This window comes from Mesorhizobium sp. M0870, assembly GCF_040319775.1.
In the GTDB taxonomy this organism is placed as follows: Bacteria; Pseudomonadota; Alphaproteobacteria; order Rhizobiales; family Rhizobiaceae; genus Mesorhizobium.
Map to the genome: position 1 here is coordinate 1 of NZ_JAMYOI010000035.1, position 57,256 is coordinate 57,256.

Consider the following 57,256-nt stretch of genomic DNA (forward strand, 5'->3'; position numbering starts at 1 on the left):
CTCCCATGAAGAACCTGGCCCATAGCGCATCCTTTGATTCGGACGAAAAGTATGCACCATCAAAGCCTGGGATCAAACATCTAGTCCAGTGTTCCCGGCACCAGCGGGCAGGGACTGTCAGTCCTTCTTGTAGAGCAGCCAGCTCTTGCCGGCCCGGGGGCCTGCCATCGTCGAGTGCCTGGTGACGCGGTTGCGGCCGCTGACCTTCGAGCGATAGAGCGCCCGGTCGGCCTTGGTGTAGAGATCTTCGGGTCCTTCGGCTTCGGACGCCATGCAGATACCCATCGAGACGGTAACGGTGCCGTAATTCGTACCGGTCTGGCTGCTGGTGAACGGCGTCTGCGCGATCAGGGCACGAATACGCTCCGCGACGTCATAGGTGGCGTTCTCGCTGGCGCCCTCGATGATCAGCGCGAACTCCTCGCCGCCGGTGCGGGCGACGAACATGTCGCCGCGAATGCTGGTCTGGAAAATATCGGCGATGCTCTGGATGATCTTGTCGCCGACCGGGTGGCCATAGCGGTCGTTGATATCCTTGAAGCGGTCGATGTCGACAAGAACCAGGGCGTTGAACAGGATACCCCTGTTGCTGTTGTAGATCCTGGTGATCTCCTTGTCGAAGGCGCGCCGATTCCAGATATGGGTCAACGGATCGGTGTCGGCCAGCCGCTTATACTCCTCAAGCTTCGACTTGACGCTCTCGAGTTCGGCCGTCTTGTCGCTGAGCGTCGAGGCCACCTGCCGGCCGTGATCGATCGTCGAATTGGTGGCAACCGCCATGGCGTTGGCGATCTTCTGCAGGAGATCCTGAGAGAGAAGGCTGCGGCCGCTGAGGCCGCTCGATGTCTCATCGAGGATCCTGCCGTATTTCTCGATGTGGCTGCGCTCGCTCCGCAGCAACGAAGCAACCTCCTCGAGCTCCCTGGCGATGACGTCTCTGGCATGCTCGACGATGCCCGGACCATGGTTGTGGGCAAAGAAAGTGCGCCCGATCTGGTCCAGTTCATCTTGTGTCGGCCGGCTGCTCAGCGAAACGACGGCGAGGCTGAGTTCGCGATTGGTGCCGCTCAGCGCCTCGTAGAAAATCTCGTAGTTGCGCGGCAGGCTGAGCACGCCCAGCTGGCGCATTGTGGCAACGACACTGGCCGCGATGTCGGTGCTTCGTTCGGTCGGAAGAGCTGCCGGCTGCATTTTTGATTCTTCCCCTCGGATTCCGCTGTAGAATTCGCGGGTTCCCTTTGTCGCCGACCTGGGGAATGCGACCGACTCCAGAACAACTTGCAAAGGGATGCGTCCCCACCCACGACCTTCGCTTGCCATGACCATAAATGCGCCAGCGCTAAAGTTTCCTTAATTTGCCGAGATTCCACAGTTTTTCTCTACCTGCGGCTGTAAAAGCTTAAATTTGCGCACCCAATAATCGAAAACGACGCCAGTTTGGTGGCTTTGAATCCGAAATTCGCGCATCGCGCTCTTGAAAATGAAACCGAATTTCGGGTTCACCACGCCAGTACATGTCGCATTTGCTTGCGTGTGGTCGTCGCAAAGCTGGAATCCTGACGACGATGCTGAGGCAGAGTTTTCCTCGAGGAGGTCGAAATGAGCGACAATCACACGGGATCGTGTCTGTGCGGAGCGGTTCGCTTCAAAACGCACGGAGCGCTGCGTGGCGTCGTCTATTGTCATTGCTCGCAATGCCGCAAGCAGAGCGGACATTTCTATGCCGCGACCAATGTTGCCAACGCCGACATTGTGATCGAGGGCACGGAAAGTATCACCTGGTACGAAGCCTCTACCTTCGCCAGGCGTGGGTTCTGCAAGGCATGCGGATCGGTGCTGTTCTGGAAGCCGCGAGACCAGGACTACGTTTCAGTCATGGCGGGATCGTTCGACAAGCCGACAGGTCTTGAGGGGGAATGCCATATCTTCGTCGGTGACAAGGGTGACTACTATTCGATCGACGACGGGCTGCCGCAGTTTGAAAAGTCGACACCGTCCATACCGGTTGCTGAATGAATCTTGGACAAGTCACCTTATTCCATTGATCTGGCCAGCCATTGCATTATCCCGTGCCGGTGATTCGCAAAGGGGTTTGGCATGCAGCGGCTGATCGATGCTTATTTCAATTCGGTGCGGGCGTTTCGCAAGCTGGCCACCAGCGAGAAGGCTTTCCAGCAGGAGCTGATGCTGCTGGCGCTTGCCTTGCCGCTCGGCTGGTTCGTTTCGATCTCGTGGCGCGGTTATGCTTTGCTGATCGGCGCCGTGCTGCTCTTGATCATGGTCGAAGTGCTGAACACCGGCATCGAGGCGGCATGCGACGCTTTCAGCCGCGAGTTCAATGTCGATATCCAGTTGGCCAAGGATTGCGGTTCGCTGGCGGTGCTGATTTCGGTGCTCATCGTCGCCGGCGTCTGGGGTATCGCCATTATCGAGCGGATGACGGGACTACCGATCTAGCCTTTCGATGCCTACATGCCAGTCACCAAAGGAGACTGTCATGTCCGAAGCCACGAGCTTTCTGCTTCTTGAGCGTGCTGGCCTGCCAGACGATCTGCGCTGGCTCGTCGAAAAATACCCGCGTGAAAACTGGCAGGACCATGCCAACATCCATGGCATCGCCAATATGTGGCTGCAGCGGCACGACATGTTCCGCGAACTTGGCGGCATGCTGGCCAACGGTATTGGGGACTACCGTGAGGGACGGCTGACGGCGCCTGATTTCGCGCGCTGGTTCGCGCCGCGCCTCGATCATTTTCTTGGGCATCTCGACGGTCACCACAATGTCGAGGATTATCAATATTTTCCGGTCCTCGCCAAGGCCGAGCCCCGTTTGAAGCGCGGCTTCGAGATTCTCGATGCCGACCATCACACCATTCATGAAGGGCTGGAGCGCAATGCCGAGGCGGCCAACGCGTTCATCAAGACGCTTCAGGAGAGCGAAGACAGACAGCGCTTCGCCGCCGACGCCTATGCCGACGAAAACAGCCGGCTGATCGCCATGCTGACAAGGCATCTTGCCGACGAGGAAGACCTGATCATCCCGCTTATCCTCGATCGGGGGGATCAGGCGCTCGGCGTGGATTGACGATCAGCCCTCCCTGGCGCGTTCCTTCCTGGCGATGTGACGGGCGACGAGCCATGCCAGAACGGCCACGGTCAGGCCGATGCCAAGCCCGATCAGCAACCGTTCGTGATGCATCAACGCCTGGCCGATGACGTGCTCGGCTCCCAGTCCAAAGACATAACCGATCGTGCCGAACAGTACCGCCCAGACCGCCGATGAAAGCGCGTTGAGGATGACGAAGCGCGGCGCGGCAATGTTGGAAAGCCCGGCTGCAATGCCGCCGACGAGGCGCATGCCGTAGATATAGCGGTTGGACAGCACGAAAATGTCGGGATGGGTGTTGAGCAGCCGAAAGGCGCGGCGGAAGCCGGGCCGTTTGCGCAATCTGACGACATAGGGATGGTCGGCGAAGCTTCGTCCGAGGATGAAGAAGAAAGTATCGCCGACGAAGGCGCCGAGCGCGGCCGCAAGAACCGCGTGCCACAGGACGAAGACCTGCTGGTGGGCGAAGAAGCCGCCAAGGATGGCGGCACTTTCGCCCTCCGCGACGCAACCGATAAAGACCGCGAGCAGCCCGTATTGTTCGATGAAATGATGGATTGCGTCGGTCATGAAGCCGACTGCTGCGAAGACAGCCTTTCGTCGATCCGCTTGACCATTTCGGTCAGCTGCACGATCTCGTCGCGCATACCGAGAATCTGGCCGTGGCGCAGTTCATCCAGCTTTTCATGCAGCGCCATGATCTCGATCTCGGCTTTCAGGTTGACCTCGTAATCGTGGGCGGCGTCGATGCGGTCGCGTTCGGTCTGGCGGTTCTGCGCCATCATGATCACCGGCGCCTGCAAGGCGGCGACCATCGACAGAACGAGATTGAGGAAGATGAACGGGTAGGGATCGAAGGCGTCACGCGACAGCAGCCAGACATTGCCTGATGTCCACAGGATCAGAAAGGCGATGAAGGTCAGGATGAAGGACCATGACCCACCGATGCGGGCGATCGTGTCGGCGAGCCGGTCGCCGAAGGTCTGGTGGAAGGCGACGGCCTTGTTGGTGTCGCGCGAGATGGTGGTCCGTTCGAGCGTCGATTGCAGCACCCGGCTTTCGAGCTGGCTGAGGCCGTCCGGCCGCCGCTTGAGCCAGCGGTTCGCCAGGTCGTCGATCGTCTTGTTCATGGCCATCTCCAGGGTCTTTGGCTTGCCGTAAGAGGTAGAGGCTGCCGGCTCACACGGGAAGTGTTAGATTGATTCCAGTTGCCGAGGGACCAATGGCCGATTTCAAGAAAATTCGCGCACGCGCCGCAAAACGCAAGGGCGGCGAAGAGGAACTTACGTCGCTGCTGGGTCCGGCGCCTGACAATGCCGCCGTGGCTGACATCGCCGATGACCGCATTCTCTCTGTTATGGCCGAACGCGTCTTCGCCGCTGGTTTCGTCTGGCGCGTCATCGAGCAGAAATGGCCGGGCTTCGAGGAGGCGTTTCTGCGCTTCGAGCCGAAGCGGCTGTTGTTCCAGCCCGATGATTTCTGGCACGATCTGACGGCGGACCAGCGCATCGTGCGCAACCCGCAGAAGATCAGATCCGTGCGCGACAACGCTGCCTTCGTCGAGCGCGTGTCGAAGGAATATGGCGGTTTCGGCCAATTCCTCGCCAACTGGCCGGCTGACGACCAGGTCGGGCTGATGGCCTGGCTCGGCAAGCATGGCAGCCGGCTGGGCGGCAATACGGGCCAGTATTTCCTGCGCTGGCTGGGTTGGGATGCGTTCGTCATCTCGGGCGATATGGCCGCGGCGTTGCGCGACGCCGGCCTAGACATCGCCGAAAGCCCGACTTCGAAGAAGGACCTGGACAAGATCCAGAGGCAAATCAACCAATGGGCAGCGGAGACGCATCTGCCGCGCCGGCATATTTCACGCATCCTGGCGATGTCGATCGGCGAGAACCATTCGCCGCAAGCGCTGCGCGAATATATGGGCGACGACTGATACCTGGTCGTATCGCCACGATTGAAGTACGTTGATCGGTCCGTACACGGTTGACGTATGTCATCGGTCCGAATTGGTCCAAACGAACGCCATTGCCCGGGCAATTTTGCCGCGCTAAGTCAGCAGGCATGACCAAGAAGCTCGACATCCTGCGCATCGCCGTCGCCCAGCTCAATCCGACTGTCGGCGACATATCAGGCAATCTCGCCAAGGCCCGCGAGGCGAGGGCGGATGCCGCACGTCAAGGCGCCGATCTCGTGCTCTATACCGAGCTTTTCCTCGCCGGCTATCCGCCGGAGGATCTGGTGCTGAAGCCGGCCTTTTTGAAAGCCTGCGAAAAGGCGGCACAGGATTTTGCCGCCGACACCGCGGATGGAGGTCCCGGCGTCATCATCGGCACGCCGTTGAAGCGCAAGAGCGGCACGCACAATTCGATCGTCTTCGCCGATGGCGGCAAGATCATCGCGGAACGTTACAAGCTCGATCTGCCTAACTACGGCGAGTTCGACGAGAAGCGCGTCTTCCAGGCCGGACCCGAGATCCAGGGGCCGGTCAATTTCCGCGGCGTGCGCATCGGAGTTCCGATCTGCGAGGACATCTGGGGCGATGTCGATATCTGCGAGTCGCTGGCCGAAAGCGGGGCGGAAATCCTGCTGGTGCCGAACGGCTCGCCCTACTACCGCGCCAAGATCGATGTCCGCCACCAGGTCGTCATCCGCCAGGTCATCGAATGCGGGCTGCCGATGATCTATGCCAACCAGCTTGGCGGCCAGGACGAGCTGATCTTCGACGGCGCCTCGTTTGCCATTGGCGCCGACAAGACGCTTGCCTTCCAGATGAGCCAGTTCGAGGAAGCGGTCGACGTCACTACATGGAAACGCCAGGGCGATCACTGGGTCTGTTCCGAAGGGCCGATGTCGAAAATCCCGGACCGGGAGGAGGCCGACTATCGCGCCTGTATGCTAGGCCTGCGGGACTACGTCAACAAGAACGGCTTCAAGAATGTGGTGCTTGGTCTGTCCGGCGGCATCGATTCGGCGATCTGCGCGGCGCTCGCCGTCGATGCGCTCGGCGAGGAACGCCTGCGCGCGGTGATGATGCCCTACCGCTACACCTCGAAGGACTCGCTGAAAGATGCCGAGGATTGCGCGCGGGCGCTCGGCTGCCGCTACGACATCGTGCCGATCTTCGAGCCGGTCGAAGGGTTTCTGCACGCGCTGACGCAGATGTTCGAAGGCACCAAGGAAGGCATCACCGAAGAGAATCTGCAGAGCCGCGCGCGCGGCACCATCCTGATGGCGATCTCCAACAAGTTCGGCTCGATGGTCGTCACCACCGGCAACAAGAGCGAGATGTCGGTCGGCTACGCTACGCTCTATGGCGACATGAATGGCGGCTTCAATCCGATCAAGGATCTCTACAAGATGCAGGTCTACGCGCTGTCGCGCTGGCGCAACAGCCACGTGCCGCCGGGCGCGCTTGGCCCCTCGGGCGAGGTGATCCCGAAAAACATCATCGACAAGGCGCCATCGGCGGAATTGCGCGAGAACCAGACCGACCAGGATTCGCTGCCGCCCTATCCGGTGCTGGACGATATTCTCGAATGCCTGGTTGAGAACGAGATGGGTGTCGACGATATCGTCGCGCGCGGCCATGACCGGGCGACAGCGACGCGCATCGAGCACCTGCTCTACATCGCAGAATACAAGCGACGGCAGGCGGCGCCGGGCGTGAAGATCACCAAAAAGAATTTTGGCCGCGACCGCCGCTATCCCATCACCAATCGTTTCAGGGATCGCAGCTAAGTACCGAAAGCGCGCGGCGGTGCGGCCGGAGACAGCCATGCCCGATTGTGAAATCAGCTTCGACATGTCACGGATCGGTTTCCGTGCGACATCGGACCTGTTGATGGCAAGCTATTGGGGCGCCGGACGCACTGACGAAGTCCATCGCCGCGCCTTTGCCAATTCACTGTGCGTCGGTGCCTATGTCGATGGCAAGCAAGTCGGCTTCGGCCGCGCGATCACCGACCGCACGGTATTCGCCTATCTCGCCGATATCATCGTCTGGCCGGAGAACCGCGGGCAGGGCATAGGCAGCCGGCTCGTCCAGGCCCTGATCGACCATCCGGAGGTCAGGACCGTTTTCCATTGGAGCCTGTCGACCAGCGATGCCCATGGCATGTATGAAAAGCTCGGGTTCAAGCCATCAACCGATGGCCGCTACATGCGCTTCGATCGCGTTTCTGAATGAGGCGCGGCTTGCCCGCCATTGTTGCAAAATAATCGCAGTGGTTGGACCAGATACGCTTTTGGCGTCAGCCCGTCTTGGCGATGCATCGGAGCGTCTCTATAAGGACCCCTCCGCAATTGTCTTGCGGGAGGTCCGAATGGCAGTATTTCACATGGTAATGCGAGGCCGCGAAGCCTAGGTCTCATCCGGCGCTCAGCGAAGGTTTGCCCTTCGTGCTGATGCCGGATCGAGCACAGGCTTATGCCGATGCCGGTCGCCGCCCGATTATGGGCGAGACGCCAAATATGCCACTCCGCTTTCCGGGCACTCATTGGCCCCTTGCGCGGCTTCTTCAATTTTCGACCTACCGGGATCGGGCTCGTTTGTGCCCGAATGACATCATGGCTCGTTTTAAGATCGATTTGCGCGCGAGCGCCTTTCGCAGCGTTCTTGGCTTCACGCTTACCCATTGGCGGCGCCAGCCGTGGCGGCTTTCGCTCATCATGGGCAGCTTCCTGCTGTCGACACTGGCCGATGTGCTGACGCCGCTCTATTCCGGCCGGCTGGTCGACGCCGTCGCCAGCAGCGCCGGCGCCGACGCGATTGCCTGGAATGCCGCGCTGATGGCGTTCTCGATGCTGATGGCGTTGGCGCTGGCCGGCGTCGTGTTGCGCAACCTTGCGTTCATGGGGATCGTCGAGTTGACGTTGAAGATGATGGCCGACATCGCCGCCGATGCTTTCCATCGCGTCCAGCGCTTTTCCACCGACTGGCATGCCAACAGCTTTGCCGGCTCGACCGTGCGCAAGGTGACGCGCGGCATGTGGGCGCTCGACCTGCTCAACGACACCATCCTCATCGCGCTGCTGCCGTCGGTCGTCATGCTGGTCGGCTCGACGTTGCTGCTCGGCTGGTTCTGGCCGTTGATGGGTGCGGTCGTTGCTGCCGGTTCGGTGTTGTTCATCACGGTGACGGCGCTGCTGTCGCTTGGCTATGTCGCGCCGGCGGCAAGGCTCGCCAACACCTGGGATACCCGCCTCGGCGGCTCGCTGGCCGACGCGGTCAGCTGCAACGCCGTGGTCAAGGGCTTTGGCGCCGAGGAGCGCGAAGAACGCCGACTGGCCAAGGTCGTCGCCAAATGGCGTGCGCGCACACGGCGCACCTGGGTGCGCGGTACCATCAACGGCACCACGCAAGGGGTGCTGCTGCTGGTCATGCGCGCCGCGGTGATCGGCCTGGCGCTGATGCTGTGGTCGTGGGGGCAGGCGAGCGCCGGCGATGTTGCCTTCGTGCTGACCTCGCTCTTCGTGCTGCAGGGCTATCTCAGGGATATCGGCACGCATATCCGCAATCTGCAGCGCTCCATCAACGATATGGAAGAGCTGGTCGATTTCCAGTCCGAACCGCTCGGCATCGAGGACCGGCCCGGTGCCAAGCCGATCCGGATCACCGAAGGACGGATCAGCTTTGACAACGTCACCTTTCACTATGGCCATCACCGATCGGCGCTTTACCGCGACTTTTCGGTCGACATCGCGCCGGGTGAGCGCGTCGGGCTGGTCGGCCATTCCGGGTCGGGCAAGACGACCTTCGTCAAGCTTATCCAGCGGCTCTATGATGTGAATGCGGGGGAAATCCTGGTCGACGGCCAGGACATCTCGCAGGTGGCGCAAGCCTCGTTGCGCGGGCAGATCGCCATCGTCCAGCAGGAGCCGATCCTGTTCCACCGGTCGCTGGCCGAAAACATCGCCTATGCCAGGCCGAGTGCGACGCAGGAGGAGATCGAGCATGCCGCGAAGCTGGCGAGTGCGCATGACTTCATCACCAACCTGCCGAAGGGCTATGGCACGCTGGTCGGCGAACGCGGCGTGAAACTGTCGGGCGGCGAGCGCCAGCGCGTGGCGATCGCGCGCGCCTTCCTTGCCGATGCGCGTATCCTGATCCTCGACGAGGCGACATCGAGCCTCGATTCGGAGTCGGAGGTGCTGATCCAGCAGGCGATGGAGCGGCTGATGGTCGGCCGCACGACGCTGGTCATCGCGCACCGGCTTTCGACGGTGAGGGCGCTGGACCGCCTGCTGGTCTTCGATCGCGGCAACATCGTCGAGGAAGGCTCGCATGACGAACTGATCCGGCTGAAAGGCGGCATCTACCGTCGCCTGTTCGAACGCCAGGCGCTCGAGCTGACCAAGGGACTTGTGAGCTGACCTGAGGCGGCCTCCAGCTTCGGCCGGAGGCCGCCTCTGTCCGGCACGGTCAGCGGACTGGAGCAGGGCATGCGATCGCAGGGCCGCGGCCAACCCGCCGATCAGCGCCGTGATTCTGGCCGACTTGATTTGCCTGTGAAGTCCTGTCCGGATAGTAAGTCTTGAGACCTCTGTTCATCATACCGACCGAGATACGTTGTTTCTACCATTGGTTGATATATATCCGATGGAGGGCAACCTACGGACGTTCTTCACGATGCATCTTTCTGCAAATGCCGAGGAGAAGTTGGCTGCGCCGTCAGTGCTGGAATCTCAGCATGGCTTGGTTCGGCCGCTCGCCGCCGAAGATCTCGAGCGCGTCGCCGCACTCTTCCTGACGAAGTTTCGCCGGCGCCGCCGTCACCTCGTCGATCGCGCGATCGCGGAGACGGCCGCGTATATGAGAGAGATTTATCTCGACCCTGTCGGCCACTCCGGGGAAAGCAACGCTCTTGTCCAGATCAACCGGCACGGTCGTCTGGGTGGGTTCCTCGGCGTTCTGAAAGCCCGCTACGAGCTCAATGGAGCGGCATTGAATGCGGCGATCATCGGGCCGCTCATGGCCGACCCCGGCACCGATGACGGCTCGGCCGGTCCCCAATTGCTGCGTGCCTTGCATCAAGGCGAATTCGATCTGCAGCTGACCGATTCGGCCAACCGGACATCCTTGGCCTTCGCGCGCCCGATGAAGTATCAACTCCTTCCGGTGCATTGTCTGGGATGGACATATGTTTTCCGGCCGGCGGCGATGGCCGCCGCCGCACTGCACCGTAAATGGCCTGGCCTGCCTCGCCTTGTACTCGATCCATGCGCGAGAGCATTCGATGCTCTTGCGAAGAAAAGGTTCGAGCCACCGGTCCTCCATTCATCGTCGCATCGCACCCATCGTGAGCCGATCGATGCCGTTCAATTTGCCGAGAAGCTGCCGACCCTCCTGTCTGGTTACGCTCTTCGGCCGAGTTGGAAGGATGGGGAGCTGCCACGACTGCTTGCGCTGGCGGCCGAGAAGCGGGCCGACGGCCCCCTTCATTTCGGTGGGACCTACGACGAAACGGGCAAAATGCTCGGTTGTTATGCCTTTTATGGTCAAGCCGGCGACATGGCGAACCTGTTGCAGATCCAGGCATCCGGATCGCACTGGGGCGCGACGCTGGATGCGCTTGTCGCCGCCGCATGGGAGATGGGCTGCGTGGGTATCACCGGACAGACGCAGACCAGATTCATACCTCAACTCTTTGGCTACAAGAATGTCTTCTTCCGCTATGCCGGGGGAACGATGGTCCGCTCGCGGATCGCCGAGGTCACGGAAGCGGTCCGCTCCGGCGACATCTTTATCGGTGGATTGGTGGGCGACCGCTGGACCCGCCTCAGTTCCGATGATTTCGGCCGCTGATCGCCTTCAACCGACAGGATTGCGAACTCGGGTAACGGGTTCCTTCGCCGGCGCGTAGGCTGACGGAGCATTAAACGAAAAAACCGCCTGTGCGGCGGGTCACTGGCGCAAATCAGAACCATACCCAAATATGTACCATAGCTGAGGGCACCGAGTCAAGAAAAAATTCCTATCGTGAAAAGCTGCCGGCACAAAATGGGCACCGCCGGCCTGGGCGCCGTCGGAGGCGTCCACCGTCCGGTCTTTTCATTCCAGCCGCCATGTTCTATGTCTGCCGGCCAGCGCGGGGGCGCGTCTTGTCAACCACAAAAGCATCCGGTACGCCCCGTTCATGACAGTTACCGTTCGTTTCGCCCCGTCGCCGACCGGCCGCATTCACATCGGCAATGCGCGCACGGCTCTGTTCAACTGGCTGTTCGCCATGAACAACAAGGGCCGATTCATCCAGCGCTTCGACGACACCGACATTGCGCGCTCGAAGCAGGAGTTTTCCGACGCCATCCTCTACGACCTGCATTGGTTGGGCATTTTTCCCGACGCCACCGAGTACCAGTCGCGGCGCTTCGAAATCTATGACGCCGCGGTCGAGAGGTTGAAGGCGGCAGGCGTTCTCTATGCCTGCTATGAAACGCCGGAGGAACTCGATCTCAGGCGCAAGGTGCGCCGCACGCGCGGCCTGCCGCCGGTCTATGGCCGCGAGGCGTTGACCCTGACGCACGAGCAGATCGCCGAATACCAGGCCGATGGCCGCCAGCCGCACTGGCGGTTTCTCCTCCCCAATTTCTCAGGCGATCCACAACAGCCGGAACGCACCGAAATCCACTGGAACGACCTGGTGCGCGGCGAGGAAACCGTCGATCTGGCCTCGCTTTCCGATCCGGTCCTGATACGCGAGGACGGCACCTATCTCTACACGCTGCCTTCTGTCGTCGACGACATCGAGATGGGCGTCAGCCATATCATCCGGGGCGACGACCACGTCACCAACACCGGCGTGCAGATCGCCCTGTTCCAGGCGCTGGCTGCCGAGCCGCCACTGTTCGGCCACCATAATCTCCTGACCACCGCATCGGGCGAGGGCTTGTCGAAGCGCACCGGCGCACTCTCCATCGAGAGCCTGCGCGAGGACGGCATCGAGCCGATGGCCGTCACATCATTGGCCGTCCTGGTAGGCACTTCGGAGAATGTCGCGGCGGTGCCGACGATGGGCGAACTCGCCGAACGCTTCGATCCGGCGGCGACATCGAAATCCGCCGCCAAGTTCGATCCGGACGAGCTGTTCGTGCTCAACCGGTCGCTGCTGCACCACATGCCGTTCGCCGAGGCACAAGACCGTCTGATCGTGCTCGGCGTCTCCGGCGATCAGGCCGAACCGTTCTGGCTGGCGGTGCGCGGCAATCTCGACAGGCTGGCCGATGCGGTCAACTGGTGGCGTATCCTGCGTGAAGGACCGCAGGAGAAGCCGGAATTTTCCGATGACGACCGCGATTTCCTTCGACAGGCCTTCGATCTGCTGCCGGAGGAACCTTGGACCGCGACGATCTGGAAGGACTGGACGGGCAACATCAGGGAAGCGACCGGCCGCAAGGGCAAGGCGTTGTTCATGCCGCTCAGAACAGCCCTTACCGGACTGCCTTCGGGGCCGGAGCTTGCAGATCTATTGCCGCTGATGGGTCGGGAAGGAACGTTGGCCCGACGACCCTGACCTTCCGCTGTTCCGGCGGCAAGGCTGATATCGGCGACGTCACCGGCTTGGCGGAAACCCGCTTGATCGTCTCGCGGTCGAGCCCGCCTTCCTGATTGGCCAGCGTTTCGGGATCGGCACCTGGATCCGGTTTGGAGATCGGCACCGGAATGAACGGTGCGGAGTCCGTCTCGGGTTGCAACTGTTCCGGATTCGGCGGATTGCCGGCGATGATCTGAAAACCCTGCGCGGCGGCGTTGCAGCCGCAAGCCGGCGGCCGCGATATATCGGGCTGCTTGTAGAGATAGGCGGTCGGCAATTCGCTGTAGGGCCGGCCGGTGACAGATGACGTCATTGAGGCCGAATCGTCGCCCATGCCGCGCGAGTAGAAAACCTGCATTTCGGTGCCGGGGCAGCTCGATTCGCAATTCTTCTGGTCACGTTCGAAATCGCCAGCCGAGGCTGAGTTCGACATCGGGAAGAAGTAGCCGTCGCAGGTGCGCACACAGGAGGTGTGGAACTCACCGCCGACGCTCGGAAAATCGGGTATGCCGGGCTGGTTGAGCACCCGGCGGACATTGCGCTCCTCGCCTGGATCGCCGGGCGGGCTAGGCTCATCAAGCATATCGAGTTGCTGGCTGTTGCCGCCAAAAAGCTGATTGAACAGGTTTGCGCTGCCGCCGTCGCGGTTGGCTTCCTGCAAAGGCGTCCGCCGAGGCGCTACGATGTCGTCGCGGCAGCCCTTGGCGTCAAGCGCCGCCAGGATGCGTCCGCGGTCGCGGCGAGAGCCGCCGCCAGCCAGCCGCTCGCGCTTGTTCTGCAAGGCGTCGAGATTGGCATTCATGCGGTCGATCGTGGCGTTTAGCCCGGCGCATTGATTGAGGTTGCGGCCAAACAGCGAAAAACCGCACCCGGCCCGGCTCGCCTGGCTGCGAGCCTTCGAAATCTGCTCATGTTGCCTTGCAATTGCGGAATCGTATTTCCGGACTAGCGCCGGACCGCCGCCGCGCGAGGACGCGGCTAGATCGGCTTCCAGCTGGCGGCAGACCCGCGAAGCAGCCTGTGGCTCGGCCACCCCCCAGGTTGCGGACAACAGGAGGCCAAGCAGCACGGCAGCATGCGCCTGCTTCCACCCTCCGCTTGCCATCCGCCCAAACTCCGCCTGCCAAATCCCGACTGTTAGCCCCGCAAGGCTACCGTGTTCGCGGTTAACTGCAGTTTACCGCGAAATCCGTGTTCAGCCCAGATTGACGACCGCCTGTGCCTTGTGGGCGGCTTCGACCACGGCAAGCGCCGTCATGTTGACAACGCCGCGCGAGGTGACCGACGGCGTCAATATGTGCGCCGGCATGTCGGTGCCGAGCAGGATCGGCCCGACGTGTAGCGCATCCGTCATGGTTCTGAGCGCCGTCAGCGTGATGTTGGCCGAATCGAGGTTGGGGAACACCAGCAAATTGGCTTCGCCCTTCAGCCTCGAATGGGGATACACGCGCTGGCGCAGGTGCTCCGACAGAGCAGTGTCCGCATGCATCTCGCCATCGCATTCAAGGTCAGGCGCGATGCGCGCCAGGATCGCCGCTGCTTGCCGCATCTTCAGGGCACTGGGCGAATCGCGCGAGCCGAAATCGGAATGCGACAAGAGCGCTGCCTTAGGCTCGATGCCGAAGCGCTGGATTTCTTCCGCCGCCAGCACGGTCATTTCGGCGATTTCTTCCGCCGTCGGGTCGACGGAGACGTGGGTGTCGGTCAGGAAGATGATGCCGCGCTGCGAGATCAGCATGGAAAGCGTCGACAGGTCGTGGTCCTTGATGCCGGCGCGGGGGCCGATGATCAAGGTGACGTTGCGCAGGTGCCGCTCGAAGCGTCCTTCTAGTCCACAGACCATGGCGTCGGCATCGCCGCGTTTCAGCGCAAGTGCTGCGATCACCGTGTTGTCGGTGCGGACCATGGTGCGCGCGGCTTCCGTCGTGACGCCACGCCGGCCGGCGAGTTCGATCAAAAGGTCGACATAATGGCGATAGCGCGGATCGTCTTCCGGGTTGATCAGGCCGAAATCGACACCGGGCTTGATGCGCAAGCCGTAGCGCTTCAGGCGCACCTCGATGACGTGCGGGCGGCCGATCAGGATCGGCTCGGCGATGCCTTCTTCGAGCACCACCTGGGCGGCGCGCAACACGCGCTCATCCTCGCCGTCGGCATAGATGACGCGCTTGGCGGTCGACGCCTTGGCGGAGGAGAACACCGGCTTCATCACCAGGCCGGAGCGGAAGACGAAGCGGTTCAGCTTGTCGATATAGGCGGCGAAGTCGGTGATCGGCCTTGTCGCGACGCCGGTGTCGCAGGCTGCCTTGGCGACCGCGGGCGCTATGCGCAGGATCAGGCGCGGATCGAACGGCGAAGGAATCAGGAATTCAGGGCCGAAGATCGGCGTCTCGCCGGAATAGGCGCGGGCAGCGACGTCCGAAGGTTCCTCGCGGGCAAGGGCTGCGATGGCGCGGACCGCCGCCATCTTCATCTCCTCGTTGATAGCGCTGGCACCACAGTCGAGCGCGCCGCGAAAAATGTAAGGAAAACAAAGTACGTTGTTGACCTGATTGGGAAAATCGGAACGGCCTGTGCAGATCATCGCATCGGGGCGGGCGGCGCGTGCCGCCTCCGGCATGATCTCCGGATTGGGGTTGGCCAGCGCCAGGATCAGCGGCTTCGGTGCCATGTGCTGGAGCAGTTCCGGCTTCAGCACGCCTGCCGCCGACAAGCCGAGGAAGACATCGGCGCCCGATATGACGTCGGCCAGCGTGCGCGCCTCGGTGTCCTTCACATAAGGGTCTTTCCAGCGGTCCATCTCGTCGGTCCGCCCTTTGTAGGCAACGCCGAAACGGTCGGTGACCCAGATGTTTTCGACCTTGGCGCCGAGCGAGACCAGCAGGTTGAGACAAGCAAGGGCGGCAGCCCCGGCGCCGGAGGTGACGATCTTGATTTCAGATATGGTTTTTCCGGCGAATTCCAGCCCGTTGAGCACGGCGGCGGCGACGATGATGGCGGTGCCGTGCTGGTCGTCGTGAAACACCGGTATCTTCATGCGCGCCTTCAGCTGTTCCTCGACCTCGAAGCATTCCGGTGCCTTGATGTCCTCGAGGTTGATGCCGCCGAAGGTCGGCTCCAGCGCCGAGATCGTCTCGACCATGCGCTCAATACCGGGCGCGTCGATCTCTATGTCGAAGACATCGATGCCGGCGAACTTCTTGAACAGGACGGCCTTGCCTTCCATGACCGGTTTGGAGGCCAGCGGGCCGATATTGCCGAGGCCGAGAACGGCCGATCCGTTGGTGACGACGCCGACCAGATTGGCGCGCGCGGTATAATCGGCGGCGGTCGCCGGGTCGTCGCGGATTTCCAGGCAAGGGGCGGCGACGCCAGGCGAATAGGCGAGCGCGAGGTCGCGCTGATTGCCGAGCGGCTTGGTCGCCTGTATCTCGAGTTTTCCCGGCCTTGGGTGCTTGTGGAAGTAGAGGGCGGCTTCGTCGAGGTCCGAACGTGCCGTCTTTTTGCTCTCGCCTTCCATGCGGCCGCTCCCTCGAATTCTGGCTGGAGATTCCCTTTTAGCATGCAGCCGTGGTTTTTCGCGACGCTAATTGACGCGCCGAGAGCTTTACCCGGCGGCACGTCGAAAGCCACAATTAATCAGATGCTTATCTTGATTTTCTGACAGACGATTCCTGCAGTTTCACGGACAAGTTGATCAGAATGCGCTGACGTAGAGACCACCATCGACCGGTATGTTCTGCCCGGTCAGATAGCCGGCATGGACCGAGCACAGGAAGGCGCAGATCTGGCCGAATTCCTCCGGCGTACCGAGCCGCTTGGCCGGAACGTCGGCGCTGATGCGGGTCTTGCGCGCGGCTGCGGCCTCAGGGCTTTCGACACTGCCGGCTTCATGCGGGCCGCGCAGCCGGTCGGTGTCGAGCTTGCCCGGCAAAAGACTGTTGATGGTCACGTTGCGGTCGATCACCGTTCTGGCCACGCCGGCAAGAAACGAGGTCAGGCCGGCGCGCGCGCCGGACGAGAGATCAAGGCCGGGAATGGGCACATAGACCGACAGCGAGGTGATGTTGACGATGCGGCCGAAGCCGCGCGCCGCCATGCCGTCGAGGACAGCCTGGACCAGCTCGATCGGCGTCACCATGTTCTGGGTAACGCCTTCGAGGATCTTTTCGCGATCAAGCGTACGGAAATCGCGAAGCGGCGGGCCGCCATTGTTGTTGACGAGGATGTCCGGCTCGGGGCAAGCTGCGAGCAGCGCCTTCTGCACCTCCGGCTTCGAAACGTCGCCAACGACTTCCGTCACCGTGACGCCATAGCGCTCGCGCAACTCAGCGGCGGTTTTCGCCACCAGTTCGGCGTTGCGCCCGTTGACCACGACATCGCAGCCGGCCTCGGCCAGCGCCATGGCGCAACCGAGCCCAAGTCCCTTGCTCGAAGCGCAGACGATGGCCTTCTTTCCGCGGATACCAAGATCCATGACGATTTCTCCTGTGATTTGGCCGGCAAGCTAGTCCTTCGGCTGGACCAATCGCAACCGTCATACGGTTGTTGCATGAATCGGGGCATAGGCTCGCGAAAGCAACGGTGAAATCGCGATGTCCGGCCAAGAGCCCCGCACTTTCCGCAGCATGTTCATTTCCGACGTCCATCTGGGCTCGAAGGCGGCCAAGGCCGAGTTCCTGATCGATTTCCTTCGATATCACGATGCCGATATCATCTATCTGGTGGGCGACATCGTCGACGGCTGGCGGCTGCGACGGAGCTGGCATTGGCCGCAAAGCCACAATGACGTCGTGCAGAAACTGCTGCGCAAGGCGCGCAAGGGCGCCAACATCACCTACATCGCCGGCAACCATGACGAGTTCGCCCGCCAGTTCCAGGGCGTGCATTTCGGCGGCATCGTCGTCGCCGACAGCGCCATCCACGAGACCGCCGACGGCAAGCGCCTGCTCGTCATCCATGGCGACCAGTTCGACACCGTCGTCCACAATGCGCGCTGGCTCGCCTATCTCGGCGACCATGCCTATGACGCGGCCATGCTGGTCAATCGCGTGGTGACGCGGCTGCGGCAACTGCTCGGCCTGCCGTATTGGTCGTTTTCGTCCTGGGCCAAGCACAACGTCAAGAAGGCGGTGAACTTCATCGGCTCGTTCCAGACCATGCTTGCGGACGAGGCGCGCCGCTCGCATGTCGACGGCGTCATCTGCGGCCACATCCATCATGCCGTCATCGAGAATTTTGGCGATGTCCAGTACATCAACACCGGCGACTGGGTGGAAAGTTGTACGGCCGTGGTCGAGCATTTTGACGGCCGCATGGAAATCCTGACCTGGGCGCAGGTGCTGCCCGAAGCGCCGGACGATCCCTTTATCCCGTTGCTCATCGAAGATCGGGTAGGGCAGGCGGCATAGTCCGAAGTCTTTTCGGGCTTCGGAATCAATCAATTAGTCCAAACGGTTTCGCCCGGTTTTCGTCCATGTTAAGGGATCGACACGCGTTGCCGTCCGGTCGAATACAGCGCGATTGGATCGATTCATGGCCCTGCCGCAGCTCTCGCCCGAACAACTCGTCAAGCCGCGCCATTTCGAACTGCGCATGAGCCTGATCTTCGCGACGCTGTACGTGCCGCTCGGAACGCATTTGCCTTATTTTCCACTGTGGCTGCAGGCCAAGGGTTTTCACGCCGAGCAGATCGCCGTCATTCTGGCGGCGCCGATGTTCCTGCGCGTGGTGACGACGCCGTTACTGACCGCGCTGGCCGACCGTGCCAGGGACCGCGCCGATGTCTATGTCGCGCTGATGGCTGCATCACTGCTCTTGTCGGCAGGTTATTTCCTGCCGCCGACCTATGCGATGGTGCTGGCGGTCTCATTGGCGCTGACCATTGTCTGGACGCCGCATTCGCCGATCGCCGATTCGCTGGCGCTTTCGGGGGTCCGCCGCTTCGGTTCGAACTACACAAGCATGCGCAAATGGGGCTCGATCTCCTATCTCTGCGCCAATGTCGCCGGCGGCTTCATTCTGTCGGCAGCCGGCTCGCAGGCCGTTCCGGTTGTCATTCTGGCGGCGTTTGCCGCGGCCCTTGCCGCCGGCCTGCTGGCGCCGCGTCTAGGCCGTCCGCGGCGCGCCTCACCGCTGTCGGCCGCCGACATCCAGCATTCGGCGCCGAAGCTTCTCAACCCGTATTTCCTGTATTTTTCCGTCGGCGTCGGCGTCATCACCGCCAGCCACGCATTCCTCTACGGTTTCGTCTCCATCTATTGGAAATCGATCGGCATCAGTGATTCGGTTGTCGGTCTCTTATGGGCTTGGGGTGTGGTGTCGGAAGTCTGCATGTTCATGATGTTCACCCGCTTTTTTGACCGGTTCTCCGTCGTGTCGATCATGGTGATGGCGGGGATCGGCTCCATCGTGCGCTGGATCGCCTTTCCGCTGGTCTGGCCGCTCGGCCTCGGCATTCCCGGTTTCTTCGGTGTCCAGTCGCTGCACTCGGTCTCGGTGGCGCTTGGGCTGATCGGCCTGCAGAAGATGATCGGCGAAACCGTCTCCGAGGAGCGGACAGGTGCCGCGCAAGGCATTGCCTATTTCTCCAACGGCTTCTTCATGGCGGTGGTGACGCTGGCGTCCGGCCCGCTCTACGACCGTCTCGGCGTGGACGGCTTCTTTGCCATGATCCCGATCGCCTTGATCGGGCTGGTGCTCATCGGGCTTGCTGCGCGCTCAGCCCCACAGCGCCACATCGGGCGGTGACACCAGCGATCCCTGGTAGATAAGGCCCGGTACCCGGTCGCGGGCAAGCAGCAGCGGACCGTCGAGGTCGACGAAATCGGCATGCTGGGCAAGCAGCACCGCTGGCGCCATCGCCAGTGACGTGCCGACCATGCAGCCGACCATCACGCCGAAACCGAGTTCGCGGGCGCGATCGCGCAGCACCAGTGCCGCAGTCAGGCCTCCCGACTTGTCGAGCTTGATGTTGACGGCATCGTAGAGACCGACAAGCGCTTCGAGATTCTCAGCCTCATGCACGCTTTCATCGGCGCAGATCGGCACGGGATGGGCGATATGGCGCAGGATCTCGTCACGACCGGCCGGCAGCGGCTGTTCGATCAGCGCGATGCCTTGTTCGGCGGCAAAGGCGAGGTTCGCAACGATGTTGTCGTCGCTCCAGCCCTCATTGGCGTCGAGGATGATGCGGCTGTCTGGCGCTGCCTGCCTGACCGCGCGGATGCGGGCAATGTCGTTGTCGCCGCCGATCTTGACCTTGAGTAGCGGCCGCGCGGCATTGGCGCGGGCCTGCGCCGCCATCGCCTCCGGCTCGCCCAGCGACAGCGTGTAGGCGGTTTCGAGCGCCTGCAAGGGAAGAGCACCTATCGCGACTGCTACCGAGGTTCCGCTGAGCTTTGCCTCCAGATCCCACAGGGCGCAGTCTATGGCGTTGCGGGCGGCTCCGGCCGGCATCGCATCGAGCAAGGCGGTCCGGCCGATGCCACCGGCGATCCGGCCACGCATGGCCTCGATGGCGTCGCGCACGCCCTCCATGGTCTCGCCATAGCGCTTGTAGGGGACACATTCGCCGCGGCCGAAGTGGCCGCCGTCGCCGATCGTGCAGGAAATCACCTCGGCTTCGGTCTTGGAACCGCGCGAAATGGTGAAGGTTCCGGCGATGGGAAAACGCTCGGCCTCGACCGAAATGACACGCGCCATATTTTTCTGCTCCTGCTATGCGACAACCGTTGTCGGCAAATCGACAGGTCAGACCCGTCAGGCTAAACAGGACGCCATGTTGACCATCGGCAAGCGCGACGCAAGCGGCACGACCGCAGGGGAGGCTGACCACGAACCGCGCGTGGCGATCGGCGAGGAGGATGGCGTTCTTGGCTGCGCTTTCTCCGGAATCTGGACCACAAGGACCGTCGCGCTCATCGACGCCGACATGCGCAAGATCGAAAAGCGAAGCGGCTTCAAAACCTTGGCGCTCGATGTTTCCAAGATCGAGAAGATGGACACCGCCGGCGCCTGGCTGATCGACCGGCTGGTCAGCGCCTTCGAGAAGAAGGGCGTCGAGATCCAGATGCAAGGCCAGAGCGAGATCGCTTCGATCCTGCTCGAAGCTGTCGGCGAGGCCGTGCGGCGCGAACCCGAATCCGGCCCGGCGCGACCGCCCAACATCGTCATTCGCGCGCTGGAGGCGGTTGGCCGCCGGGTCTACGAGATGCGCGACGATTTTCTCGCCTCGATGAACATCCTCGGCGCCACCATCCGTGGCGCGCAGATGAAGCTCGGCCGTGGCCATGCCGTCAACCCGGCGGCGATTTTCAACCAGATCGACCGCATGGGCGTCGGCGCCATTCCGGTGGTGGTGCTGATGTCGGCGATCGTCGGCGCCATCGTTGCCCAGCAAGGCGCCTATCAGCTCAGCTATTTCGGCGCCGATATCTTCGTCGTCGATCTGGTCGGCGTGCTGATCCTGCGCGAGCTTGGCGTGCTGATGACGGCGATCATGATCGCCGGCCGCTCCGGCAGTGCGATCACCGCCGAGATCGGCTCGATGAAGATGCGCGAGGAGGTCGACGCGCTGAAGGTCATCGGGCTCAACCCGATCGGCGTCCTGGTCTTTCCGCGGCTCGTGGCGCTGGTCATCGCCTTGCCGTGCCTGACCATCATCGCCAATTTCGCCGCACTCGGCGGCGGCATACTGGCTGCCTGGCTCTATTCCGACATCCCGCCCGCCGCCTTCATCGACCGGCTGCGCGTCGCCATCGATCTCAGCACCATCTTTGCCGGCCTGATCAAGGCGCCGTTCATGGCCATGATCATCGGCACGATTGCCTCGGTCGAAGGCATGAAGGTCGGCGGCAGCGCCGAATCGCTCGGCCAGCATGTTACCGCTTCGGTTGTGAAGTCGATCTTCGTCGTCATCATCCTCGACGGACTTTTCGCCATGTTCTACGCAGCGATCGAGTTCTGAGATGAAGCTGCGAAACAGGAAAAGGGCAGGCGCATTGGCTGAGGACGCGGGTGAGGGCGACATCGTGCTATCCGCGCATGACATCAGCGTGTCCTTCGCCGACAAGCTTATCCTCGACAGACTGTCGCTCGACATAAGGCGCGGCGAAATCCTTGGATTTGTCGGCGCCTCGGGTGCTGGTAAATCCGTTCTGCTGCGCACCATTCTCGGCCTGACGCGCAAGCAGTCGGGTACGATCAAGCTGTTCGGCGTCGATATCGAGAAAGCTGATGATGCCGAGCGTCTGCGCATCGACATGCGGCTTGGCGTGCTGTTCCAGCACGGCGCGCTGTTCTCGGCGCTGACAGTGCTGGAAAACGTCCAGGTGCCGATGCGCGAATATCTCGACCTGCCGCGAAAGCTGATGGACGAACTGGCGATGCTCAAGATCGAGCTGGTCGGGCTGCCGCCCGATGCAGCGCAGAAATTCCCGTCCGAACTGTCCGGCGGCATGATCAAGCGCGCCGCGCTGGCCCGGGCGCTCGCGCTCGATCCCGACATCGTCTTCCTCGACGAGCCGACATCGGGCCTCGATCCGATCAGCGCGGCGGAGTTCGACGAGCTGGTGGTCAAGCTGCGCGATACGATGGATCTGACCGTCTACATGGTGACGCACGATCTCGACACGCTGTTCACCGCTTGCGACCGGGTGGCCGTGCTCGGCAAGAAAAAAGTGCTGGTCGAAGGCACCATCGGCGACATGCTGAAGAGCGAGGAACCGTGGGTAAAGTCCTATTTCCGCGGAAAACGCGCCCGGCAACTTGATCTTGCGGCGCGCGCATAGCCATAAGTGGGACAATGGAAACCAGAGCCAACTACGTCATTGTCGGCATCTTCACGCTGGCCGCGATCCTGGCGGCGTTTGCCTTCGTCTACTGGACGGCGGCCATCGGCGACAAGGGCGAGACGACGTTGCTGCGCGTGCGCATTCCGGGCTCTGCGTCCGGGCTTGGCCGCGGCAGTTTCGTGCTGTTCAACGGGGTCAAGGTCGGCGACGTCAAGCGCGTCTATATCGACGTCGACAATCCGACGGTTGCCATCGCCGATACCGAGATCGACCGCATGACGCCGATCACCAAATCGACGCAAGCCGATATCGGGCTTGCCGGCCTGACCGGGCAGGCCAACATCGAGCTCAAGGGCGCCGACCCCAAGGAAGTGAAACTCCTCGACCAGGCGGAAAAGGAAGGCAAGGTCGCCGAGATCGTCGCCAACCCGTCGGCGGTGACCAACCTCTTGCAGACGGCGCAGAATATCTTCACCCGCGCCGACAAGGTGCTGACCGAGCTCGAAGGCTTCACCAGGGACGTTCGCGGGCCGCTGACGCAGACCGTCCAGAATGTCCAGACCTTCTCCGATGCGCTGGCCAAGAATTCGGACGGCATCGACAAGTTCCTGTCCGCCGCCAGCACGCTGGCGGATGAGCTGAAAGGCGTTTCCGGCAAACTCGACGGCACGCTGAAAGCAGCCGAAGGCCTTCTCAACGCCGTCGACAAGGACAAGATCAAGAGCATCGTCGCCAATGTCGACGCGGTAACCGGTAACCTCAAGGAGACGTCGAAACAGCTCGACGGCGTGATCAAGAACGTCGATACGGCCCTGGGGTCGGTCAACGATTTTACCAAACGGACGCAAGGCACGCTGGCCAAGGTCGACAACGTGCTCGACGGTATCGATCCCGCACAAGTGCGCTCGGCGCTCGCCAACATCCAAAAGGCCAGCGAGAGCGCCGACAAGGCCGCCGCCGACATCGCTGAGGTTACCCACAAGTTCGCCAACCGGGCCGACGACATCGACCAGACGATCAAGGATGCAAAGCAGCTCGCGCAACGGCTCAACGATGCCTCGGTGCGCGTCGATGGCATTCTTGCCAAGGTCGATACCTTGCTCGGGTCGGGCCAGGCCGACGGCGTGATGGCGGATGCCAGGGCGACGCTGAAGTCGTTCAAGCAGGTTGCCGACACGCTGAATGCCCGCCTTGGCGTCATCACCGACAATCTGGCGCGCTTCTCGGGACAGGGGCTTTCGAATGTCGAGGCTTTGGTGCAGGACAGCCGCCGTTCGATCAGCCGCATCGAAGAGGCGGTGACCGATCTCAGCCGCAATCCGCAGCGCATCCTTTCGGGTGGCGACGGCGAGGTTCGGCAATTCGATGGCAGGGCGCGGCGTTGACTTCGGCGACGGCGCGCCCCAGAAACATGAGCCGCGAAAGCGGGTCGATCTTACGATCCGGGGACAACGGGGATCGCGCGTGAAGTCTGTGTGGGTGAAAACGGGCGGGTTGACTTCGGCTGCGGCACTGCTTGCCTTGACGTTGGCCGGCTGCGCGGCGTTGGGCGGCAAGCCCGCGCCGCTCGATACGTTCGAGTTGTCGGCGCCTTCGGTCGACGCGCATGGCCACAGCCGCCGGCAGATCCTGATCGCGCAGCCGTCGGCGCTCAAGGCGCTGGACAGCCAGAACATCGTCATCAAGCCGTCGGATCGCTCGATCCAGTATCTCAAGGGCGCGCAATGGGCCGACCGGCTGCCGCTGATCGTGCAGGCGCGGCTGGCCGAGACGTTCCAGCGCTCGGGCAGCTTTGCCGGCGTCGGCAAGCCGGGCGAGGGCCTGGCGATCGACTATCAGGTGATCGTCGAAATCCGGTCCTTCGAGGTGCGCGTCGAAGGCGGCGAGCATGCCGAGGTCGACCTGTTCGTGCGCATCCTGAACGATCGCAACGGCGAGGTCCGTGCCTCCAAGAGCTTCACCGCAGCCGCACCCGTCTCGGGCAGCGGCAATCCTGCCTATGTCAGCGCGCTCGACAAGGCGTTCGGCGACGCCGCCGGGCAGATCGTGAGCTGGACGGATTCGGTGATCTGAGCGCGGGGGCGCCGGAATCCCACAAAGCTTCATCCCCCAGGCTTCTCTACCTACAAGCGGTCGAAGATTTCCGGGCGGAGCTTTCCGGTCTTCATCAGGTACTGCAGGGTATAGGTGACGGACAGCGCGTCACCGAGCGCGTCGTGCCCCTGCAATGGCGGGTGTTCGACGCCGTAGTAATCGGCGAGCTTGTTGCTCGGCGTTCTCGCCAGATCCTCGATCGGCATTCCGGCCGCGATCAGCAGCTTGACGGCATTGTCAAACCGGGTGGCCGGGACCGGAGGCTGAATGCCCGCGACATAGCAACTGATGGCGATCATGTTCAATTCGTCCTTGCCCCAGGACCAGAATCGCGACCCGTCGGAAAAACGATCGACGTCGGCGAGCGCATCTCCTAGCGCCACGCCTTCGGTCTCCAGATCTTCCTCGGTGATGCCGGTCAGTTTGGTGACGAACGGGTCGAGGGCGTATCTCTGACCAAACCGGTCGACCGGTCTGATATAGGCCTTGTGTGTGCCGAGCAGGGGGAAGTCGCCTTCAAGTCCAAGCCTGACCGCGCCGATCTGCGCGATCACCGGGTCGGGGTCGTGTGCCGCGCACCAGAATCGGCGTTGCGAGCCCTCCAGGCAAAGAAACTCGCAGTCGAATATGATTGCCGTCTTCACGATCACACCCTTCGAGCGTCAGGGCAGCGGGTATTGTCGGTGGACTTCAGTGCGTCGGAAATCCGACTTGGGCAAGTCCCGAACGCGTCGATCGGCTTGCAAACGTCCTGCGGGCAGGTTCGGCGCGTGCCGGAGGTTCAGCACAGTCACAGGCGGGACCATGGCCCCGCCTGTTCAATTCCTGTCTTAGTGCAGGCGGCCGCTCGCATGGGCCAGCATGGTGTAGACCTTGCCTGTGTCCGACGTCAGATAGGTCTGCGCCATGATGTTGTCGCGGTCGTTGCGCGAGACATCCTTGAGCAGCTTCTCGAAATCGTCGCAGTAGCGGTCGACGGCGGCGCGGAACTCGGCCTCGGCCTGATACTTGCGACGAATCTCGTCGAACGTCTGCTGTCCCTTCAGCGTGTAGAGCCGCCGCGTGAAGACGTCACGCTCGCCACGCCGGTAGCGGTTCCACAGCTCGATCGAAGCATCGTGGTCGATGGCACGCGCGATGTCGACGGAGAGCGAGTTCAGCGATTCCACGACATGCAGGGGCGAGCGCTGGGCAGGGGTAGCGCGCTGCGCTTCCACGGGGGCCGTAGGGGCTGCCGACCTGAGGTCCTCATCGTTCGATGCCGCGGTAAGCAGATCGCGCACCCATCCGCCCTGAGGCGTGCGGGCGCTGGCATCGCCGCGCGGACGCGGTGCCGCCTCGGCAGGACGCTCAAGGTCGAGCGTGCCTCGCAATGCAGGGCCGCCCAAGGGCGCCTGAGGCGTGCGCAGGTCCGGCTGCGGTGCCGGTGCACGGCGCGGCGGCTCGGCGGCGCGTGCGGCCGGCGCTTGCGGCGCTGGGCGCAGGTTGCGTGGTTCTGATCCGTCACCGCCGCCGCGGCCGGACTTGGCCACGATGTCCGAAAGCTCCTTGAGGGCGTTGATCTGCTCGGAAACGGCGCGGCGGATGGCCGAGGTCGATTCCTTTGCCTCTTCCGGCATTTCGATGACGCCCTTCTTGAGCTCGGCCCGGGTCAGGTCGAGTTCGCTCTTGATCGAGCCCGCGGTGCGCCGCATCTCCTCGGTCGCATCGGCAAAGCGCTTGGTTGCCGAATCGACGACGTCGGTGATGGCATTGCGGATCTTGTCGGCCGATTCCATCGTCTTGCCTTCGGCATTCTGCAGCGTCTGGCCGACGAGATTTTCGAACGAGCGCATGACCCTTTCGAGATCTTCCGACTTCTTGACTAGGCCGACGGCGAGGTCTTCGAGCGACGATTGCCTCTCGAGCGTGTGTTCGAGATTGCTCTGGGCCGAGCTCAGCAGGTCCGAAGCGCTGGACAGCAGGCGGCTGTGTTCGTCGAACTTGGTGGCGATCGACGCCACCTCGCGCAAGGTGGACGACGACAGTTCCGTCAGCCTTGTCGTGTTCGAATCGACCAGTCGCGCCGAGCTGGCGAAGGTCTGCGCGGCTTTCTCGGTGGTGGCGGCGAAGCTTTGCGTGCTGCCGCTCAGGCGTTCATCGACCTGGCCGAGATTGACCGCGGCCTGCTCGATCAGCTGGCCGAGCTGCGAACTAGACTTGGTCATCCGGCCGATGAGATCGGCGACGCTGTCGGACAGCGACGAGCGGGCGCCCTCGACCGCCGACAAGGTTTCGGCGGTGCGGTTCGCGAGTGCGTCGACAAGCGCGGCATTCTCGCTGCGCAGCTTCTCGGTGGCGCGTTCGGTGACCTCTTCCATGCTCTTTTGCAGGTCCGAGCCGCCCTGGGCGAAACGCTCGACCAAGGGCCGTGCGGTTTCGTCGAGGATCTTCGACATTTCGGCCGAACGTGCGGCGAGCATGGTGTTGAGTTCGCGGGTGTTGGCGCCGATCGTCTTGGCGGCATCGTTGGTGCTCTGGCCGATATGCTGGCCGACCGCGGTGAAGGTCTCGGCGATCACATTGGCGCGCGAGACGAGTTGCGCCTCGGCATTCGACACCTGCTCGTTGAGCTTCTGGCCCATCGTCTCGGCTGTGAAGGCGAGGCGGTTCTCGACGCCTGAGACCTGCTCTTCGACACGGGCGGCCGCGGCCGCGGCGCTCGAGGCGAGCCGCTCGTCGGCGCCGGCAAGCGCCTGCTCGATTTCGCGGGCGTGCACGGCCATGTCCTGGCCGGTCCGCCTGGCGCGTTCGGCGACCCTTTGCTCGGTATCGGCAAAGGCACCGACGATGGTCTCGGCATGCTCGCCGATCGTGGTGGTGCTGCTGGCGATGCGCGACACCAGGCGCTGATCCGCGTCGTCGAAGATACGGCCGATTTCCGAAGCACGGCTCGACAGCGCTTCCGAACCTTCGGCGATGCGCGAGACGAGCTGCTGGTCGGCGGCATCGAAGATGCGGCCAAGGTCCGATGCGCGTGCGGCAAGCGCTTCGGCCGATTCGCCGATGCGCATGCCGAGCCGCTGGTCGGCGCCTTCGAAGTTGCGCAGGATGTCGCCGGCGCGCGCGGCCAGCGACTGGGCCGTTTCGATGGCGCGGGCGACCAGCTTCTGGTCGGCGGCATCGAACGTGCCTGCAATCTCGCTTGCACGAGCTGCCAGATGATCGGCGGTGTCCTGAGCCCGGGCGGTCAGCTGATCGGCGGTTTCCTGGGCGCGGGCGGCGAGCTTCTGGTCCGCCGCTTCGAAGGTGCCGGCGATCTCGCTTGCGCGAGCAGCCAGTTGATCGGCGGTTTCATGGGCGCGGGCCAGCAGCGAGCTGGACGTGTCGTCCGCACGGGCAAGCAAGGCGCTCGACGTATCTTCCGCACGGGCGTGCAGGCGACGGTCTGCATCCTCGAAGGTGCGGGCGATGTCTTCGGCCCGCGCCAGCAGGGCGGCGGAGGTCTGCTCGGCGCGCTCGGCGATCTTGCGGTCGGCGTCGCTGAACGCGGCGCCGGCCTGCTCGTGCAGGGTGCTGGTGACTTCCAGCACCTTCTCGCGCAGGGCGCCGGCGACAAATACGGCGCTCTTCTCGAGCACGGCGCGGACGTTGTCGACGCCTGTCGAGAGCGCACGCTCCATGGTGCCGGCGCGCTCCTCGATGATGCCCGTCTGGCGGCTGAACGCCTGCTCGATCTTTTCGACATCCGCCGCGATCGCGTCGGAAATGCCGGTGCTTCTGGCGGCGATCTGGTCGATGTGACCCGACAGCGACCGGTCGACGTCCTTGCGGGCCTCGGCCAACTTGCCCAGATCGTCTTCCAGTGCGCGGGCCAGCATATTACGGCCCTCGGACAGCTTGCCGACATGTCCGGCGATGACGTCGTCGATATCGCCACGGCTTTCGGTAAGCTTCTGCAGGTCAGCTTCGAGGGCGCGTTTGAGAATGTCGCGGCCCTCGGCCAGTTTCTCGACCTGGCCGGCGACCAGACCGTCGATGCTGGAGCGGCTTTCGGCCAGCTTGGCGAGATCGGCTTCCAGCGCGCGCTTGAGAACATCGCGGCCTTCGGCGAGCTTCTCGACCTGGCCGGCGACCAGGCCATCGATGCTGGAGCGGCTCTCGGCCAGCTTGGCGAGATCGTCCTCGAGCGCCTTCGACAGGGTCGAGCGTTCCTGGACGAGCCTTTCCGCGTGGCTGTTGACGAGGCCGCCGACATTTTCGAGGTCGGCTTCAAGCGCTTTCGACAGCGTTGAACGATCCTGGACGAGCCTTTCGGAATGGCTGTTGACCAAGCCGTTGACGCTTTCGAGATCAGCCTCGAGCGCCCGGGCGAACTGTGCCCGGTCATCGACCAGCTTCTGCGACTGATCGGCAATGGTTCCCTTGATCGCATTGAGGTCGGATTCCAGAGCGCGCCGCAGGATGTCGCGACCCTCGGAAAGCTTCTCGACCTGACCGGCGACGAGCCCGTCGATGCTGGAGCGGCTGTCGGCCAGCTTGGCGAGGTCGTCCTCAAGTGCCCTGGACAGGGCGGAGCGGTCTTGGACAAGCTTGTTCATGTGATCGGCGATGACGCTGTTCACATTCTGCAGGTCGGTTTCCAGCACCCGCGAAAGCTGCCCGCGATCCTCGGCCAGCTTTTCCGACTGGCTTGAGATGACGCCCTTGATCGTGTTCAGGTCGGATTCCAGCGCGCGCTTGAGAATGTCGCGGCCTTCGGCCAGCTTCTCGACCTGACCGGCGACCAGACCGTCGATGCTCGAACGGCTTTCGGCCAGCTTGGCAAGGTCGGCTTCAAGGGTCTGCGACAGCAGGCTGCGGTCTTCGGCGAGGCGTCCTGAATGCCCTTCGATCAGGCCGCGTATGCCGGACAGATCATTGTCGAGCGAATGGGAAAGCTGTGTGCGGTCCTCTGCCAGTTTGGCGGAATGGGTTTCGATGAGGCTCTTGATGCCGACGATGTCGTTTTCCAACGCCTTGGCGAGCACGGCGCGGCCTTCGGCGATCTTTTCCACCTGACCGGCGACCAGACCGTCGATGTCGGCGCGGCTGTCGGACAGTTTGCCGAGATCGGCTTCCAAAGCGCGCGACAGGATGTTGCGGCCCTCGGCGAGTTTTCCGACATGACCTGCGACCATTTCATCAATGATCGTACGAGCTTGCACCAGTTTTCCGGAGTCTTCGTTCAAGGCAGTGGAGAGCCTGTTGCGGCCTTCTTCCAGCCTTTCGAGATGGCTGCCGAGCGATGCATCGATGGCCGCCCGCGATTCATTGACCTTGCGCAGATCCTCTTCAAGAGCGCGCGAGATCAGGCTGCGGCCTTCGGCCAGCTTCTGTACCTGGTTGGTCACCGCCGCATCGATGCCGGCGCGGCCCTCGGCGAACTTCGCCAGGTCGGCCTCCATGGCCGTGGCCATGCGTTCGCGGCTTTCTGACAGTTTCCTGCTGTGGTTCTCGACGGCTTCCTCGATGCCGACGCGGGCGTCGGCGAGCCGCTGGATGTCACTGTCGAACGAACGCGACACGACGTGGCGGGCGGCTTCCATGCGCCCGGCGAAGTCGCTGGCGCGGGCTTCGAGCATAGAGGAGGTCGAAGTGACGATGTCGGCCATGTCGGCGCCGATCTGGGTCTTGCCCTGATCGATCATCGCCGACAACGTATCCTTGCTCTCGGCAAAGGTGTGGGCGATTTCGCGGGCGCGCTCGACCAGCGTTTCGTTGATCTGGCGGGCGCGGGCCTCGAGTGCCGCATTGAGCTTCTGCGTTCCGGTGTCGAGCGCCTCGGCGCGGGTCTGGAACTCGCTGATCAGTGCCTGGCCGCGTTCGGCGAGCGTCCGCTCGATGCCGTTGAGGCTGGCCTCGAATTCGGAATTGAGGGTGCGCGCGGCGCCGCCGAGCAGCGACACCATGCCGGTGGTGCGATCGTCGAGCAGATCGGTCAACGACCGCGTCAGGCCGTCCGTGGTGTCCGTCAGCTTGGCAATGCGGGTGTCGAGAAGGCTGGCGAAGGCCTCGCCCGAGGTCGACAGCCGATCGGTGATCGAATCGAGCCGGCCTTCGACCGAATCGAAGATCGACATCGAGCTTTCGTTGATGCGACCGATCAGCGTGTCGCCGGAATTGGTGATCGTCATCGACAATTTGGTCGATGCATTCAGGATCGAGTCGCGGATGATATCGGAGGCGGCGCCGATCTCGTCCTTCAGCGTCTCATGCGCGCCGGTGATCGAGGCGCGGACGCGCTCGGCATGGGTGACGACGGCTTCGCGCTCGCTGCCGAGCCCGTCGACCAGCGAACGGATGCGGGATTCATTCTCGGAATAGGAGCGTTCGATCTGGTTGACTTCGCTGTGGACAAGCGTTTCCAGTTCGACGGCGCGGGCAAGTGTGCGTTCGATGCCTTCGCCCATGGCCGCGACTTCGCGACGAACGGCCTGGCCGATCATCATGACGCGATCCTGGGCAAGGTTTTCCGGCTCGGTCAGGCGGAAGGCCACTTCGGTCATGGACTGTGCGGCGATGCGCATTTCCTGGGCGCGGCGAATCATGGCGGCGAAGGCCCAGAACAGGATGACGGGCACGATGGCCGCGACAGCGAGGCCGATCAGTTCCGGACGGGCAAGGAACTGGTCGAGCGTACGGATTCTCCAGATGCTCGGTCCGAAAAGCAGATTGGCCAAACCGCCGGCGCCGGCGAACCAGGCGAGCGAAACGAAGGCGACGACCCAGTAAATGGTGTTCGAGGCACGCCTGTTGAGGCTGTGCAGAAGCGTCTTGTAGTCCTTCTGGCGATCGTCATTGGCCGGCGCGAAACCCGCGGGCTGGGCGCCATTGCGCGGTTCCACGGGGCGCAATTCGGCAGGCTTGGCCTTGGGCGCGGGTTTCGCGGCGTGGTTCTGATTGACCACAGGCTCCGGGTTTTGTTCCGGCTTATGATTGCGTCCCTCGCGCGCCAGCTCGTCGGCCGCCTGGGATATCTGAGCTTCCAGATCCTCCATCGAAGCCGCGATGTCGAGGTCGCCGCTGCCGATCTCGTTGCTGAGGTCGAGATCGAGCGCCTTTTCCAGTTCCCTGGCCACGTCGCTGTCGAGAGTTCTCGTCGTCGTTGGTTTCTTTGCCATGCCTTCGCTACCCTGTACTAGCTGCCGCGGGCTTATAATTCTGTTTGTCTTGCCCCGCGCAGGAGGCTGAAAATGGACCCCTCGTATCGTAATGACACAGGGGGGTAAAGAAAACATGCATTCCGCGGGATACGTAAAACTTTAAATATAAGGTTAACGGAACTGTGATTTGGGCGCCGCTTTGGCAACATTTTTCCCGGCCATTCATTAACCCGTTGTCCATTGGATTCGCCTAGGTTTTTGGGCGAATCGAAGAAACGGAGTTCGAGTTCATGCGTGGCGAAAGCGGCATTGCCTTCTCAATGCCCGGGGGCGACGTATCCGGACCAAGGCGGTCACGGCCGGTCGATTTGGCACACCTTGCCCGCCAGACGATGGGCGACCGCAGCCTTGAGCAAGAGGTGCTGGCGCTGTTTGTACAGCAGGCGGTGTCCGTGCGCGACAGAATAGTCGACGCCGACATCAAGGACCGGCTTCTGCTCGCCCATGGATTAAAGGGTTCGGCACGGGGCGTCGGCGCCTTTGCCATTGCCGATTGCGCCACCGAGATCGAGCACCGGCCGGAAGACGGCCAGACGCTCAAGCGGCTTGGCACGCTGATCGACGAAGTGCGCGATTTCATCGCCGCCATCAACCGCTGAATCCGCGCCGAACCCGATTTGCGGAAAAACGTCATCGGGCGGCGCTTTCATGCGGCAGTTGACTTGTCAGCCGGAGTGATTATCTCGGCTGGAACTCCCTTCAGGTGACAAATGACCAAGCTGACTTTCATTGCCCATGACGGCACGCATTTCGACATGGACGCCGAGAACGGCTCTACGGTCATGGAGAACGCGATCCGCAACGCCGTGCCCGGGATCGAAGCCGAATGCGGCGGTGCCTGCGCCTGTGCCACCTGTCACGTCTATGTCGACGAAGCCTGGACGGCTGAAGTCGGCGAGCCGGAAGCGATGGAAGAGGACATGCTGGACTTCGCCTACGACGTCCAGCCCAACTCGCGCCTGTCATGCCAGATCAAGGTCCGCGATGCGCTTGACGGCCTGGTTGTCCGCGTGCCCGCCCGCCAGGGATAAGCGCAGGATCTTTGCCAACTGATTTTTCCCGCTGCGGCTTGGCAGCGGAGCATTGGTCATGCAGTGTCCTGCTCTCTTCGCAGCGAGGCACATCGCATGACCGAGACCACCAAGACAGACGTGCTTATTGTCGGGGCAGGGCCGGTCGGCCTGTTTGCCGTGTTCGAGCTCGGCCTGTTCGACATGAAGTGCCACCTGATCGACATTCTGGATCGGCCGGGCGGCCAGTGCGCGGAGCTCTATCCGGAAAAGCCGATCTACGACATTCCAGGCTGGCCTTCGATCTCGGCGCAGGGGCTGGTCGACAAATTGCTCGAGCAGATCGCGCCGTTCAAGCCTGATTTCAGCTACAACCGAATGGTTTCCAGCCTGGAAAAACTGGAGGACGGCAGTTTTCGCGTCACCACCGACGAAAATGAGGTGTTCGAGGCCAAGGTGGTGGTGATTGCCGCCGGCGGCGGCTCCTTCCAGCCCAAGCGTCCGCCGATCCCCGGCATAGAGCCCTATGAAGGCAAGAGTGTCTTCTATTCGGTGCGCCGGATGGAGGATTTTCGCGGCCATGACCTCGTCATTGTCGGCGGCGGTGACTCGGCACTCGACTGGACGCTGAACCTGCAGCCGGTGGCAAAGAGCGTGACGCTGGTGCACCGGCGGCCCGAGTTCCGTGCCGCCCCCGACAGCGTCAACAAGATGTATGCCATGCAGGAAATGAGGCAGCTGGAATTCCAGGTCGGGCAGGTGACCGGATTGACCGGTGCCGACGGCCAACTGTCATCGGCCACCATCAAGGGACCGGACGGCGATGTCGAGGTGCCTTGCACGCGCATGCTGCCGTTCTTCGGCCTGACCATGAAGCTCGGACCGATCGCGGAATGGGGTCTCAACCTTCACGAGAACCTTATTCCGGTCGATACCGAGAAGTTCCAGACATCGGTGCCTGGTATCTTCGCGGTCGGCGACATCAACTGGTATCCGGGCAAGCTGAAGCTGATCCTGTCGGGCTTCCACGAAGTGGCGCTGATGGCGCAGGCCGCCAAGCGCATCATCAGCCCCGGCGAGCGCATCGTTTTCCAGTACACGACCTCCTCGACCAGCCTGCAGAAGAAGCTCGGCGTCTCCGGCTGAAGCTTACTCGGCGAGGATGGGCGTCGCATTGTCGGCGTAACCGCGAAGCTCCTTTTCGGGCATCAGCGTCAGCGTGATCAGCCCCAGCAGCAATGTAGCGGCGGCGACGGCAAAGATCATCACGAACGGCTCGACCGTCGCGCTATGGCCCACGATCCGCACGCCTTCACCGGCAAGCGGCAGGCCGTAGCCCAGAGCGACCGCGCCGAGCATCGCGACACCAAGCGCACTGCCAAGCGAACGCAGGAATGTCAGCACGCCCGTCGCGACGCCGAGATGCACGCGATCGACGGCGTTCTGGACCGACACGGTGGTGACCGGAAACGTCGTTCCGGTTCCAAACCCGATGCAGATCGTCAAGACCTCTACCTCCAGCAGCGTTGCATATCCTGCGACGACGGCCAGCAGGCAGAGGCACAGCATGCCGAAGACGACGCCCACCATTGCAATGCGCTTGTAGTGGGTGAAATGCGGTATCATGCGCCCGCTGAATGCCGCGCCGCCGACGGTCCCCAGCAGAAGCCCAAGCATCGCGATGCCCGACTCTGCTGCCGACAGGCCGAGCACCGCCTGAAGATAGACGGGCAGGTACACAGCCATGCCGACGCTTGCGGCCTGAAGCAGGAACATCGAAAGCGTGCCTGCCAGAACGATTGGATTGCCAAGCACTTCAAGCGAGATGAGCGGCTCGGCGGCTCGCATAAGCCGCAAGGCAAAAGCGCCCCAGAAAATCGCCGAACCGCAGAGAACGCCGATGACTTCAAGCGAAATCCAGGGATAGGCGCTGCCGCCCCAGTTCAATGCGAGCAGCAGCAGCGCCGTGGCAATGATCAGAAGCAACGCGCCCAGGCCGTCGATACGATGGCGCTTTGCGGCAACGGGCAGTTTCTTGAGCGGCTTGTTGATGATCGCCATCGCAAGAACACCAAGCGGAATGTTGATCCAGAAGATCAGTGACCAGTGCAGGTGCTCGGCGAAAGTGCCGCCGAGCAACGGACCGGCAACGCTGGCGACGGCCCATGTGCCGGAGAACCAGGCGGCATAGCGTGCCCGCTCGCGCGGCGGAACGAGATCGCCGACGACGGTCTGCGTCAAAGCGAACAAGCCGCCGCCGCCGGCGCCCTGGATCGCCCGCCCGACAACCAGCACAAACATGTTGGGAGCCATCGCACTGACCAGCGATCCCGCCAAAAAGATCAGGATCGCGGCATAGACGGTTGGCCGGCGTCCGTAGACATCGGAAATCTTGCCGTAGAGCGGGGCCACGGCGGTAGCGGTCAGGAGATAACCGGTGACGATCCATGGCAGATAGTGTGCGTTTCCGAGCGCATGCCCGATGGTCGGCATGGCCGGCGCGACAATGGTCTGATCGAGTGCCGCCAACAGCATCGACAACAGCACGCCGCCGATAATGGCGTTCTTTTCGCTCTCTGTTATCGGCGTGCCGGTTTCCGCCATCGTTTTGTTATCGACAGCCTGGTCCATGATCGTTCATCCATAAGCTTGCGATTTGACCGGCGCTGTTCAGCCGTTCCGGTTTCTCGACCGTTCGGATCGCATTGGTGTTTTATGCTCGCGTCTGGCGAGCCTGATATATGTCGTCCCATATAGGCCGGTTTCGACAGCGGCTCGAAAGTTTTTCGAATCTGGCACTACGCTTCGGCGAATTTGGCTTCAGTTCGGGTGCGTTCAGGCCGGCGGCAGTCGGCCGTTGCCGATGCGCTCCATGCGGTAGCGCAGCAGCCGCAGGATGCGGCTTTCGAAATTGACGCTTTCGACGCGGTCGAACTGAAGCTGGGCGCGGTCGTGCCTGGCCAGGACAGCCGCGGTGATCGCGGCCGCCTTGGCCTTGGCGGCGTCGCAGTTCTTTTGCGGGTAGGTGGCCTTCAAGGCCTCTTCGAGTTCGCCGCCATGGTTCTTGGCGATTTCGACATGGCGCTCCTCATGGCGCTTGATGTCGGCGGACAGCGTATCCCAGAACAGCCTGACATCGGCATCGGCCTTGCGCGGGCGGCGCCACTCGGGAAGGATCACCTTCACCTTGACGGTCACCACCGCGTCGGCGATTCGGCAGGAACTCGGTGTCTGCGCATAGCTGATACGGGTGGTGAAGGCCATTTGCGTGGCGCCCGGGTGCCGGGTGCCGGTGCTTTTCACCTCCGGCCCGCGTTTGGAGAGTTGTGCCTCGATGTCGTCGAGCGTGCTGCCGCCGATGGCGAAATAGCTGTACGTCTTGACGAGATTGGCGGCAGCCGCCGGAAGCGGGGTCATGGCGAGCAGCAGCGCGCAAGCCAAGGATTGTTTCACGCACAGGGACGGTTTTTTCATGCCAAGCATGGATCGTTTCATCATGTTGCCTCTTCGACCACCTTGCTTTACGGCCGTTGCCGGCGCAATGAAATTGATCCGCCAGGGATCACACATGATTGATGAACTCCATGGTCGATGAGCAATGACGGCCAGGCGATGGCAGTTGGCGCATGGACGCCATCTCGACCTTGGCGGCAAGGCCGTGGTCGTCGGCATCCTCAATGTCACGCCCGACAGCTTTTCCGATGGCGGCCAGTTCGACGCCCCTGAAAAGGCGCTGGCCCAGGCGCGCCGCATGATCGGGGAAGGGGCACTGGTCGTCGATGTCGGCGGAGAATCGACGCGCCCAGGTGCTGCCGCGGTATCGGCCAGTCAGGAACAGGACCGCATCCTGCCTGTGATCGAAGCGCTGGCGGGCGTGAGTGAGGTGCTGATTTCGGTCGACACCTATCGCGCCGACACGGCGCGGCTGGCGGTTGCCGCCGGCGCGCATATCGTCAACGATGTCTGGGGTTTGCAGCGCGAGCCCGATATTGCGCGTGTCGCTGCCGACACCGGCGCCGGGCTTGTCATCATGCATACCGGGCGGGATCGCCAGAAGCTCCCGGATGCGGTTGCCGATCAACTGACGTTCCTGCGAAAGTCGCTGGAAATCGCCCGCCAGAACGGCATCGCCGACGATCGTATCGTGCTCGATCCCGGTTTCGGATTCGCCAAGGAGACGGCGGAGGAAAATCTCGACCTGATGGCACGCTTTTCGGAATTGCATGCACTCGGCTTGCCGCTGATGGTCGGTACGTCGCGAAAACGCTTCATCGGCACGGTCACCGGCCGTGATGCCGCCGACAGAGGGGTCGGAACAGCGGCGACCAGCGTTATATTGAGGCTCCAGGGCGCCGATCTGTTTCGCGTCCACGATGTCGCATTCAACGTGGACGCTTTGGCGCTTGCGGATGCTATGCTGGCGCGTCAGACGGACCGGGCGAGAAACTGAGCGATGTATGTCATCCGCATGAAGAACTGCGCTTTCTTTGCCCGGCACGGCGTGCTGGACGAGGAGGAAAGGCTCGGCCAGCGCTTCTATGTCGATGCCGTTCTCACCGTCGATCCGGGCCGGGCGCTTGCCGAGGATTCCATCGAGGATACGGTCCATTACGGCATTGCATTCACCGTCATTGAAAAGATCATCACCGGGCAGCGCCGTTTTCTGATCGAGTCGCTGGCGCTCGAAGTGGCCCGTGCGCTGACGGCGCGTTTTCTGCAGATAAAGAAAGCCGAGATCACGGTGCGCAAGCCGAACGCACCGGTGCCCGGCGTGCTCGATTATGTCGAGGTGACCGTTGTCTGGCCCGAATAGTACCGTTTATCTCAGCCTTGGCGGCAATCTTGGCGATCCGGCGAAATCCATGGGCGCGGCGCTGCGAATGCTGGATGCCGACGCGGATACGCGCGTCACCGGCGTTTCCTCGCTTTATCGCACGCCGCCCTGGGGCAAGCTCGATCAGCCGGATTTTCTCAATGCGGCCGCCGAGATTTCCACCGTGCTTGCACCGCGTGCCTTGCTCGATCTCTGCCTCGATGCGGAGCGCAAGCTGAAGCGGGTCCGGGAGGAGCGCTGGGGGCCGCGGCTGATCGATATCGACATTCTGGTGTTCGGCGACCGCGTCATCCACGAGACCGGGCTGGAGGTGCCGCATCCGCGCATGCTGGAGCGCGCCTTCGTGCTGGCGCCGCTGGCCGAGATCGCACCCGGCCTGGTTGTCAGCGGTCGCAGCATCACCGACCGGCTGGTCGCCGTCGATACCTCAGGCATCGAGCGATTGTCGTCCGGCCGGGATTGGTGGCTGGCCTGAGGTCCGGACCAGGCAGTAGCCGGATCTTCAGCCAGAGAAGCCGCCACCATCCAGGAACGCCTGCTCCTGCACCGTGGTTTCGCGGCCAAGCATCCTGTTTCGATGCGGAAAACGGCCGAAATGCTGAATGATATCGCGGTGTTCGACAGCGTATTTCAGGTAGGGCTCGGCCCTGGCCTGCGTCAGCTCGACCGAAATGTCCTGGTCGGCCAGCAGTTCCGAATGCTCGTACGGCAGGTAGAGGAAAACGCGGAGTTCTTCCTCGAGTGCCAGGTCATGGCCGGCCGCGACCGCCCTCTCTGCGAAATATCTGGCGAGCGGATCGGTCGCGTACATATGGCCGGTGCCGCGAAAACAGTTCCGCGGAAACTGATCGAGCAGGATCATCAGCGCCAGCGCGCCTTCGGCATGTTCCAGCCAGTCGTCGCATTCACGCCGAGCGGCGGCATAGTGCAGGCCGAGAAAGCGGTCGCGGAACTCGGCATCGAATGCTTCGTTCTTCTCGAACCAGGCATCCTCGCCGGCATCGCGCCAGAATTTGGTGACCGATAGGGCCCGGCTGTCCAATTCCATGCATAGTTCCTTGCTCAATCGGCGGGTTCGGACTTGTGCAGCACACCCGCGGTCTCTTCATTGAGTGCCTGACCAGGCCGGCGCGGCGTGGAGAGCGGTGTCGGAATCGGCGTGCCGATATTGCCTCTCAGGAAGCGCTGTCCGGCGCGAATGCCTTCGGCAAGCTGGGTTTCGAAGCGATCGGTGTCGCGGCGCCTGACGTCTTCGATCGTTTCAGCCACGTCTTCGGGATCGACGCCCAGCGATTCCAGTGCCGAGCCACCGAAAACAAGTGCGGATTCGAAGGTTTCGCGCAGTTGGTAGTCGACGCCGGCACGAATGAGCTGCAGCGCCGTTCCACGGTCGAATGCGCGGGCCAGCACTGTCAGCAGTGGGAATTCGGCCTTGATCAGCTGGGCGATGCGAACAGCCACATCGGCCTTGTCGACGCAGATCAGCACGGCGCGCGCCCGGCCGGCACCGGCGGCATGCAGGATGTCCAGTCGCGTGCCGTCGCCATAGTAGACCTTGAAGCCGAAATCGGCCGCCGCCTGGATCATTTCGACATCATTGTCGATGATCGAGACGTCGATGCCGCGCAGCAGCAGCGGCTGGCTCGCGATCTGGCCGAAGCGGCCGAAGCCGATGACCAGCACGCTGCCGGTCAGGCCATCGGCGACATCGACCCCGTCGAGCGACTGCTCGTCGCGCGGCGTCAGATAGCGCAGCGCGATGATCGCCAGCGGCGTCAGCACCATGGAGATGATAACGATCGCCGTCAGCGTCGCGTTGGCCTGGCCGTCTATGATGCCGACCGCCGCGGCCGCCGAGTAAAGGACAAAGGCGAATTCGCCGCCTTGTGCCATGAAGACCGCGCGCTCAAGCGCTTCGCGGTGGCCTGACTTCAGGATACGGGCGACGATGTAGATGCCGAACGCCTTCATCACCATGTAGGCGACGACATAGACGGCGATCAGCCGCCAGTTCGCCGCGACCACATGCAGGTCGAGCGACATGCCGACGGCAAGAAAGAACAGACCGAGCAGGATGCCGCGGAAGGGTTCGATGTCGGCTTCGAGTTGGTGGCGGAAGGTCGATTCGGACAAAAGCACGCCGGCCAGGAAGGCACCCATCGCCATCGACAGGCCGCTGAGCTGCATGGCGAGGGCTGACCCAAGGACGACCAGAAGTGCCGCGGCCGTCATCACCTCGCGGGCACGGGCATCCGCCAGGATGCGGAAGAACGGGTTGAGCAGATAACGGCCGGCCACCACCAGGCCGACGATAGCGGCGAGGCCGATGCCGACCTCGGTTAGCCGCTCCGACAGGCTGGTGTCGGCTCCACCGGGTGCCAGGAACGCGATCAGGGCCAGCAGCGGCACGATGGCAAGATCCTCGAGCAGCAGCACCGATACGATGCGCTGGCCTTTCGGTGCGGCGATTTCACCGCGTTCCTCGAGGAGTTGCATGACGATCGCCGTCGAGGTCAGCACGAAGCCGGCGCCGGCGACGAAGGATTGTGCGATCGGAAACCCTCCAGCCATGCCGACACCTGTCAGCAGAAGCGCGCAGACGCCAACCTGCAGCGCGCCGAGGCCAAAGATCTCGCGGCGCAGGCCCCACAGCCGCGACGGCTGCATTTCCAGCCCGATGATGAACAGGAACATCACAACGCCGAGTTCGGCGACATGAAGAATGGCTTCCGATTCGGAAAAGACGCCGAGGCCGAACGGGCCGATCACCACGCCGGCGGCCAGATAGCCGAGAATCGAGCCGAGGCCCATGCGCTTGAAGATGGGGACGGCGACGACGCCGGCAGCAAGCAGCGCCACCACCTGAACCAGATCACTGCCCGATGCTTCCGCCGCCATGCCTCTTGTCCCTGTGTCTCGCAGCACTCCTTGCATGCAGTTGGAGCGGGAGGCAAGGCGAGAAATCTTCCGGGAAAGGTAGGGTGCCGTTGCAGCGATTCCCCTGGTGGAACAACGGTCCCCGCTTGCCTGCCGGACGTTCGGCATCTATATCACGTATATGCCTGACTATTCGTCCCGGCCGTCTTCGACGCCACATATCCCGATGGATGCGCTCAGCGAAGTTTTACAAGACTTTCGCTTGAGTGGTGTCAACTATGGTCGCTGCGAGCTCCGGCACCCATGGAGCATAGACTTTCCGCAACAACAGCTGCTTCGGTTTCACTTTGTCGGCCAGGGCCCGTGCTGGATTCATACTGAATCGCAAGGCTGGCAGGAGTTGCGCGATGGCGATCTGGTGCTGCTGCCGCAAGGCATCGCCCATCGGCTGGCCAGCGCGCCGGACGTTGCAGGGGACTCGCTCGAAGGTTGCCAGGTGATCAAGTTGGGGGGCAACGTCTGCGAAGTGGTACGGCAAGGAACGGGCGCGACGAGCACCCTTTTCTGCGGCTCCATGGCCTTGGACTCCTATGCGCTCAACCCATTGATCACGTTGATGCCGCCTGTCATCAAGGGTTGCGACGTGGCCGGCAATGACCCGGTCGTCGGTCCTTTGCTGGCGGCCATGACGGTGGAGGCCTCGCAACCGCAGATGGGCAGCGCCACGATTCTGTCGCGTATGGCCGACTTGCTAACGGCCCGGCTCATACGCTGCTGGGTCAATTGCAACGGAGCCTCGACCACCGGTTGGCTCGCAGCCATCCGTGACCCCCATATAGGCCGGGCTTTGGCGGCCATGCACCGCGACCCCGGCCACAACTGGACGCTGGGAAGCCTGGCCGGCGTGGCAGGCCAATCGCGTTCGATTTTCGCCGAGCGTTTCAGTGCGGTATTGGGAGAGGGTGCCGCACACTATCTCGCCCGCCTGCGTATGCAGCTTGCCCGCGAATTGCTGGGCCAAAACGGCTTGTCGGTTGCCGAAGTCGCTACCCGTTTGGGCTATGATTCCGAGGCATCCTTCGCGCGCGCGTTCAAGCGCATCACCAATGTCTCGCCTGGCGTTGTGCGTCGCACAATTCCCGGACGAATGGATATGAATTTCGGATTCTAAGATACATATCATCCGAGCGGACTCGCCTATTTAAGACCTCCAAACTTTGGAGATCTTTCCGTGACTGACACAACATTACAGCTTGAAGACGCCGCGATTGGCCTTGATGCCGATGCACCAGCCGCGTGGAGCGCAGCCACTTGGTTCGCGGTCATTTCATTGGCGGCCACCAGCTTTGCCCTGGTGTCTGCCGAATTCCTGCCCGCAGGTCTGCTGACGCCAATGGCACGCGATCTCGGCATCAGCGAGGGGACGGCCGGCCAGGTCGTCACCGCCACCGCTTCCGTCGGCGCCGTGACGGCCATGTTGAGCAATGTTCTCATCGGCCGCTTGAACCGCAAGGCGGTGCTGGTTGGTCTCAGCGCCCTTGCGGTCGGTTCCAATATCCTGGCGGCGCTGGCGACCGATTTCTGGCTGTTGCTGTTGGGCCGGGCCGGACTGGGCATCGCTCTCAGCGCTTTCTGGGCACTTTCGGTCGCCGTCGTGGCGAGGCTGGTTGGCGCCAATGCGACAGGTCGGGGCATGGCGATCGTCACCCTCGGCGTCTCGCTTGCCACCATTGCCGCACCGTCGATGGGCGCGCTGATCAGTGACTGGATAGGGTGGCGCAGTGCCATGGCCATGACGGCGGGGCTGGCCGCGCTTGCCATGCTGCTGCAGTTTCTCAGCCTGCCGACCTTGCCTGCAACGGCAAGCAACAGCCTTGCAGATGTATTTCGGCTGACCCGGCGGCGCGGCATCCAACTCGGCATGTTGGCTATTGTTTTGCTGATGACGGGGCATTTTGCCGGCTCGGTCTATGTGCGTCCCTTCCTCGAACAGGTGACACTCCTTACAACCGGACCGATTGCCCTGGCTCTGCTCGGGTTTGGCATCGCTGCCGTGATCGGTAATGTTGCCGGCGGCCGCATGGCCGACACCAACATCCACATGGCCCTCGCAGTCACCGCAGCGTTGATGGCGGTTGCGGCACTTACTTTGGTGCTTTGGGGCTCGCATATCGGCGTTGCCTTCGGCTTCGTTACGCTGTGGGGTTTCGCCTTTGGCATGGCGCCGGTGGTGCTGCCGACCAATATGTCGCGCGCGGCGCCTGATGCGCTGGAGGCAGCGGGCAGCCTGATGGTCACCTCTTTCCAAATTGCCATCACCATCGGCGCGGTTGTCGGCGGCTATGTCGTGGACACCTATGGCGCGACTGGGCCTTTGACTCTGACTGCTATCCTTGCCGCATCGACCGCCGTCTTGGCGCTGCTGCAGCCGCGCAGCTGAACTTTGCTGCCGCTGATAAAATAGCCTGAATCCAGGCCGCCGCCGATGTTGCAGGCGCGATACACAAGTTGAGGCCGGGAACACGTTGCATCTTGCCGCAATCGAAGGCTAAGGACGCTCGGCTTCGGCCATTGGAGGGTGATCGACGATCAAGTCGCGCCCTTTTTGAGGAGATGACTGACATGAAGAAGTTTTTGTTTGTTGCCGTCGGCCTGGCGGTGCTTGCCGGTTCGGCTTGCTCGAAGGCGCCTGAGTGCACGGCGGAGATCGCGACCAAGAAGGCGCAGGACATGGCTGCAGCACTTCAGGAAGCGATTACCAAGGACCCGTCCAAAGCGGCTGATCTGACGGCCAAGGTCCAGGCGGTGACAACCAAGTATCAGGGCGCTACGACATTGGCCGACTCCTGCAAGGCCTATGACGAACTGACGGCCACGATCAAAGGCTAACGCCCTGATTCGATTGGATCAAACGAGGCGGCGACCGTTGGGCCGCCGCCTTTTCTTTTGAATTGTTCAGTTCGGCGCGATGGAGCCGACTTCGACCGCGTCGACGCGCTTCAGGCTCATGCCGATCACCGGCACCAGCTGGTCGTCGACGCGCACGGCAATAGTCACCGTCATCGAATTGTCGTCAGGGATGCGAGCCTGCATGACGCCGCGCAGCTGGTTGCGGTTGATGGTAAAGACCACTTTGCGGGCATCGACGACGTTGCCGCCGATGATGTCGAGGCCGGAACCGGTCGCGCCACCCATGAAGCTGCCCTTGTAGCCCTCACGGCCCTTGCGCTCGATCTTGGCCGACATCGGCTGGGTGAACATGCCGACCCGACAGCCGCCGTCGAGCGACATGCCGACCTTGCCGTCGGGCGTCGAGCCGGTGAAGCTGCAGTTGAACTTCGTGCCTTTGTACTTGCCGGCGACGATTTCGCCGGGACCGATCCACTTGCCTTCGGCGGACTGGAAGAACTGCTTGTCAGGCTCGGCCGCAGAGGCCACTCCGGCAATGCCGACGACTGCCGTAATCACCGTTGCCAGGGGCAGGACACTGGATAGAATTACGCTTTTCATCGACGACACCCGGCAACAAAGATGCTGTTTGGAACCCGTCTGACCATGAACAAGATTGGTTAATGCTTCGTCACCGCGGGGCCGCCGCAAAGCAGTCCGGTAACAATTCCGAAGGTCCAGACACTCCAGCCCGGCTCACTTGCCGGATGGGGTCGTTTCACCATCTTTCCTGGTTGCGAACGATGTCAGCGCCGAGAGGAAATCACCAAGTCCGGGACGCTTGGCGGCGCTGAAGGGCAGGGGTCGCGCCGTCTCCATCGCGGCAATGCCGATGCGTGCCGTCATCATGCCGTTGACGACGCCCTCGCCAAGCTTGGCCGAAAGGCGCGCGGCCAGGCCGTGGCCGACGATCTGCTGGACGAAACTGTCGCCGATCGCGATCGAGCCGGTAACCGCCAGATGCGCCAGCACGCTGCGCGCCAGGCGGAAGAAACCCAGCGTTCCCGGCCGTCCGCCATAGAGTTCTGACAGGCGGCGAATAAGCCGCCCGGCCTCGAACACGACATAGGCGACATCGACCATTGCGCGTGGACTGACCGCCGTCACCAGCGAAACGCGTTTGGCGGCTTCGAGAATCATCACCTTCGCCCTGGCATCGAGTGGTCCGAGAATTTCAGCCTCGGCCAAGCGCACGAGATTGCCGCCGTCGATGATTTCGCCGCGCAGTTCGGCCAGCGCGCGCCGGCCGGCCGCGGTTTCGGGTTTGGCCGCGACAAAGGCCGACAATTCGTCGACGACCGATCGTGCAGCCTTGGGATCGTCGCGGGCGATCGCGTCGAGCGCACGCTTCTGCAGTTTTTCGACCTCGGCAAGGCGGGCGATCGCCAGGAACTCGCGAATCAGGATCACCATAAGCGCCAGCACGGCGATGGCAGCCATGCCCGCGGCCAGCCAGCCCAGCCATTCGGCGCGCGCGAAGAGGTCGCGTATGAGCTGGTCGGTCCACAGGCCGACAGCTAGCGAAACCAGCACGCCAAAGGCGCCGAAGAAGATGCTGCCGAGCAGTGAGCGTTTTCTGGGGGCGATCGCCGGCGGCGGCTCCGCGGCAATGATGTCAGGCTCGTCGAAGACATCGACTTCCGCCGGGATGACCATCGCGACATCGGCCTTCATCGCGCGGGGTTTGCGCGGGGCATCGGCCTGGGCACGGCGCGCCTGCGGCGCCTCTTGCCTTGGTTCGGCTTCCGGCTCGATGCGGAACGCTGCCGGCTTGCGGGGCGCAGTCATGCCAGATGATCTCCGATCAGGAACTGCAAGGCACGGTCGAGCCTGATATGCGGCAGCGACAGGGTGATACCTTCGGCCGTGCGTTCTAGCTTTGGGGGACGGAAACGGACGAAGCGGATTGCAGGGTCCGCGGCATCCTGCTTGTGATCGGCTCCCGAAAGATCAAAAACCGCATCAATTTTCTCCGGTAAATCACCGGGAAATATGGCTGTTTCAGTCTTTCCATCGAAGGTTGCGCCATTGATCTTCTCGCCGGCGATCGGCGTGCCGATAATGACTGGCAACGTCTCTCGGCCTTGCTTGACGGTGCCTTCGCGCGTCGCGCGCACCGCCGCCATGGCGACCACATCGACATCGGCGCCGGTGAAATTCGCCCGTGCCACGGCGCGGTCGGCAAGCCGCCGCACGATCGCCTGCAGCCGGTCATGGCTTTCGTGATGCAGATGGTCGGCCTTGGTCGCGGCAACCAGGATGCGGTCGATGCGCCGCGAGAACAGATCGGTGAGGAAGCTGCCCCGGCCGGGTCGGAAACAGCTGAGGATCTCGGTTACCGCGCGTTCCAGGTCGGCCATGGCGCCGGGGCCGGCGTTCAGCGCCTGCATGGCGTCGATCAGCACGATCTGGCGATCGAGGCGGGTGATGTGTTCGCGGAAGAAGGGTTTGACGACATGCGTCTTGTAGGCCTCATAGCGCCTGTCCATCATGGCGTGCAGCGACCCCGGGCGCGGACGCCTGTCGCCGATCCCGGCCAAGGGCGCGAAGGTCAGTGCCGGCGAGCCTTCGAGATCGCCCGGCATCAGGAAGCGGCCGGGCGGCAAGGTCGAAAGCGCCCGCTCGTCGAGCTTGCAGGCCTTCAGATAGGCGGCGAAGCTTTCGGCCAGGCGGCGCGCCGTCATCTCGTCGGCATCGGCGTTCGGGTCGACCCCGGCTGACAGCGCCCGCCAACTCTGCGAAAGATCCTCGCGCACCGGCAGAACGGCCATTTCGAAGGCTTCGTGCGAAAAATCGGCAAAGGATTTGCCGAGCAGCGGCAGATCGAGCAGCCATTCGCCGGGATAGTCGACGATATCGACCGACAATCTGCCGGAGGAAAACATGCGGCTCCAGCCGGAAGCCGATTCATATTCGATGGTCAGCCGCAGTTCCGAAATGGCGCGCGTCGAATCGGGCCAGGCACGATCGTTGACCAGGGCGGCGATGTGGTCCTCGTACTGGAAACGCGGCACCGCGTCGTCGGGCTGCTGCTCGAGGAAGGCGCGGGCGATGCGCCCCGATTTCTGCGCCTCGAACAGCGGCAGGCGGCCGCCATGGATCAAATTGTGGACAAGGGCCGATATGAACACCGTTTTGCCGGCGCGGGACAATCCCGTCACGCCGAGGCGCAGCGATGGGGAAAAAAGCCCGGTGGCGCGGCCCGACAGCGTGTCGAGGGCAATCCTCGCTTCGTCGGTGAAGGTGGTCAGCGATGATGCCAAAATTTGCTCTCTCGGACTTCGGTCCGTCCGATATAGGCTCTGCAACCAGGCTTTGAAATGGCTTCAGAGATCGGCCGGCGTCAGGAACGCTTCGAGATAGCCGGTGCCTTGGGCGGCGCTGGCAAGATCGCCGTCGAAGCGGACGACCGCCAGGCCCGCGGTCGGGAACCCATGGTTCAGCGTGGCCCGCGCGGTTTCGTCGCCGTCGCCCGAAACTGCCATGGTGAGGTCTTCCATCATCGGGTTGTGGCCAATGACCAGCAATGAGCCTGATCCGCCATTGTCGCGGATAAGGTGGAGGTACCCGGCCGCGTCCGCGCTGTAGAGCGCGTCGAAGAGCAGAACCCGGCCGGTGTCGGTCTGGCCGGCCAGGCCTTCCAGCGTCTCCTTGGCGCGCTTGGCATTGGAGCAGAGCGTCCGGTCCGGAACATAGAGGCGGGAGCGCATGGCGGCCCCCACCATTTCGGCATCGGCGCGGCCGGAGGCATCGAGCGGGCGATCGAAATCCCGCATGCCGGGCAGTGCCCAGCCAGCCTTTGCATGTCGCAACAGATAAAGCCTGCTCACCCAACCTCCGAATGCCGAAGCCTCCCGGGATTAGCCACGAGAACGGCGTTGCGCACAATGGCCCGTGCTCTTCAAACACGGCGAATCACCCAATGCTGCTTGCTGCAAAAGGCGCTTGCGTATCGGCCCCGGGATCACGGCCGATCTCGGAAAGCATGAGCCACCGGATCCAAAGTGTCTCGGCGGAGTTTGTACCAAAGCGACCGTACGCGGCTGCAAAGTGCGTGGCGGGGTACTTTAACAATTGCGTGAAACAGCGGCCGATTGCGCTTGTGCAGGCGTCGGACGACGAATATATAGGCGCCAAATTTGGGGCAGTTTGGGTGAGTCGAATGAACGACATCGTTACCGCCGATTACGTACCCTCCGAAGACGAGCCGTTCATGAACGAGCGGCAGAAATCCTACTTCCGCTCAAAGCTCGTCACCTGGAAGAATGACATATTGCGCGAAGCGCGCGAAACACTGGAAATCCTGCAGCAAGAGAACGCCAACCACCCCGATCTGGCCGATCGCGCCTCTTCGGAAACCGACCGCGCCATCGAACTCAGGGCCCGCGACCGTCAGCGCAAGCTCATTGCAAAGATCGACTCCGCCCTGCAGCGCATCGACGAAGGCACTTACGGCTATTGCGAAGAGACCGGCGAGCCGATCGCGCTGAAGCGGCTCGATGCGCGTCCGATCGCGACATTGTCGATCGAAGCGCAGGAGCGGCATGAGCGCCGCGAAAAAGTCTATCGCGACGACTGAGGTCAAGGCCGGCGGCGCACGGCCGGCTGTCATCGAACGAACTCGATTCTGAAATGGCCGGTTTTCCGGCCATTTTTATTGGTGCGGCATCCACCGCTCAGGGCGGGCGAAGGCAGTAAACCCTTGATATTTGGCGCTTCGGACGAGGTGGTTCGGCAGTAGACCAGTAGACCGGCGACGATGTTTTCCGCGGGGATAGCGACCCGGCGGTTGCTCATCTCTTCTGACTGGAGAGTTCGCCGAGAAGCTTGGTCATCTCGTCGTCGAGCGACTGCGGCGCCGCCGGCTTGCCCACCGGGCCGCCCGAACGGGGCTGATCCAGCGACACTTCGAGTTCCCTCATCAGCGTGTCGTCGATGCTGTCCTGCACCGGCTGCGGTGGTGGCGGCGCGTGCCGGGCGGTGTTGGCGTTGGCGGAGCCGTAGGCAGGCAACGGCGTGACATTGGTCGGCTGATAGCTTTGCGTTGCCGGCTTCGGTGCAGGTGCCGGCGGCGCTGTTGTACGCGGGCGGGCGGGTGGCGTCGTGTTCACCGGCTGTGGAGCGGGAGCCTGTCTCGCCGGCGGCGGAGCGGGTTGCGGCGGACGCGGTCTTGCCGGGGCCGCGGCGGCCGGAACCGGCTGCAAGCCGCCATCTCCGGTCAATGCCGGCCGGCGTAGCGCCGAAAGTCGGATATCGCGCTCGACGACGACGTCGGTCGGGCCGCCGATCAGAAGCAGGTGCTCGATATCGTCACGGCGTATCAGTACCAGCCGGCGATGGCTGTCGACGGCGGTGGCATCCATGACGGCCAGTCGCGTCTTGCGGTTCCGGCCACCGGCGACGAAGGTTCCGAATGTCAGGTTGCGCACCAGCTTGATGATAACGAGAACGATAACCAGCAGGACAAGCGCTGCAAACGTCCACAACAATGCTGCGGCATAACCGGGACCTGCCACGCTATCGAGCCATTGCATTGGGTTCCCCTGATCGCCCTTGGAAGTGACGAGACACTAGACCGTTGCAGCGGGCCACCGCAAGTTGCGTTTCACGCTGGTGAACAGCTAGAAAAACTCCGAAGCCCGGAAGACATCATTTTTATCCGACATTTGCCGCCCAGGCCTTTTCCGGACTAGGAGAATGTGATTCAACCCGCTAGGGGCGGGTGTCGGAACACCGGAATTCACGAGCAGGGGGCACATGGCCAAGGAAGCGCGCGGCGATTTCTATCCGGTACCGATCGTCGACCAGAATACGCGACCCGGCGCGGTCACCCGGCTTATCATTTTCATCGTCGTTCTGACGGGGGCGGCGATCGTCTTCGGGCTTTTCCGCGAGCGCCTCGGCGATCCTTTCCTGCTCGGCATGCTCGGCGTGCTGGCGATGATCGGCGTCGGCTTCCTGTTCGCGACGGCGATCGGCTTCGTGCAGGTCACGCCACGCTCGACAGGCGACGAACTGTCGAAATCCTTCGTCGATTCGATGTCGCAGGGGCTTCTCGTCACCGACACCAAGGGCCGCGTCGTCTACGCCAATCGCGCCTATGCGGATATGACCGGAGCATCGTCCGCTGCCGACCTGAAGACCGTCGAGGGATTGCTCTCGGATGTCCCCGAAGCCTCGGTGACGATCTATCGCCTGGCATCCGGCCTGCGCGACGGCCAGCCGGGCGACGGCGAGTTTAGGCTCGCACAGTCCATTCGGCCCGGTGCCGAGCCTGGCGCCCGCTGGTACCGGGCACGCGCCCGCGCCTTCAGCGTTCCAGGCCAGCGGCTGCCGATGCTGGCCTGGCAGCTTGCCGACATCTCGCAGGAGCGGGCCGAGCAGGAGCGCTTCTTCCTCGATCTGCAGAAGGCGATCGATCATCTCGACCACGCGCCGGCCGGCTTCTTTTCGGCCGACCAGGAGGGCCGCGTCACCTATATCAACGCCACGCTCGCCGAATGGCTGGGCATCGACCTCACCAGCTTCACGCCCGGCGCCGTGTCTCTGTCGGAGATCGTGGCTGGCGACGGCATGGCGCTGGTCCGCTCGGTCAAGGCCGACCCCGGCACCACACGCAACGCGGTGATAGATCTCGACCTGACGACCACGACGGGCGAAGCGCTGCCGGTGCGCTTCATGCACCGCGTTTCGGCCAGCCGCGAAGGATTGAACGGGCCGACACGCACGATCGTGCTCAACCGCACGCAAGGCGAGGATGCCTCTGCCGATTTGCGGGCTTCGGAAGTGCGCTTCACCCGCTTCTTCAACTCGACACCGATGGCGATCGCCGGCGTCGACCACAATGGGCGCATCCTGCGTACCAATGCGCCGTTCCTGTCGCTGTTTTCGTCTGTCGTCGATCGCGACGCCGTCGACCGTCGCGTAAGGCTCGACACGGTGATCCACGAACGCGACCGGCCGGCCTTCGCGGCTGCCTTCGAGAAAGCGCAGCAGCGGCAGGCCGACATCGAGCCGATCGACACGCTTTTGCCTGGCAACGACGAACGGCACATCCGCTTCTACGTCAACGCCGTCGCCGACGGCACCGGCGGCGAGGGGGCCGAGGAGTCGGCCATCGTCTACGCCGTCGAGACAACGGAGCAAAAAGCGCTCGAAGGGCAGATGGCGCAAAGCCAGAAGATGCAGGCGGTCGGCCAGCTTGCCGGCGGCATCGCGCATGATTTCAACAATGTGCTGACCGCCATCATCATGGCGTCCGACCTTTTGTTGACCAACCACCGTCCGTCGGACCCCTCCTTCCCCGACATCATGAACATCAAGCAGAACGCCAACCGGGCGGCTTCGCTGGTGCGGCAGCTTCTGGCCTTCTCGCGCAAGCAGACGTTGCGGCCGGAAGTGCTCAATCTAACCGACGTGCTCGCCGATCTCAGGATGCTGCTCGCCCGCCTGGTCGGCAACGACATCAAGCTGAAGGTCGACCATGGCCGCGATCTGTGGCCGGTCAAGGTCGATATCGGTCAGTTCGAACAGGTGGTGGTCAACCTTGCGGTCAACGCGCGCGATGCTATGCCGGCGGGCGGCGATCTGACAGTGCGCACCCGCAATGTCACCGCCGAGGAGTGCAAGGCCTTTTCCTACCGTGAACTCGCCCCGGCCGACTATGTCGTGGTCGAAGTCGAGGACACCGGCAGCGGCATCGCGCCCGACGTGCTGAAGAAGATTTTCGAGCCCTTCTTCACCACCAAGGAAGTCGGCAAGGGCACCGGCCTTGGCCTGTCGATGGTCTACGGTATCATCAAGCAGACCGGCGGCTTCATCTTCTGCGATTCCGAAGTCGGCAAAGGCTCGACTTTCCGCATTTTCCTGCCGCGTCACATCGCCGAAGCGAAAAAAGCAGGCGAGCCCGGCGATGCGCCGGCAGCGCCGGCAAAGGTCGCCGATCCGGCCAAGGATCTGTCGGGCTCGGCCACGGTGCTGCTCGTCGAGGACGAGGATGCCGTGCGCATGGGCGGCATGCGGGCGCTGACCTCGCGTGGCTACACCGTGCACGAGGCATCGTCGGGCGTCGAGGCGCTGGAAGTGTTCGAGGCGCTGGGCGGCAAGGTCGATATCGTCGTTTCCGACGTGGTCATGCCGGAAATGGACGGACCGACACTGCTTGGTGAATTGCGCAAGCGCCAGCCGGACATCAAGTTCGTCTTCGTGTCCGGCTACGCCGAGGACGCATTCGCCAGAAACCTCCCGGCAGATGCGCATTTCGGCTTTCTGCCCAAGCCGTTTTCGCTCAAGCAACTGGCGACGATCGTCAAGGACGTGCTGGAGTCTTAGAGCCTTTCCCATGTTCCTCCTTGCACAACGCCGTGACAACGCCATGATTGCGGGTGAAACGGCAGGAAGGCTTAGGGGAGCAACTTGTGACGCCGCACAACGAAGCGGACAAGGACGACTACGCCGACACGGTGTTGTTGCCGGGTGATCCGCAGCGTGCCGAGTGGATGGCGCAAACGTTCCTGGAAGCGCCGCGCTGCATCAATCGCCGCCGCGGCACGCTTGGCTTCACCGGGCTGTTTCGTGGCAAGTCCATCAGCATTCAGGCGACGGGCATCGGCGTTTCATCATTTCTGATCTATGCGCATGAACTGCTGGACCATTATGGCGCCCGGACCTTGATCCGCACCGGCACCTGCGGCAGCCTGACCGCAAAGGCAAAACTGCGCAGCCTTGTCATCTCACAATCGGCACAGGCGGAAAGCGCCCAGAGCGGCCAGGTTTTCGGCCTTTATGGACCCGCTGGCCCCGACCCGGCGCTCCTCGCATCGTCACTGGCCAAGGCGGTAGAATTCGGCATCGACCATCATGCCGGCCTGACGGTGTGCAGCGACATCTTCTATCACCCGGAAGGGCGCGCCCGTTTTGCCGTTGCGCGGGCGGAAGGAGCCCTGGCCGTGGATATGGAAACCAGCGCGCTCTATCGCATATCGGAGCATTTCGGAGCGCGTGCGCTGTCGATGTGTGTCGTGGTCGACAACATCGAGACCGGCGAACAGACCGACTATTCCGAGCGCCAGGAATTGTTCGCAGACATGAGCCGTCTGGCGCTCGCTGTCGCAGCAGAGAGCTAGAGTACGGGTCTACCGGGTCAGCCCCTTGCGTACGGCAGCGACATCGTCAGAGGAGACCGCCGGGGCGGCGTTGCCCCAGCTGGCGCGCACATAGGTCAGGACGTCGGCGACCTCCTGGTCCTTCAGGCGCCAGGCCAGGGAGGGCATGGCGGGCGTAGTCGGTGCATCAGCCGTGTGCACGGCCTGGCTGCCGGCAAGGACGAGCCGGGCCAATGTTTCGGAACTGCCCTGCGCGACGATCGAATTGCCGGCAAGGGAAGGGAAAAGCACGCCTGACCCGGCACCATCTCCACCATGGCAAGCCGAGCAATTGTCGCGATAGATTGCCTCGCCCGTTGCCATCCGTGTCGCGTCAGGCTTTGCCGGTTGGACGCTGTCGACATCCGAGCCCAGGCTCTTGAGGTAGACTGCAACCGCCTTGAGATCGGGATCGGTCATTTTCGACGTGGAGTTCTCGATGGCCTCCGCCATCGGACCTGATGCAATCGAATGCGCGTTGACGCCGGTCTTGAGGTATTGGACCAGATCCTCCTGAGACCATTTTCCAAGGCCCGATTGCGCGTTGTTGGTGATGTCGGGGGCAAACCAGCCTTGCAGGGAGGCACCTTGCAGGAACTCGCTGTCCTTGTCGGCGCCAAGGAAAGATTTGGGCGAGTGGCAGGTGCCGCAATGTCCTGCGCCCTGGACGATATAGGCGCCGCGATTCCACTCCGCCGACTTGGAGGAATCCGGCTGAAAGCTTGCCTCGGTAAAGTTGAGGACATTCCAGCCCAGCATCGCCAGCCGGATGTTCAACGGGAAGGGCAGCTGATTGGCCTCGACCTTATTCGATACCGGTTCAACCGTCGTCAGATAGGCCCACAGGTCGGAAATGTCCCGATCGTTCATCCTGGTATAGGCGGGGTAGGGCATTGCGGGGTAGAGCCGCACGCCATTGTGGCCGACGCCTGACTTCATCATGCTGCGGAAATCGGCTTCCGACCAATTGCCGATGCCCGTTTCGCCGTCGGGGGTTATGTTGGGCGGGACAAGCATGCCGAACGGCGTCTCGAGCGGCAGTCCGCCAGCCAGCGGTTTGCCCCCGGCCTGCGTATGACAGCCTGCGCAGTCGCCGAGCACGGCCTGATACTGTCCACGTATGATCTGGTCCGCCTGGTCGGCACTCCGTGCCGGGCCCGCGTTGAGGGCCGCGGCGCCGATGGCGAGCGTGAAAACGAGCTTGTTCATGCCTGCACCAGGGATGCACCGGGATTGCGCAGATATTGATTGCGGATGGCATCGGCGGCGCGGAAGGCGAGCGCGCCGACGGTTCCTGTCGGGTTCTTGCCGGCATTCTGCGGGAAGGCCGACGCGCCGATGACGAAGACATTGGGGACGTCCCAGCTTTGGAGGAAGGTGTTGACCGCGCTCTTCTTCGGGTCCGTTCCCATGATGGCGCCGCCCGTATTGTGGGTGCTCTGGTAGGGGACGCTGTCCCAGCCCTTCTTGCGGCGGCCGACGGCGTACTGCTTGCCGCCGAGCGCCTTGGCGATTTCCTCCATCCGGTCGCAGACATAGTTCGACATGCGGATGTCATTGTCGGGAAAATCAAACGTCATGCGCATCAGCGGACGACCGAAACGGTCCTTGTAGGTCGGGTCGAGGTCGAGGTAGTTGTTGCGTGTCGCGTAACTGCTTCCCTGGGACGAGTAGCCAAGCGTGCTCTTGTAACCCTCGACCGTTGCCTTCTTCCAGGCGCTGCCCCATTTCGGCGTGCCGGGCAAGGTCGGCCTGGTTCCGATCGGGCGCCCGTTGGTGGGAATGCAGTTGATGCCCGCGCCGCCGACGAAGTCCAGCGCGCCGTGGTCGAACGCGTCACCATTGTAATCGTCGATCGTCTGGCCGAGCGCGCCGGCGGCGATGAACGGGTTGAAGTTCTTGTCGTCGAAGAACACCTGCACGCCGGCATTTGTCTGGTAGCAGTAATTGCGCCCAACCGTTCCTTCGCCACTGCCGGGATCGTAGATCTTGCCGATACCGGACAGCATCATCAGCCGGGCATTGTGCAGGCCGTAGGCGCACAGCAGCACCAGATCGGCCGGCTGGAAATATTCCTCGCCTGACGTGTCGACATAGGTGACGCCGCGCGCCGACTTGCCTCCGGGAGCCAGATCGACATGCAGAACCTCGCTGTCGGTGCGAACCTCGAAATTCGACTTCTTCATCAGCACGGGAAGGACGGTGGTCTGGGCGCTCGACTTCGAATAGTTGGCACAGCCGAAGCGTTCGCAGAACCCGCAATAGGTGCATTGACCCATGGCGATGCCGAGCGGGTTGACATAGGCCCGCGACATGTTGGCGGATGGGGTCGGGAAGGGATGCAGGCCGATCGACCGGCCAACCTCGGCGAACAGGGTTGGCGCGTAGGTCATCTGCATCGGCGGGTTCGGATAATCCCGCGACCTTGGATCCTCGAACGGATTGCCGCCTTCCTGCAACTGCCCCTTGATATTGCCGGCCTTGCCCGAGATGCCTGCCAGATACTCGAACTGGTCGTAATAGGTCTCCATCTCCGCGCCGGTCACGCCCCAGTCCTCGACCTGGAGATCGGCGATTCTCGATGCACCATATTTCTTCGTCAGATTGGTCTTTATCTGAAAGTCCGAATCCCAGAACCGCCAGGTGTGGCCGTTCCAGTGGACGCCGGCGCCGCCGACGCCGTTGCCGGGGAGAAAGGAGCCGAAATCGCGCATCGGCAGCGCCTTCTGCGAGGGGTCATTGCGCACCGTCATGGTTTCCACGGTCGGCTGCAGGAAGAGGTCGCGCCGGATGCTGTAGCGCAACTCGTCCTGCGCATAGCCGATGTTGAAATCGGTTGCCGTGTCGCGCCAGGGGCCGCGCTCTATGGCCACCACGTCCAGGCCCTGATCGGTCAATTCGTGGGCCAGAATGGATCCCGTCCAGCCGAGGCCGACGATCACGACGTCTTTGCGAGGCAGTATCTTGGTCATGATCAGGCGCCTTTGCCGAGCCATTCGGGACGCCCGATGATCGAGACAGGCGGCTGCGGATATGGCTGATTGTGTTTGCTGACATGGTCGCGGTAGTCGTAGCGGGCACCTGGAAAACCAAGCATGCGCCACGAGACCATGTCCTTGTTGCCGCCATAGACGGGGTCGGCAAAAAACCCTTCCATGGTGTTCTGCAGCAGAAGCCCGAAGAAACCGGGACCCTTGACGCCATTGGGCAGGTCGACTTTCCCGGCCTCCATTGCCGTCAGGAAGGCATCCTGTTCGGCCGATGCGAGCTCGACGAATGTCTTGCCGTCCCGCTGTTTCAGGAAGGCGTCGATGGCGGCAAGCCCGGTGCGGTAACGCTGCGCCGGATTGGCCTCGCCCTGATAGCCCTGGGTGGGCAGTCCAGGCAGAAACGGGCCTTGCGTGTAAAGCCGGCTCGACACTCCGAACGCCCCCATCAACTGCCTGTCGATATAGACGGCGCAACCGGCTTCCTTGCCGCCCATGCTGAGCTCGTCGGCCGGAATGATGCGGTCGACGATCGCCTCGACAAGGGCTGCTTCCTGGGCTGAGAAAAAGTGCCAGCCGCCGGCCACGACCTGCGCGGGTGGATCGGATGCCATTGGCGTCCAGGGCAAAGTGCCCGAGAACGATCGCGCAAAACCGGCCGATGTCGCGGTTGCCGTAAATATTGCGACCGAGGACAGGAAAAGACGCCGATTCATTCGAACAGGATTGCGATGGTTCATATTAGGAATCTCGAAAATAAGAGAACGCACCCGGGAAGTGACGCCCAAGTAATCATGACAACGATAGTTAGTTTAATCCGCAGATCGAATGCCGATAGACTGCGAGATGAAAATGACCTCGTCAACCACATCACAAAATCGTTAGCGAGGGTTCGGTCGACTGCCGATCGGGTCTGGGTGTGTTGTTGAAGCCGGATGGCTGCCCGGAAGTCGGGCCACGATCCCGCGAAGCATCCGGCCTACCTGCCCGGATCCTGGACCGATAGAAACAGCGTCGTGCCATCAGGCATGAATCAGGAACCAGCCACTGACCGGGTGGCGTTCGAGGTCGCGGTCAATGCCAGGCCCTACCGCGACGCATCACCAGGCTCTCAAGGTCCCTTGATCATACTTGCTCAGCTGGCAAGCAGGCTAATGAGTTTACGACCTGGACGACACCTTGTAGACTGAACACCATGGCGCTCAAACGGATGGACAACATAGGAATCGTCGTCGATGACCTTGAAGAGACGATTGGTTTCTTTGGCGAGCTCGGCCTTGAGCTCGAAGGGCGGGCAACGATCGAAGGAGAATGGGCCGGACGTGTCACGGGACTGGGCGATCAGCGCGTCGAGATTGCCATGATGCGGACGCCGGACGGCCACAGCCGGCTCGAACTGTCCCGTTTCCTCACGCCGCCTGTCGTCGCCGATCACCGCAACGCCCCGGTAAACGCCCTGGGCTACCTCCGCGTCATGTTCACTGTGGACGACATTGACGGGACGCTCGAAAGGCTCCGCAATCGCGGTGCGCGGCTCGAAGGCGAAGTCGTCCAGTATAGAGACGTGTATCGGCTATGTTACATTCGAGGGCCTGGAGGGCTTCTCATCGGGCTCGCCCAAGAACTCAGCTGAGCGCAATACGCTAAGCGGCCTCCCGCTTCGGCACCATCTGCTCATCCATCCCTGGCCGATGGCCGCGCAGATAGAGCGCGCAGGTGGTGCGCAGCATCGACGCAAAGTT

At 62.6% G+C, this 57,256-nt stretch carries 50 protein-coding genes (1 of these 50 cut by a window edge); 28 read left to right on the forward strand and 22 right to left on the reverse strand.

Annotated elements, in window-relative coordinates; translation table 11 throughout:
* Positions 1-117: 117 nt before the first annotated feature.
* Positions 118-1,191, reverse strand: coding sequence for a diguanylate cyclase (locus tag NKH97_RS28780; protein WP_352775673.1), 1,074 nt, complete (start codon positions 1,189-1,191; stop codon positions 118-120).
* Positions 1,192-1,599: 408 nt separating this feature from the next.
* On the opposite strand from NKH97_RS28780, the gene NKH97_RS28785 reads away from it, so the two are divergent.
* The 3 genes from NKH97_RS28785 (at position 1,600) to NKH97_RS28795 (ending at position 3,085) form a co-directional block, all read left to right on the forward strand.
* The gene (locus NKH97_RS28785) at positions 1,600-2,016 is read left to right on the forward strand and encodes a GFA family protein (RefSeq protein ID WP_023810559.1); all 417 of its coding nucleotides are present in this window, start codon (positions 1,600-1,602) and stop codon (positions 2,014-2,016) included.
* Positions 2,017-2,097: 81 nt separating this feature from the next.
* The gene (locus NKH97_RS28790) at positions 2,098-2,457 is read left to right on the forward strand and encodes a diacylglycerol kinase (protein WP_352775670.1); all 360 of its coding nucleotides are present in this window, start codon (positions 2,098-2,100) and stop codon (positions 2,455-2,457) included.
* Between the two features lie 40 nt (positions 2,458-2,497).
* Positions 2,498-3,085 (forward strand): hemerythrin domain-containing protein, encoded by a 588-nt coding sequence (locus NKH97_RS28795; protein ID WP_352799261.1) that lies wholly within the window; start codon positions 2,498-2,500, stop codon positions 3,083-3,085.
* A 3-nt stretch (positions 3,086-3,088) separates the two neighbouring features.
* Here the strand turns inward: NKH97_RS28795 and NKH97_RS28800 are convergent, their stop codons facing one another.
* Positions 3,089-3,676: a DedA family protein gene (locus NKH97_RS28800; protein WP_023810563.1), complete on the reverse strand. Its 588-nt coding sequence runs from the start codon at positions 3,674-3,676 to the stop codon at positions 3,089-3,091.
* On the reverse strand, positions 3,673-4,236 hold the full coding sequence (locus NKH97_RS28805) for a DUF1003 domain-containing protein (RefSeq protein WP_023810564.1): 564 nt from the start codon (positions 4,234-4,236) through the stop codon (positions 3,673-3,675). The genes NKH97_RS28800 and NKH97_RS28805 overlap by 4 nt, the downstream gene beginning before the upstream one ends.
* Positions 4,237-4,328: 92 nt before the next feature.
* Here NKH97_RS28805 and NKH97_RS28810 point away from each other — a divergent pair, with 92 nt between their 5' ends.
* From NKH97_RS28810 to gltX, 6 genes are all read left to right on the forward strand, one after another.
* The gene (locus NKH97_RS28810) at positions 4,329-5,045 is read left to right on the forward strand and encodes a DNA-3-methyladenine glycosylase I (RefSeq protein WP_023810565.1); all 717 of its coding nucleotides are present in this window, start codon (positions 4,329-4,331) and stop codon (positions 5,043-5,045) included.
* Between the two features lie 128 nt (positions 5,046-5,173).
* Positions 5,174-6,850, forward strand: a complete 1,677-nt coding sequence (locus tag NKH97_RS28815) for an NAD+ synthase (RefSeq protein WP_023810566.1) — start codon at positions 5,174-5,176, stop codon at positions 6,848-6,850.
* Positions 6,851-6,887: 37 nt separating this feature from the next.
* Positions 6,888-7,298 (forward strand): GNAT family N-acetyltransferase, encoded by a 411-nt coding sequence (locus tag NKH97_RS28820; RefSeq protein ID WP_352612797.1) that lies wholly within the window; start codon positions 6,888-6,890, stop codon positions 7,296-7,298.
* 380 nt (positions 7,299-7,678) lie between these two features.
* Entirely contained in the window at positions 7,679-9,484 is a 1,806-nt protein-coding gene (locus tag NKH97_RS28825; protein ID WP_352612798.1) for an ABC transporter ATP-binding protein, read from the forward strand.
* Between the two features lie 226 nt (positions 9,485-9,710).
* Positions 9,711-10,916: a hypothetical protein gene (locus NKH97_RS28830; RefSeq protein ID WP_352612799.1), complete on the forward strand. Its 1,206-nt coding sequence runs from the start codon at positions 9,711-9,713 to the stop codon at positions 10,914-10,916.
* 331 nt (positions 10,917-11,247) lie between these two features.
* Positions 11,248-12,621, forward strand: a complete 1,374-nt coding sequence (gene gltX, locus NKH97_RS28835; protein ID WP_352775667.1) for a glutamate--tRNA ligase — start codon at positions 11,248-11,250, stop codon at positions 12,619-12,621.
* Here the strand turns inward: gltX and NKH97_RS28840 are convergent.
* The 3 genes from NKH97_RS28840 to NKH97_RS28850 all read right to left on the reverse strand — a co-directional run bounded on the left by NKH97_RS28840 (position 12,539) and on the right by NKH97_RS28850 (position 17,119).
* Positions 12,539-13,747 carry a DUF2865 domain-containing protein gene (locus tag NKH97_RS28840; protein ID WP_352775665.1) on the reverse strand — a complete coding sequence of 403 codons (1,209 nt, stop codon included), beginning with the start codon at positions 13,745-13,747 and terminating at the stop codon, positions 12,539-12,541. The genes gltX and NKH97_RS28840 overlap by 83 nt on opposite strands.
* A gap of 90 nt (positions 13,748-13,837) precedes the next feature.
* Entirely contained in the window at positions 13,838-16,162 is a 2,325-nt protein-coding gene (locus NKH97_RS28845; RefSeq protein WP_352775663.1) for an NADP-dependent malic enzyme, read from the reverse strand.
* Positions 16,163-16,339: 177 nt separating this feature from the next.
* A complete protein-coding gene (locus NKH97_RS28850) occupies positions 16,340-17,119 on the reverse strand; it encodes an SDR family oxidoreductase (RefSeq protein WP_023810574.1) in 780 nt (259 codons plus the stop codon).
* A 118-nt stretch (positions 17,120-17,237) separates the two neighbouring features.
* On the opposite strand from NKH97_RS28850, the gene NKH97_RS28855 reads away from it, so the two are divergent.
* Complete coding sequence (locus NKH97_RS28855; protein ID WP_352799267.1) at positions 17,238-18,053, forward strand: UDP-2,3-diacylglucosamine diphosphatase; 816 nt, start codon at positions 17,238-17,240, stop codon at positions 18,051-18,053.
* A 124-nt stretch (positions 18,054-18,177) separates the two neighbouring features.
* On the forward strand, positions 18,178-19,392 hold the full coding sequence (locus NKH97_RS28860; RefSeq protein ID WP_352799268.1) for an MFS transporter: 1,215 nt from the start codon (positions 18,178-18,180) through the stop codon (positions 19,390-19,392).
* Here NKH97_RS28860 and dgcA read toward each other — a convergent pair.
* Positions 19,363-20,346, reverse strand: coding sequence for an N-acetyl-D-Glu racemase DgcA (dgcA, locus tag NKH97_RS28865; RefSeq protein ID WP_352631662.1), 984 nt, complete (start codon positions 20,344-20,346; stop codon positions 19,363-19,365). The two genes, NKH97_RS28860 and dgcA, sit on opposite strands and share 30 nt — an antisense overlap.
* A gap of 76 nt (positions 20,347-20,422) precedes the next feature.
* On the opposite strand from dgcA, the gene NKH97_RS28870 reads away from it, so the two are divergent.
* The 4 genes from NKH97_RS28870 (at position 20,423) to NKH97_RS28885 (ending at position 24,509) form a co-directional block, all read left to right on the forward strand.
* Positions 20,423-21,610, forward strand: a complete 1,188-nt coding sequence (locus NKH97_RS28870) for an MlaE family ABC transporter permease (protein WP_023810578.1) — start codon at positions 20,423-20,425, stop codon at positions 21,608-21,610.
* Position 21,611: 1 nt separating this feature from the next.
* Positions 21,612-22,433 carry an ABC transporter ATP-binding protein gene (locus tag NKH97_RS28875; protein WP_128303560.1) on the forward strand — a complete coding sequence of 274 codons (822 nt, stop codon included), beginning with the start codon at positions 21,612-21,614 and terminating at the stop codon, positions 22,431-22,433.
* A gap of 14 nt (positions 22,434-22,447) precedes the next feature.
* Positions 22,448-23,821, forward strand: coding sequence for an MlaD family protein (locus NKH97_RS28880; RefSeq protein WP_352612804.1), 1,374 nt, complete (start codon positions 22,448-22,450; stop codon positions 23,819-23,821).
* A gap of 79 nt (positions 23,822-23,900) precedes the next feature.
* Positions 23,901-24,509 carry an ABC-type transport auxiliary lipoprotein family protein gene (locus NKH97_RS28885; RefSeq protein WP_502895168.1) on the forward strand — a complete coding sequence of 203 codons (609 nt, stop codon included), beginning with the start codon at positions 23,901-23,903 and terminating at the stop codon, positions 24,507-24,509.
* A gap of 50 nt (positions 24,510-24,559) precedes the next feature.
* Here NKH97_RS28885 and NKH97_RS28890 read toward each other — a convergent pair whose 3' ends face one another.
* A complete protein-coding gene (locus NKH97_RS28890; protein ID WP_352612805.1) occupies positions 24,560-25,174 on the reverse strand; it encodes a 3'-5' exonuclease in 615 nt (204 codons plus the stop codon).
* 186 nt (positions 25,175-25,360) lie between these two features.
* Positions 25,361-31,672, reverse strand: coding sequence for a kinesin (locus NKH97_RS28895; RefSeq protein ID WP_352799272.1), 6,312 nt, complete (start codon positions 31,670-31,672; stop codon positions 25,361-25,363).
* A 272-nt stretch (positions 31,673-31,944) separates the two neighbouring features.
* On the opposite strand from NKH97_RS28895, the gene NKH97_RS28900 reads away from it, so the two are divergent.
* The 3 genes from NKH97_RS28900 (at position 31,945) to NKH97_RS28910 (ending at position 33,870) form a co-directional block, all read left to right on the forward strand.
* Positions 31,945-32,313 carry an Hpt domain-containing protein gene (locus NKH97_RS28900; protein ID WP_352440291.1) on the forward strand — a complete coding sequence of 123 codons (369 nt, stop codon included), beginning with the start codon at positions 31,945-31,947 and terminating at the stop codon, positions 32,311-32,313.
* A gap of 111 nt (positions 32,314-32,424) precedes the next feature.
* Positions 32,425-32,745: a 2Fe-2S iron-sulfur cluster-binding protein gene (locus NKH97_RS28905; RefSeq protein WP_013531878.1), complete on the forward strand. Its 321-nt coding sequence runs from the start codon at positions 32,425-32,427 to the stop codon at positions 32,743-32,745.
* A gap of 96 nt (positions 32,746-32,841) precedes the next feature.
* Entirely contained in the window at positions 32,842-33,870 is a 1,029-nt protein-coding gene (locus NKH97_RS28910) for an NAD(P)/FAD-dependent oxidoreductase (protein WP_352440292.1), read from the forward strand.
* Positions 33,871-33,873: 3 nt separating this feature from the next.
* On the opposite strand, the gene NKH97_RS28915 is transcribed toward NKH97_RS28910, so the two are convergent.
* On the reverse strand, positions 33,874-35,355 hold the full coding sequence (locus NKH97_RS28915) for an MDR family MFS transporter (RefSeq protein WP_352799275.1): 1,482 nt from the start codon (positions 35,353-35,355) through the stop codon (positions 33,874-33,876).
* A gap of 204 nt (positions 35,356-35,559) precedes the next feature.
* A complete protein-coding gene (locus tag NKH97_RS28920) occupies positions 35,560-36,198 on the reverse strand; it encodes a DUF922 domain-containing Zn-dependent protease (protein ID WP_352799277.1) in 639 nt (212 codons plus the stop codon).
* 124 nt (positions 36,199-36,322) lie between these two features.
* Here NKH97_RS28920 and folP point away from each other — a divergent pair, with 124 nt between their 5' ends.
* The 3 genes from folP to folK are packed head-to-tail and all read left to right on the forward strand — an operon-like array spanning position 36,323 to position 38,033.
* Complete coding sequence (gene folP / locus NKH97_RS28925) at positions 36,323-37,174, forward strand: dihydropteroate synthase (RefSeq protein ID WP_352799279.1); 852 nt, start codon at positions 36,323-36,325, stop codon at positions 37,172-37,174.
* A 3-nt stretch (positions 37,175-37,177) separates the two neighbouring features.
* Positions 37,178-37,537: a dihydroneopterin aldolase gene (gene folB, locus NKH97_RS28930; protein WP_352799281.1), complete on the forward strand. Its 360-nt coding sequence runs from the start codon at positions 37,178-37,180 to the stop codon at positions 37,535-37,537.
* Entirely contained in the window at positions 37,521-38,033 is a 513-nt protein-coding gene (gene folK / locus NKH97_RS28935) for a 2-amino-4-hydroxy-6-hydroxymethyldihydropteridine diphosphokinase (protein ID WP_127272685.1), read from the forward strand. The genes folB and folK overlap by 17 nt, the downstream gene beginning before the upstream one ends.
* Positions 38,034-38,060: 27 nt before the next feature.
* Here folK and NKH97_RS28940 read toward each other — a convergent pair whose 3' ends face one another.
* Entirely contained in the window at positions 38,061-38,606 is a 546-nt protein-coding gene (locus NKH97_RS28940; RefSeq protein ID WP_127295930.1) for a DUF924 family protein, read from the reverse strand.
* 14 nt (positions 38,607-38,620) lie between these two features.
* Positions 38,621-40,456: a monovalent cation:proton antiporter-2 (CPA2) family protein gene (locus NKH97_RS28945; protein WP_352673645.1), complete on the reverse strand. Its 1,836-nt coding sequence runs from the start codon at positions 40,454-40,456 to the stop codon at positions 38,621-38,623.
* A 160-nt stretch (positions 40,457-40,616) separates the two neighbouring features.
* On the opposite strand from NKH97_RS28945, the gene NKH97_RS28950 reads away from it, so the two are divergent.
* From NKH97_RS28950 to NKH97_RS28960, 3 genes are all read left to right on the forward strand, one after another.
* Positions 40,617-41,606 (forward strand): AraC family transcriptional regulator, encoded by a 990-nt coding sequence (locus NKH97_RS28950; RefSeq protein WP_023813030.1) that lies wholly within the window; start codon positions 40,617-40,619, stop codon positions 41,604-41,606.
* A gap of 60 nt (positions 41,607-41,666) precedes the next feature.
* A complete protein-coding gene (locus NKH97_RS28955) occupies positions 41,667-42,875 on the forward strand; it encodes an MFS transporter (RefSeq protein WP_352440296.1) in 1,209 nt (402 codons plus the stop codon).
* Between the two features lie 182 nt (positions 42,876-43,057).
* Complete coding sequence (locus NKH97_RS28960) at positions 43,058-43,324, forward strand: hypothetical protein (RefSeq protein ID WP_127295927.1); 267 nt, start codon at positions 43,058-43,060, stop codon at positions 43,322-43,324.
* 66 nt (positions 43,325-43,390) lie between these two features.
* Here NKH97_RS28960 and NKH97_RS28965 read toward each other — a convergent pair whose 3' ends face one another.
* From NKH97_RS28965 to NKH97_RS28980, 4 genes are all read right to left on the reverse strand, one after another.
* Positions 43,391-43,945, reverse strand: coding sequence for a hypothetical protein (locus tag NKH97_RS28965; protein ID WP_023813027.1), 555 nt, complete (start codon positions 43,943-43,945; stop codon positions 43,391-43,393).
* A gap of 135 nt (positions 43,946-44,080) precedes the next feature.
* Complete coding sequence (locus NKH97_RS28970) at positions 44,081-45,172, reverse strand: YcjF family protein (RefSeq protein WP_352799284.1); 1,092 nt, start codon at positions 45,170-45,172, stop codon at positions 44,081-44,083.
* Positions 45,169-46,647, reverse strand: a complete 1,479-nt coding sequence (locus NKH97_RS28975) for a YcjX family GTP-binding protein (RefSeq protein WP_352612810.1) — start codon at positions 46,645-46,647, stop codon at positions 45,169-45,171. Before NKH97_RS28975 ends, NKH97_RS28970 begins: the two co-directional genes overlap by 4 nt.
* Before the next feature lie 63 nt (positions 46,648-46,710).
* Positions 46,711-47,214 (reverse strand): SixA phosphatase family protein, encoded by a 504-nt coding sequence (locus tag NKH97_RS28980; protein WP_352799286.1) that lies wholly within the window; start codon positions 47,212-47,214, stop codon positions 46,711-46,713.
* Positions 47,215-47,546: 332 nt separating this feature from the next.
* Here NKH97_RS28980 and dksA point away from each other — a divergent pair, with 332 nt between their 5' ends.
* Positions 47,547-47,963, forward strand: coding sequence for an RNA polymerase-binding protein DksA (gene dksA / locus NKH97_RS28985; RefSeq protein ID WP_013531862.1), 417 nt, complete (start codon positions 47,547-47,549; stop codon positions 47,961-47,963).
* A gap of 214 nt (positions 47,964-48,177) precedes the next feature.
* Here dksA and NKH97_RS28990 read toward each other — a convergent pair whose 3' ends face one another.
* The gene (locus NKH97_RS28990; RefSeq protein ID WP_352440300.1) at positions 48,178-48,918 is read right to left on the reverse strand and encodes a hypothetical protein; all 741 of its coding nucleotides are present in this window, start codon (positions 48,916-48,918) and stop codon (positions 48,178-48,180) included.
* Positions 48,919-49,141: 223 nt separating this feature from the next.
* On the opposite strand from NKH97_RS28990, the gene cckA reads away from it, so the two are divergent.
* Complete coding sequence (cckA, locus tag NKH97_RS28995; RefSeq protein WP_023813021.1) at positions 49,142-51,715, forward strand: cell cycle histidine kinase CckA; 2,574 nt, start codon at positions 49,142-49,144, stop codon at positions 51,713-51,715.
* A gap of 86 nt (positions 51,716-51,801) precedes the next feature.
* Entirely contained in the window at positions 51,802-52,509 is a 708-nt protein-coding gene (locus tag NKH97_RS29000; RefSeq protein WP_023813020.1) for a purine-nucleoside phosphorylase, read from the forward strand.
* Between the two features lie 9 nt (positions 52,510-52,518).
* On the opposite strand, the gene NKH97_RS29005 is transcribed toward NKH97_RS29000, so the two are convergent.
* The 3 genes from NKH97_RS29005 to NKH97_RS29015 are packed head-to-tail and all read right to left on the reverse strand — an operon-like array spanning position 52,519 to position 56,128.
* Positions 52,519-53,736: a cytochrome c gene (locus tag NKH97_RS29005; protein WP_023813019.1), complete on the reverse strand. Its 1,218-nt coding sequence runs from the start codon at positions 53,734-53,736 to the stop codon at positions 52,519-52,521.
* On the reverse strand, positions 53,733-55,499 hold the full coding sequence (locus NKH97_RS29010) for a GMC family oxidoreductase (protein WP_352440301.1): 1,767 nt from the start codon (positions 55,497-55,499) through the stop codon (positions 53,733-53,735). Before NKH97_RS29010 ends, NKH97_RS29005 begins: the two co-directional genes overlap by 4 nt.
* A gap of 2 nt (positions 55,500-55,501) precedes the next feature.
* A complete protein-coding gene (locus NKH97_RS29015; protein ID WP_245273274.1) occupies positions 55,502-56,128 on the reverse strand; it encodes a gluconate 2-dehydrogenase subunit 3 family protein in 627 nt (208 codons plus the stop codon).
* 581 nt (positions 56,129-56,709) lie between these two features.
* On the opposite strand from NKH97_RS29015, the gene NKH97_RS29020 reads away from it, so the two are divergent.
* Entirely contained in the window at positions 56,710-57,147 is a 438-nt protein-coding gene (locus tag NKH97_RS29020; protein WP_023813016.1) for a VOC family protein, read from the forward strand.
* A gap of 10 nt (positions 57,148-57,157) precedes the next feature.
* Here the strand turns inward: NKH97_RS29020 and NKH97_RS29025 are convergent, their stop codons facing one another.
* Positions 57,158-57,256: the final stretch of a ribbon-helix-helix domain-containing protein gene (locus NKH97_RS29025; RefSeq protein ID WP_023813015.1), read on the reverse strand. The gene runs 207 nt beyond the window's last position; only the last 99 of its 306 coding nucleotides appear in the window; its start codon lies off the right edge, out of view; it ends in the stop codon at positions 57,158-57,160.

Bases quoted from the DNA above. Each gene is read 5' to 3' on its own strand.
- NKH97_RS28840 (WP_352775665.1), bottom strand. From the start codon at position 13,747: ATGGCAAGCGGAGGGTGGAAGCAGGCGCATGCTGCCGTGCTGCTTGGC.
- NKH97_RS28870 (WP_023810578.1), top strand. From the start codon at position 20,423: ATGTTGACCATCGGCAAGCGCGACGCAAGCGGCACGACCGCAGGGGAG.
- NKH97_RS28800 (WP_023810563.1), bottom strand. From the start codon at position 3,676: ATGACCGACGCAATCCATCATTTCATCGAACAATACGGGCTGCTCGCG.
- NKH97_RS28950 (WP_023813030.1), top strand. From the start codon at position 40,617: ATGCCTGACTATTCGTCCCGGCCGTCTTCGACGCCACATATCCCGATG.
- NKH97_RS28805 (WP_023810564.1), bottom strand. From the start codon at position 4,236: ATGAACAAGACGATCGACGACCTGGCGAACCGCTGGCTCAAGCGGCGG.
- NKH97_RS28895 (WP_352799272.1), bottom strand. From the start codon at position 31,672: ATGGCAAAGAAACCAACGACGACGAGAACTCTCGACAGCGACGTGGCC.
- dgcA (WP_352631662.1), bottom strand. From the start codon at position 20,346: ATGGCGCGTGTCATTTCGGTCGAGGCCGAGCGTTTTCCCATCGCCGGA.
- NKH97_RS28790 (WP_352775670.1), top strand. From the start codon at position 2,098: ATGCAGCGGCTGATCGATGCTTATTTCAATTCGGTGCGGGCGTTTCGC.
- NKH97_RS28875 (WP_128303560.1), top strand. From the start codon at position 21,612: ATGAAGCTGCGAAACAGGAAAAGGGCAGGCGCATTGGCTGAGGACGCG.
- NKH97_RS28855 (WP_352799267.1), top strand. From the start codon at position 17,238: ATGTCCGGCCAAGAGCCCCGCACTTTCCGCAGCATGTTCATTTCCGAC.
- folP (WP_352799279.1), top strand. From the start codon at position 36,323: ATGACGGCCAGGCGATGGCAGTTGGCGCATGGACGCCATCTCGACCTT.
- NKH97_RS28920 (WP_352799277.1), bottom strand. From the start codon at position 36,198: ATGAAAAAACCGTCCCTGTGCGTGAAACAATCCTTGGCTTGCGCGCTG.
- gltX (WP_352775667.1), top strand. From the start codon at position 11,248: ATGACAGTTACCGTTCGTTTCGCCCCGTCGCCGACCGGCCGCATTCAC.
- NKH97_RS29020 (WP_023813016.1), top strand. From the start codon at position 56,710: ATGGCGCTCAAACGGATGGACAACATAGGAATCGTCGTCGATGACCTT.
- NKH97_RS28795 (WP_352799261.1), top strand. From the start codon at position 2,498: ATGTCCGAAGCCACGAGCTTTCTGCTTCTTGAGCGTGCTGGCCTGCCA.
- NKH97_RS29010 (WP_352440301.1), bottom strand. From the start codon at position 55,499: ATGACCAAGATACTGCCTCGCAAAGACGTCGTGATCGTCGGCCTCGGC.
- folB (WP_352799281.1), top strand. From the start codon at position 37,178: ATGTATGTCATCCGCATGAAGAACTGCGCTTTCTTTGCCCGGCACGGC.
- dksA (WP_013531862.1), top strand. From the start codon at position 47,547: ATGAACGACATCGTTACCGCCGATTACGTACCCTCCGAAGACGAGCCG.
- NKH97_RS29005 (WP_023813019.1), bottom strand. From the start codon at position 53,736: ATGAACAAGCTCGTTTTCACGCTCGCCATCGGCGCCGCGGCCCTCAAC.
- NKH97_RS28910 (WP_352440292.1), top strand. From the start codon at position 32,842: ATGACCGAGACCACCAAGACAGACGTGCTTATTGTCGGGGCAGGGCCG.
- NKH97_RS28940 (WP_127295930.1), bottom strand. From the start codon at position 38,606: ATGGAATTGGACAGCCGGGCCCTATCGGTCACCAAATTCTGGCGCGAT.
- NKH97_RS28915 (WP_352799275.1), bottom strand. From the start codon at position 35,355: ATGGACCAGGCTGTCGATAACAAAACGATGGCGGAAACCGGCACGCCG.
- NKH97_RS28825 (WP_352612798.1), top strand. From the start codon at position 7,679: ATGGCTCGTTTTAAGATCGATTTGCGCGCGAGCGCCTTTCGCAGCGTT.
- NKH97_RS28785 (WP_023810559.1), top strand. From the start codon at position 1,600: ATGAGCGACAATCACACGGGATCGTGTCTGTGCGGAGCGGTTCGCTTC.
- NKH97_RS28970 (WP_352799284.1), bottom strand. From the start codon at position 45,172: ATGACTGCGCCCCGCAAGCCGGCAGCGTTCCGCATCGAGCCGGAAGCC.
- NKH97_RS28880 (WP_352612804.1), top strand. From the start codon at position 22,448: ATGGAAACCAGAGCCAACTACGTCATTGTCGGCATCTTCACGCTGGCC.
- NKH97_RS28780 (WP_352775673.1), bottom strand. From the start codon at position 1,191: ATGCAGCCGGCAGCTCTTCCGACCGAACGAAGCACCGACATCGCGGCC.
- NKH97_RS28860 (WP_352799268.1), top strand. From the start codon at position 18,178: ATGGCCCTGCCGCAGCTCTCGCCCGAACAACTCGTCAAGCCGCGCCAT.
- NKH97_RS28830 (WP_352612799.1), top strand. From the start codon at position 9,711: ATGGAGGGCAACCTACGGACGTTCTTCACGATGCATCTTTCTGCAAAT.
- NKH97_RS28810 (WP_023810565.1), top strand. From the start codon at position 4,329: ATGGCCGATTTCAAGAAAATTCGCGCACGCGCCGCAAAACGCAAGGGC.
- NKH97_RS28990 (WP_352440300.1), bottom strand. From the start codon at position 48,918: ATGCAATGGCTCGATAGCGTGGCAGGTCCCGGTTATGCCGCAGCATTG.
- NKH97_RS28905 (WP_013531878.1), top strand. From the start codon at position 32,425: ATGACCAAGCTGACTTTCATTGCCCATGACGGCACGCATTTCGACATG.
- NKH97_RS28815 (WP_023810566.1), top strand. From the start codon at position 5,174: ATGACCAAGAAGCTCGACATCCTGCGCATCGCCGTCGCCCAGCTCAAT.
- NKH97_RS29015 (WP_245273274.1), bottom strand. From the start codon at position 56,128: ATGGCATCCGATCCACCCGCGCAGGTCGTGGCCGGCGGCTGGCACTTT.
- NKH97_RS28845 (WP_352775663.1), bottom strand. From the start codon at position 16,162: ATGGAAGGCGAGAGCAAAAAGACGGCACGTTCGGACCTCGACGAAGCC.
- NKH97_RS28900 (WP_352440291.1), top strand. From the start codon at position 31,945: ATGCGTGGCGAAAGCGGCATTGCCTTCTCAATGCCCGGGGGCGACGTA.
- NKH97_RS28820 (WP_352612797.1), top strand. From the start codon at position 6,888: ATGCCCGATTGTGAAATCAGCTTCGACATGTCACGGATCGGTTTCCGT.
- NKH97_RS28965 (WP_023813027.1), bottom strand. From the start codon at position 43,945: ATGAAAAGCGTAATTCTATCCAGTGTCCTGCCCCTGGCAACGGTGATT.
- cckA (WP_023813021.1), top strand. From the start codon at position 49,142: ATGGCCAAGGAAGCGCGCGGCGATTTCTATCCGGTACCGATCGTCGAC.
- NKH97_RS28945 (WP_352673645.1), bottom strand. From the start codon at position 40,456: ATGGCGGCGGAAGCATCGGGCAGTGATCTGGTTCAGGTGGTGGCGCTG.
- NKH97_RS28960 (WP_127295927.1), top strand. From the start codon at position 43,058: ATGAAGAAGTTTTTGTTTGTTGCCGTCGGCCTGGCGGTGCTTGCCGGT.
- NKH97_RS28850 (WP_023810574.1), bottom strand. From the start codon at position 17,119: ATGGATCTTGGTATCCGCGGAAAGAAGGCCATCGTCTGCGCTTCGAGC.